Origin of the sequence: Thalassolituus marinus (assembly GCF_020320395.1) — a bacterium.
Lineage (GTDB): Bacteria > Pseudomonadota > Gammaproteobacteria > Pseudomonadales > Oceanobacteraceae > Venatoribacter > Venatoribacter marinus.
On record NZ_JAEDAH010000105.1, the window covers coordinates 57,672 to 115,342 of the forward strand.

56 protein-coding genes (2 of these 56 cut by a window edge) are annotated in these 57,671 nt (G+C 49.2%); 24 read left to right on the plus strand and 32 right to left on the minus strand.

What is annotated here, in order from left to right:
• The 19 genes in view from I9W95_RS17545 to mobH are tightly spaced (at most 53 nt apart) and all read right to left on the minus strand, a layout consistent with a single transcriptional unit that may run on beyond the window.
• Positions 1 to 889, minus strand: partial view of a conjugal transfer protein TraH gene (locus tag I9W95_RS17545; RefSeq protein ID WP_225677272.1) — the 5' portion only. It extends 629 nt beyond the left edge of the window; the window shows 889 of its 1,518 coding nt (coding positions 1-889); it begins with the start codon at positions 887 to 889; the stop codon falls past the left edge of the window.
• Positions 886 to 1,869, minus strand: coding sequence for a conjugal transfer protein TraF (gene traF / locus I9W95_RS17550; RefSeq protein ID WP_225677274.1), 984 nt, complete (start codon positions 1,867 to 1,869; stop codon positions 886 to 888). The genes I9W95_RS17545 and traF overlap by 4 nt, the downstream gene beginning before the upstream one ends.
• Before the next feature lie 37 nt (positions 1,870 to 1,906).
• Entirely contained in the window at positions 1,907 to 2,773 is an 867-nt protein-coding gene (locus I9W95_RS17555) for a hypothetical protein (protein ID WP_225677276.1), read from the minus strand.
• A gap of 51 nt (positions 2,774 to 2,824) precedes the next feature.
• The gene (gene traN / locus I9W95_RS17560) at positions 2,825 to 6,952 is read right to left on the minus strand and encodes a conjugal transfer protein TraN (RefSeq protein WP_225677277.1); all 4,128 of its coding nucleotides are present in this window, start codon (positions 6,950 to 6,952) and stop codon (positions 2,825 to 2,827) included.
• Between the two features lie 6 nt (positions 6,953 to 6,958).
• A complete protein-coding gene (locus I9W95_RS17565; protein ID WP_318653632.1) occupies positions 6,959 to 7,996 on the minus strand; it encodes a TraU family protein in 1,038 nt (345 codons plus the stop codon).
• Positions 7,969 to 9,195, minus strand: coding sequence for a TrbC family F-type conjugative pilus assembly protein (locus tag I9W95_RS17570; protein WP_225677281.1), 1,227 nt, complete (start codon positions 9,193 to 9,195; stop codon positions 7,969 to 7,971). Before I9W95_RS17570 ends, I9W95_RS17565 begins: the two co-directional genes overlap by 28 nt.
• Positions 9,196 to 9,200: 5 nt before the next feature.
• On the minus strand, positions 9,201 to 11,792 hold the full coding sequence (locus tag I9W95_RS17575; protein ID WP_225677282.1) for a TraC family protein: 2,592 nt from the start codon (positions 11,790 to 11,792) through the stop codon (positions 9,201 to 9,203).
• 30 nt (positions 11,793 to 11,822) lie between these two features.
• The gene (locus I9W95_RS17580) at positions 11,823 to 12,173 is read right to left on the minus strand and encodes a hypothetical protein (RefSeq protein ID WP_225677284.1); all 351 of its coding nucleotides are present in this window, start codon (positions 12,171 to 12,173) and stop codon (positions 11,823 to 11,825) included.
• A 13-nt stretch (positions 12,174 to 12,186) separates the two neighbouring features.
• Positions 12,187 to 12,717, minus strand: coding sequence for a type IV conjugative transfer system lipoprotein TraV (traV, locus tag I9W95_RS17585; protein WP_225677286.1), 531 nt, complete (start codon positions 12,715 to 12,717; stop codon positions 12,187 to 12,189).
• Positions 12,710 to 13,402 (minus strand): hypothetical protein, encoded by a 693-nt coding sequence (locus I9W95_RS17590; RefSeq protein ID WP_225677288.1) that lies wholly within the window; start codon positions 13,400 to 13,402, stop codon positions 12,710 to 12,712. Before I9W95_RS17590 ends, traV begins: the two co-directional genes overlap by 8 nt.
• On the minus strand, positions 13,399 to 14,790 hold the full coding sequence (locus I9W95_RS17595; RefSeq protein WP_225677290.1) for a TraB/VirB10 family protein: 1,392 nt from the start codon (positions 14,788 to 14,790) through the stop codon (positions 13,399 to 13,401). Before I9W95_RS17595 ends, I9W95_RS17590 begins: the two co-directional genes overlap by 4 nt.
• Positions 14,783 to 16,012: a hypothetical protein gene (locus I9W95_RS17600; RefSeq protein ID WP_225677292.1), complete on the minus strand. Its 1,230-nt coding sequence runs from the start codon at positions 16,010 to 16,012 to the stop codon at positions 14,783 to 14,785. Before I9W95_RS17600 ends, I9W95_RS17595 begins: the two co-directional genes overlap by 8 nt.
• A complete protein-coding gene (locus tag I9W95_RS17605; RefSeq protein WP_225677294.1) occupies positions 16,009 to 16,581 on the minus strand; it encodes a type IV conjugative transfer system protein TraE in 573 nt (190 codons plus the stop codon). The genes I9W95_RS17600 and I9W95_RS17605 overlap by 4 nt, the downstream gene beginning before the upstream one ends.
• A 5-nt stretch (positions 16,582 to 16,586) precedes the next feature.
• Positions 16,587 to 16,892, minus strand: coding sequence for a type IV conjugative transfer system protein TraL (locus I9W95_RS17610; protein WP_225677296.1), 306 nt, complete (start codon positions 16,890 to 16,892; stop codon positions 16,587 to 16,589).
• A gap of 53 nt (positions 16,893 to 16,945) precedes the next feature.
• The gene (locus I9W95_RS17615; RefSeq protein ID WP_225677298.1) at positions 16,946 to 17,407 is read right to left on the minus strand and encodes an OmpA family protein; all 462 of its coding nucleotides are present in this window, start codon (positions 17,405 to 17,407) and stop codon (positions 16,946 to 16,948) included.
• Positions 17,392 to 17,901 (minus strand): DUF2726 domain-containing protein, encoded by a 510-nt coding sequence (locus I9W95_RS17620; RefSeq protein ID WP_225677301.1) that lies wholly within the window; start codon positions 17,899 to 17,901, stop codon positions 17,392 to 17,394. Before I9W95_RS17620 ends, I9W95_RS17615 begins: the two co-directional genes overlap by 16 nt.
• 3 nt (positions 17,902 to 17,904) lie before the next feature.
• Positions 17,905 to 18,498 (minus strand): DUF4400 domain-containing protein, encoded by a 594-nt coding sequence (locus I9W95_RS17625; RefSeq protein ID WP_225677303.1) that lies wholly within the window; start codon positions 18,496 to 18,498, stop codon positions 17,905 to 17,907.
• Complete coding sequence (gene traD, locus I9W95_RS17630; RefSeq protein ID WP_225677305.1) at positions 18,491 to 20,566, minus strand: conjugative transfer system coupling protein TraD; 2,076 nt, start codon at positions 20,564 to 20,566, stop codon at positions 18,491 to 18,493. The genes I9W95_RS17625 and traD overlap by 8 nt, the downstream gene beginning before the upstream one ends.
• Positions 20,553 to 23,000, minus strand: coding sequence for a MobH family relaxase (gene mobH, locus I9W95_RS17635; protein ID WP_225677308.1), 2,448 nt, complete (start codon positions 22,998 to 23,000; stop codon positions 20,553 to 20,555). Before mobH ends, traD begins: the two co-directional genes overlap by 14 nt.
• Before the next feature lie 612 nt (positions 23,001 to 23,612).
• On the opposite strand from mobH, the gene I9W95_RS17640 reads away from it, so the two are divergent.
• The 5 genes from I9W95_RS17640 to I9W95_RS17660 all read left to right on the plus strand — a co-directional run bounded on the left by I9W95_RS17640 (position 23,613) and on the right by I9W95_RS17660 (position 29,544).
• Complete coding sequence (locus I9W95_RS17640) at positions 23,613 to 24,275, plus strand: hypothetical protein (RefSeq protein WP_225677310.1); 663 nt, start codon at positions 23,613 to 23,615, stop codon at positions 24,273 to 24,275.
• A gap of 7 nt (positions 24,276 to 24,282) precedes the next feature.
• Positions 24,283 to 26,115 (plus strand): ATP-dependent helicase, encoded by a 1,833-nt coding sequence (locus tag I9W95_RS17645; protein WP_225677312.1) that lies wholly within the window; start codon positions 24,283 to 24,285, stop codon positions 26,113 to 26,115.
• Positions 26,116 to 26,229: 114 nt separating this feature from the next.
• Complete coding sequence (locus I9W95_RS17650) at positions 26,230 to 26,733, plus strand: hypothetical protein (RefSeq protein WP_225677314.1); 504 nt, start codon at positions 26,230 to 26,232, stop codon at positions 26,731 to 26,733.
• A 62-nt stretch (positions 26,734 to 26,795) separates the two neighbouring features.
• Entirely contained in the window at positions 26,796 to 27,746 is a 951-nt protein-coding gene (locus I9W95_RS17655; RefSeq protein WP_225677317.1) for a DUF3150 domain-containing protein, read from the plus strand.
• Between the two features lie 130 nt (positions 27,747 to 27,876).
• Positions 27,877 to 29,544, plus strand: coding sequence for a cobaltochelatase CobT-related protein (locus I9W95_RS17660; RefSeq protein WP_225677319.1), 1,668 nt, complete (start codon positions 27,877 to 27,879; stop codon positions 29,542 to 29,544).
• Positions 29,545 to 30,070: 526 nt separating this feature from the next.
• Here the strand turns inward: I9W95_RS17660 and I9W95_RS17665 are convergent.
• From I9W95_RS17665 to I9W95_RS17675, 3 genes are all read right to left on the minus strand, one after another.
• Positions 30,071 to 30,931 carry a hypothetical protein gene (locus I9W95_RS17665; protein WP_225677321.1) on the minus strand — a complete coding sequence of 287 codons (861 nt, stop codon included), beginning with the start codon at positions 30,929 to 30,931 and terminating at the stop codon, positions 30,071 to 30,073.
• Positions 30,932 to 32,353: 1,422 nt separating this feature from the next.
• Positions 32,354 to 32,968 carry a hypothetical protein gene (locus tag I9W95_RS17670; protein WP_225677324.1) on the minus strand — a complete coding sequence of 205 codons (615 nt, stop codon included), beginning with the start codon at positions 32,966 to 32,968 and terminating at the stop codon, positions 32,354 to 32,356.
• 715 nt (positions 32,969 to 33,683) lie between these two features.
• The gene (locus I9W95_RS17675; RefSeq protein WP_225677326.1) at positions 33,684 to 33,827 is read right to left on the minus strand and encodes a hypothetical protein; all 144 of its coding nucleotides are present in this window, start codon (positions 33,825 to 33,827) and stop codon (positions 33,684 to 33,686) included.
• A 1,308-nt stretch (positions 33,828 to 35,135) separates the two neighbouring features.
• On the opposite strand from I9W95_RS17675, the gene I9W95_RS17680 reads away from it, so the two are divergent.
• From I9W95_RS17680 to ssb, 4 genes are all read left to right on the plus strand, one after another.
• The gene (locus tag I9W95_RS17680; protein ID WP_225677328.1) at positions 35,136 to 35,504 is read left to right on the plus strand and encodes a hypothetical protein; all 369 of its coding nucleotides are present in this window, start codon (positions 35,136 to 35,138) and stop codon (positions 35,502 to 35,504) included.
• A complete protein-coding gene (locus tag I9W95_RS17685) occupies positions 35,504 to 36,037 on the plus strand; it encodes a hypothetical protein (RefSeq protein WP_225677330.1) in 534 nt (177 codons plus the stop codon). Before I9W95_RS17680 ends, I9W95_RS17685 begins: the two co-directional genes overlap by 1 nt.
• A gap of 25 nt (positions 36,038 to 36,062) precedes the next feature.
• Positions 36,063 to 37,070 (plus strand): ParB/RepB/Spo0J family partition protein, encoded by a 1,008-nt coding sequence (locus I9W95_RS17690; protein WP_225677332.1) that lies wholly within the window; start codon positions 36,063 to 36,065, stop codon positions 37,068 to 37,070.
• A 518-nt stretch (positions 37,071 to 37,588) separates the two neighbouring features.
• On the plus strand, positions 37,589 to 38,041 hold the full coding sequence (gene ssb, locus I9W95_RS17695; protein WP_225677333.1) for a single-stranded DNA-binding protein: 453 nt from the start codon (positions 37,589 to 37,591) through the stop codon (positions 38,039 to 38,041).
• A 62-nt stretch (positions 38,042 to 38,103) separates the two neighbouring features.
• Here ssb and I9W95_RS17700 read toward each other — a convergent pair whose 3' ends face one another.
• On the minus strand, positions 38,104 to 38,406 hold the full coding sequence (locus tag I9W95_RS17700) for a hypothetical protein (RefSeq protein WP_225677335.1): 303 nt from the start codon (positions 38,404 to 38,406) through the stop codon (positions 38,104 to 38,106).
• Between the two features lie 163 nt (positions 38,407 to 38,569).
• Here I9W95_RS17700 and I9W95_RS17705 point away from each other — a divergent pair, with 163 nt between their 5' ends.
• From I9W95_RS17705 to I9W95_RS17740, 8 genes are all read left to right on the plus strand, one after another.
• Positions 38,570 to 39,355: a ParA family protein gene (locus tag I9W95_RS17705; protein ID WP_225677336.1), complete on the plus strand. Its 786-nt coding sequence runs from the start codon at positions 38,570 to 38,572 to the stop codon at positions 39,353 to 39,355.
• Positions 39,352 to 40,455, plus strand: coding sequence for a ParB/RepB/Spo0J family partition protein (locus I9W95_RS17710; RefSeq protein WP_225677338.1), 1,104 nt, complete (start codon positions 39,352 to 39,354; stop codon positions 40,453 to 40,455). Before I9W95_RS17705 ends, I9W95_RS17710 begins: the two co-directional genes overlap by 4 nt.
• Positions 40,442 to 40,717, plus strand: a complete 276-nt coding sequence (locus I9W95_RS17715) for a helix-turn-helix domain-containing protein (protein ID WP_225677341.1) — start codon at positions 40,442 to 40,444, stop codon at positions 40,715 to 40,717. Before I9W95_RS17710 ends, I9W95_RS17715 begins: the two co-directional genes overlap by 14 nt.
• 1,059 nt (positions 40,718 to 41,776) lie before the next feature.
• The gene (locus I9W95_RS17720; protein WP_225677343.1) at positions 41,777 to 43,330 is read left to right on the plus strand and encodes a hypothetical protein; all 1,554 of its coding nucleotides are present in this window, start codon (positions 41,777 to 41,779) and stop codon (positions 43,328 to 43,330) included.
• An 8-nt stretch (positions 43,331 to 43,338) separates the two neighbouring features.
• Positions 43,339 to 43,905, plus strand: a complete 567-nt coding sequence (locus I9W95_RS17725) for a DnaT-like ssDNA-binding domain-containing protein (protein WP_225677344.1) — start codon at positions 43,339 to 43,341, stop codon at positions 43,903 to 43,905.
• A complete protein-coding gene (locus I9W95_RS17730; protein WP_225677346.1) occupies positions 43,878 to 44,762 on the plus strand; it encodes an SH3 domain-containing protein in 885 nt (294 codons plus the stop codon). The genes I9W95_RS17725 and I9W95_RS17730 overlap by 28 nt, the downstream gene beginning before the upstream one ends.
• Before the next feature lie 44 nt (positions 44,763 to 44,806).
• Positions 44,807 to 45,247, plus strand: a complete 441-nt coding sequence (locus tag I9W95_RS17735; RefSeq protein ID WP_225677348.1) for a hypothetical protein — start codon at positions 44,807 to 44,809, stop codon at positions 45,245 to 45,247.
• 65 nt (positions 45,248 to 45,312) lie between these two features.
• Positions 45,313 to 45,951 carry a hypothetical protein gene (locus I9W95_RS17740; RefSeq protein WP_225677350.1) on the plus strand — a complete coding sequence of 213 codons (639 nt, stop codon included), beginning with the start codon at positions 45,313 to 45,315 and terminating at the stop codon, positions 45,949 to 45,951.
• Between the two features lie 364 nt (positions 45,952 to 46,315).
• Here I9W95_RS17740 and I9W95_RS17745 read toward each other — a convergent pair whose 3' ends face one another.
• Positions 46,316 to 46,585, minus strand: coding sequence for a hypothetical protein (locus I9W95_RS17745; RefSeq protein WP_225677352.1), 270 nt, complete (start codon positions 46,583 to 46,585; stop codon positions 46,316 to 46,318).
• Between the two features lie 168 nt (positions 46,586 to 46,753).
• On the opposite strand from I9W95_RS17745, the gene I9W95_RS17750 reads away from it, so the two are divergent.
• Positions 46,754 to 47,101: a hypothetical protein gene (locus I9W95_RS17750; RefSeq protein WP_225677353.1), complete on the plus strand. Its 348-nt coding sequence runs from the start codon at positions 46,754 to 46,756 to the stop codon at positions 47,099 to 47,101.
• Between the two features lie 116 nt (positions 47,102 to 47,217).
• On the opposite strand, the gene I9W95_RS17755 is transcribed toward I9W95_RS17750, so the two are convergent.
• The 8 genes from I9W95_RS17755 to I9W95_RS17790 form a co-directional block, all read right to left on the minus strand.
• On the minus strand, positions 47,218 to 47,760 hold the full coding sequence (locus tag I9W95_RS17755) for a hypothetical protein (RefSeq protein WP_225677355.1): 543 nt from the start codon (positions 47,758 to 47,760) through the stop codon (positions 47,218 to 47,220).
• 474 nt (positions 47,761 to 48,234) lie between these two features.
• Positions 48,235 to 49,167, minus strand: a complete 933-nt coding sequence (locus I9W95_RS17760) for a M41 family metallopeptidase (protein WP_225677456.1) — start codon at positions 49,165 to 49,167, stop codon at positions 48,235 to 48,237.
• A gap of 253 nt (positions 49,168 to 49,420) precedes the next feature.
• On the minus strand, positions 49,421 to 50,173 hold the full coding sequence (locus tag I9W95_RS17765) for a nucleoside/nucleotide kinase family protein (RefSeq protein WP_225677357.1): 753 nt from the start codon (positions 50,171 to 50,173) through the stop codon (positions 49,421 to 49,423).
• Positions 50,173 to 50,436, minus strand: coding sequence for a hypothetical protein (locus tag I9W95_RS17770; RefSeq protein WP_225677359.1), 264 nt, complete (start codon positions 50,434 to 50,436; stop codon positions 50,173 to 50,175). The genes I9W95_RS17765 and I9W95_RS17770 overlap by 1 nt, the downstream gene beginning before the upstream one ends.
• A 7-nt stretch (positions 50,437 to 50,443) precedes the next feature.
• A complete protein-coding gene (locus I9W95_RS17775; RefSeq protein WP_225677361.1) occupies positions 50,444 to 51,082 on the minus strand; it encodes a hypothetical protein in 639 nt (212 codons plus the stop codon).
• Between the two features lie 31 nt (positions 51,083 to 51,113).
• Positions 51,114 to 52,493, minus strand: coding sequence for a DNA primase (locus tag I9W95_RS17780; protein ID WP_225677363.1), 1,380 nt, complete (start codon positions 52,491 to 52,493; stop codon positions 51,114 to 51,116).
• 4 nt (positions 52,494 to 52,497) lie between these two features.
• Positions 52,498 to 53,043: a hypothetical protein gene (locus I9W95_RS17785; RefSeq protein WP_225677365.1), complete on the minus strand. Its 546-nt coding sequence runs from the start codon at positions 53,041 to 53,043 to the stop codon at positions 52,498 to 52,500.
• Between the two features lies 1 nt (position 53,044).
• Positions 53,045 to 53,461, minus strand: coding sequence for a PilZ domain-containing protein (locus I9W95_RS17790; protein WP_225677367.1), 417 nt, complete (start codon positions 53,459 to 53,461; stop codon positions 53,045 to 53,047).
• Between the two features lie 188 nt (positions 53,462 to 53,649).
• Here I9W95_RS17790 and I9W95_RS17795 point away from each other — a divergent pair, with 188 nt between their 5' ends.
• From I9W95_RS17795 to mobI, 6 genes are all read left to right on the plus strand, one after another.
• On the plus strand, positions 53,650 to 53,943 hold the full coding sequence (locus tag I9W95_RS17795; protein ID WP_225677369.1) for a hypothetical protein: 294 nt from the start codon (positions 53,650 to 53,652) through the stop codon (positions 53,941 to 53,943).
• 168 nt (positions 53,944 to 54,111) lie between these two features.
• Entirely contained in the window at positions 54,112 to 55,101 is a 990-nt protein-coding gene (locus I9W95_RS17800) for an AAA family ATPase (protein WP_225677371.1), read from the plus strand.
• A complete protein-coding gene (locus I9W95_RS17805; protein WP_225677373.1) occupies positions 55,098 to 55,484 on the plus strand; it encodes a hypothetical protein in 387 nt (128 codons plus the stop codon). The genes I9W95_RS17800 and I9W95_RS17805 overlap by 4 nt, the downstream gene beginning before the upstream one ends.
• Positions 55,485 to 55,540: 56 nt before the next feature.
• On the plus strand, positions 55,541 to 55,957 hold the full coding sequence (locus tag I9W95_RS17810) for a hypothetical protein (RefSeq protein WP_225677375.1): 417 nt from the start codon (positions 55,541 to 55,543) through the stop codon (positions 55,955 to 55,957).
• 566 nt (positions 55,958 to 56,523) lie between these two features.
• The gene (gene dsbG / locus I9W95_RS17815) at positions 56,524 to 57,285 is read left to right on the plus strand and encodes a thiol:disulfide interchange protein DsbG (protein ID WP_225677377.1); all 762 of its coding nucleotides are present in this window, start codon (positions 56,524 to 56,526) and stop codon (positions 57,283 to 57,285) included.
• On the plus strand, positions 57,282 to 57,671 hold the 5' portion of the coding sequence (gene mobI / locus I9W95_RS17820) for a conjugative transfer protein MobI(A/C) (RefSeq protein WP_225677378.1). 96 nt of this gene lie beyond the right edge of the window; only the first 390 of its 486 coding nucleotides appear in the window; it begins with the start codon at positions 57,282 to 57,284; its stop codon lies off the right edge, out of view. The genes dsbG and mobI overlap by 4 nt, the downstream gene beginning before the upstream one ends.

Sequence of the window (57,671 nt, forward strand, 5' to 3'; positions counted from 1 at the left end):
TTGAAACCGTTGAGCGGTAATCACCTACACGAGTGGTCTGAGTTCCATCAGAGACGGTTTCATCGACAAAAATGACGTAATTACCAACCATCGCAACTAGATAGACATACAGCTGCTCCTTAGTCAGGGTAGAGTTATTAAGAAAGCTCCGGAAAGCAGACAGCGCATCCGTGTCTTCGATCAGCCAATAAACTAAATTGCCGCCATACATGGTTTTGATGCGTTCCTTTTCATTTGGAACTGCAGATGATGCCACGTTTTTAACGCTTTCTTCGCCAGATCTCAGCGCCTGAACGGCATCTTCATATGTGGCCTCAACCTGATCGGAAAAGTTAATTGCCGATTTCTGCACACCTTCTTTGTATGCATCCCAGGATGGCGTGGGATCGCCCGTGATAACCCCATTCAGTCCATCAACCATGGCTGTCGCTGTAGAGCAGCTATCTTGCATGGTCATGTTCATAAGGTCTTGCATAGCATATAGCGACTGCATCACCTCGCTGCAAACAGAGCACTGCTCCTGCAAATAGGCGATAAACATGTAGGAAGCCAGCGCCCCCGAGTTCTCAATTACCGCATTCAACCAGTCAAGAAACTCATCTGCAGTGATGTATGAGAACGACCCGCCATAGATGTCAAACCCATTACACCCACCCCTGATTGTTGGGGGCTGAACCCGGATAGGATTTGGTGCCGGAGCCGTAGGAATTCGGATTCGCACATAGCCACCTTGGTGTAGCGTTCGGCCATTGAGTTCAAAGGTTCCAGCCCCGCCAGATTGAACGGTGGCATCGCTGAATGCGTTAGAAAACGCATCATTAAGGCCAGCCGATGCGTTCCCCGCTGTAACAATTGTCGCAGCCAGAACTGCAGCTCGTAAAATGCTCATTTTCCCTCCAGAAGCTTCTGGTAGATGTAATTCGAGTAGGCCACTGGATCATTCATGTCCCCTGAATAACCCTTAAGGTCTGGATCAGACAGATCAAACCGATTAACAGAAAACATGGTGCTTTCAACCGCCTCTGGCGAAATCCATCCAGAAAAGTCTGCCGACAATATTATTCTGTCCAAAAAGCTCGCGAACGGAACAAATCCCTGGCTAACTAAAACGTACTGGTCCGAGGACTGGTTGTAAGCGAAAACAGAAAAATCACTATCAACACCTAAACCCTCTGCTTCCCCAGCGCCAACGCGGTACTCCCAGTACTTTTCCATCGAGGTCGGTGGATTGGGGATGGTTGTTTGGGAGTCTATAATCCAGAGTATTTTTAAGCCGTACTCGGTGCTCACTCGCTCCATCGCATTAAACCAGCGATCACAAGCACTACAGTCTCCTCTTACAAAGATCCAAAGAGCGACGCCCTCTTTAACCATTTGCTTAAAAAGAGCCTCCTTCTCTCCGCGAACGTCCACCCTACGCTCCCGCGCCATTGCCATGTTCGACGTAGCCTTGTATGACGTATCTAAAATCGGATCGGTCTGCGCAATCATCGCAACCCTCCGAGACAACCGTCGCGCCTTGTCTTTGAGCATTTTCTCCATCAAAAGAAGAGCCCTGATGTTCTCTGCCGTTGGATCGTCTGCCGCCTTCTGCCGAACCTTTGGCAAATTAACTTTGATCCACTCAGATGTACCAGGCTCCGGTACTGGAATCGCTTCTGATACTCGCTTAGAAACCTCAGCCTCAATTTTCTGATCGATCTCCTTCTTCACTTCCTCAGGAAGATCATAAAAGTGCCAACCTTTAGCCGGTTCATAACCATCCGAGTTAGCGCTCTTCTGACTCGATCCTGCCTCAGCAGCATGAGCGCAATGCAAAACGGATAGTAAGTGAACAAACAACACAGTTTTTATCACATGAGTGACCACGAAAACCCCCAAAAAAAGGCCGCTGAGCGGCCTCGGATCATTTCTCTACGAGATATTCTAAACGACCATCACCATACAGAACAGACGGTAGATTGAACAACGCTGAATTGGGCGCTATATACAAAGCGTAGGAGCCGCCCAATATTTCCATGAACCGCTCTCGCATAGGATTCGTTAGACCAACAATCCCGTTATTAAGGCGAATTCTGAATGATAGCCGACAGTTTAACCCATTATTTTGACAACCATATAAGATTACAGCTGACACCTTCTTCCCATCCGAGTGAAAGCTCTGCGATACATTCTCAAAGGTATAATCAGACGGAAACACTGATTCAACTCGCCCCCCTGGAAATTCAAGAGGAAAAACCGAAACCGCACCCGCAGGCGAAACGCCATACTCATCAGTAATCACTGAGGAAAACTCATCAAGAGTTTGTATGGCAGCCGCACGAACTTCGTCGGCATTCAGTGATGAAGACGTTGACACCAAGAAGTTGTCAGAGTGGTAATCCCATGAGAAGGGGTAATTCAAATCCTCAGGGTCGTCTGAAAGCATACCAAGCAGAGCCAGCCCAGAGGCGTACTTAAAAGTCAAACCGGCAGCAATCCCAGCCGCTCCAACGGTCGCATGATATCCCGCCCCACTAATAGACTTGGGACGGACAGAACGCGCTTCATTGTACTTAGCTGCATCACCCTCATACTCAGAGAATTCTTTTTTTGTCATATCCCGCACAGTTACAACTCCGTTTTCCATCAGAAGACGAAGTCCACCAGAAGAGTTCTCCATTACCACAATGGGAACCTCTTTATAATTTCCCTCTGTCAGTCGCATTGGTCTAGATGATGCGCAACCCGCCAGAGTTGCAGTAATCAGCATAAACGCCACTATTTTTAGCATTGATATTCTCCATAAACTCAAAACTACACCTTCGCATCTTAGTGTCATTCGTCAATAGGTAACGCATTCCGCTGCGATCACTTCCTCTCCATACTTGCCAACGAATGAGTGAGTAACGGGCTGAACAGTAACCCCATCAACCTCAATCTCAGCACAGCCAACGGGCGTGGTAGCATGTGCATATTCACCACCATCAGGATCTTTGGTGCAGCCACTCACGTAGTTCTTAGTACCGTCCGCAAAGATGACATAGCCTTTACGGCCATCAAAGCTACTCGTCTCACCATGCACGTAACCGCAAAACTCATACATGGTCTCATATTGGTCACCCATGATGAGCAGTTCCCTTTCTGCAAAGCGGTATTCCTCAAGACTGGAGTCGGCAGCCCCCATTAGTGATTCAGCTCTTTCAGCTGCATCTAGCACGTCAGTGGTTTCCAAATCAAAATCAGGGTCGGAACTCGCAAGAGACCTTGTTACCAATCCCATGTCCGTGTACGCCTCAACAGACTCCGCAGTACCATCAGGCAACATTCCCGCTCCGATAAGCAGCTCCAACCATTCCGTCAGATCGATCTTATCGAAATCCAACGCAGAGAATTCCTGATAGGTAAACCCAGGGCAGTCCTGATCGTAGGTATCCTTACCCTCCGCTGTTCCGTATCCAACAGGGTGACTAGACTGCCCTGTCAGAGATGCCTGTTCATGAATGATGCGTGCTAAGGGGCTGTTGTAGCAGCAATACTTTCTCTTTTTCTCTTTGCATCCGAAAACATTCGAAGACGAACACCATTGATCAATTCTCGTACAAGACGCCGTTCCAACCTTATAAGCAGTCTCAAATTCACTACTACCACAGGCAATCAGCATCTGGTTAACAAGCATTGTAATCTTATAGGCCGCATATATGGCCATGACCGTGCCAAATAGACTGCCCACTGCTTCAGAAACACCCGAATCGATCGCCGTACTCTCAACAGTTTGTGCCGTAGCCTCCCCAGCAGCCTCCTTCGCAGCCTGCTCTGCGGCAAACTTAGCCATTTCTTCCTGCCCAGCAGCCAGGATCTCACCAGTAACCTCGTCCCGAATAACATCCTCAACTATCCAATCACCCAGAATATCCCCCATCAAGCTGGAGATATCTGCCATCAGGAAATTTGCACTAGACGTAATGGACGTTGACAGACTGGTGCTGGCCGCCTCTGCGGTGGCCTCAGCGGCAACATCAACGCCTTGCTGGTAGCCGAGACTCGCAGCTTGATTGGAGAACCATTCGGCAGCCTCCTCCGCTGCTTGCGCAACCAGATCCGCAACATACTCTGCCGGTGCTACAACATAATCCTGCCAAACACCCGTGCTCGTGATGGTTGTGGCCAAGTCCGTAGCAATCCCTTTGACGTACTCGGTTTGAGCAATAGCGTAGAGGGTTTGGACATATGCATACGGACCTGGAGAACCCTCCGGCTGAGCGCAGCAATTTCCTGTTGGAAGGGCCTCACCCAGCCCTGCCGAAACATAGCTTCGACACGTCTTCGCCTCCCCCTCAAACATCACGCACGAGCTCGGATCGGCAGACATGCAATTGGCGTCGTCTCCGGCCATTTGAGCAACTGTTAACAGAAGCGCGGCATCCTGAAACGAATCTGTAGTTTCATCCTCGTAGGAACAATACTCATCTGAACCTTGAGAGCATGGGAACGGAGTAGAGCACACTTTCTGAGTGACCTGCTCCTGCACCACCACTTCGCGCTCCTCTTCACAACTGTATGTCCAGTCCCACAACCTACAGTTACCAGTAACAGAGTCAGTGATTGCGCATACCTCAGATGTCTTGGTACAGGCGCTGTTGGACTGGTAAGCGGCGCACTCATTCAATGATGCGGCCTCTCCAACAGTATCGGCACCAAAAACTGACGCGTGTGCAGTGTTGATAGGGTTTATCGCAGCAATAAACTTCTCTGCCAGGGACTGACTCAACTCCTGCGGCACGAGTTGATGTTGCTGCTGACGACCGAAGTCGTTAAAAGAGAAATCTGCCTCCCAACAACTGAACGTCCCATCTGCACAGCGACCAACACTAGAAATATCAACAGCATACTTCGGAGCCTCGGCTGAGTAACAAACCTGCGAACCTTGCAAATCACCTGGGAACATTTCTGATATGCTGCCATCGATATATGGCATTGTTGCTCTCGTGGACACGAAAGAGCCGAAACTACGATCGTCATCATAATCTGTGCAACGCCAGGTATTTGTTGAGGGTAGTGTTGCAGATTCTGCATATGGAAAAGCAGTACCTTGAAGGTTGTAGTGCATGCTCCCATCCAGCGCACGGACATACTGGTTGTTACCATCTACGCAGTTGGCTGGCGTCTCCGTTAAGGTTTGTACTGCATTGGGATGAGTGAAAGTGAATGTAATATTCTTTCCTGCATGTCCGCATCCCATCGCGTAGGAGTATGTTGAAAGCTGACCATCATTATAGACGGGCGAGTGATACGCATATTTTTTCCAAAGAGGAAACCAACCCAAGGCACCCCTTAAGCTAGGAACCCTACAGGGACCTGCGGTCCAATAGTTGTCAGCAGTATCAGCACAAGCACGTGAATCTCCAAATACTTTAATGTATTTGGAGCCAGCCCTTAAAAATAAATTCGCATCATCAGACCCAAACCAATGATTACCCTTCGACCCAGGTTGAATACTAATTAAGTTCCCATTAGTATCTTCCACAACTTTGTTATAAAATGGAATGCTTTCGCCATCCGGCATAGCTTGAGCACGAGTAGGGAAGCGTAAATCGGCAGCTCCATGCGCATGTCCGGGCGCAGGGTTGGGAATTCGATTACGAAGCTTGTCATACCAGTATATAAATTCCACTTTTTCCGGATCATCCGAAAGAGCCATAATTTTCTCTGGCAATTTAATGCATTGCTCGGACGTGAATGGTTTAAAGCAACGCCGAACAGACCAAGAGTTATCGAAGCCCGCGCGGTCATAGCTATCGTCAAAACCAACATCATAGGCTCCTGTCGGACACGCTCCAGCTGCTTCACGCGACTTCGTGATACGATATGCGCCCTCTGCCCACCCTACAGACCCCCAGCTAAGATCCCCCATCATTGTTACACCATCAAGCGTTCCATTCCCATCAGAGTCACAAAACTTCGGCTTAAATCCATCGAGAACGGAGATGTCACCAATTGGCTTCACATCATCTGTTGTGTTGAGAATCGGGCCATAAGAACACGCGGCATACATCTCGTTTTCGCCTTCCTTGAGAAAGGAAGTAATGGTGCCTCCGTTATTCGCAACGCGATTACCGTTGACTATGATGTAGTGGTTTTCTTTCAGCGATCCTGGCAAAGAAACAGTGCCAGAAACAGACGCCACATCCTGGACATAGAATTTAAATTTCTTGTACAGGGTAAATGCAGACGGGTAAGACAATGTTCGAGAGTAGGAAGAAGATGAATCACCCACTGATTTGGGCAGGGGCATGTTCTGTCCGGATTTGACACCGGGCAACACAAGTGCTCGCGAAACACGACAACTACTTGGCCAATACACCGGAGCGTCAGAGTACATACAGGTATTCTGAGTGGTGACTATCTGCGTTTCGGTAACCTCAGGCTGAACGATCTCAATTCGGCAGCTAGTGCCAGCTTCCATCTCGTCATTTAAGCGGTTGTACTCCTCAAGAAGCTCACTTCCCTCTTCGTCATTGAACGTAAGCTTATCACCCGCCTCTTTAAATTCACGATCACGAGTGTGGTAGGAAGGATCTTCATAGAGAGATCGAAGGCGCTCATATACTTCGCCCTCAGTGGTATCCGGATTATTCTTCAGCCTTGTTTGAAACAAGCTCCCGCCAGTGGATATATCAAGATCTCCTGTTCCAATTTCATGGGAGTCATTGAAAGATCTATCCTCCTCACTTCCATATAACGAAAGCTCGCTCTCAGGCGTATAAGACTGCCTCTTTGTGCTCGATGTGGACTGGATGGATTTTGAAATATCCTTTAAACCACTATAATCGCCACTCTTGGCCTTCTCTTGCGCAGAATCAATCGCATCGGAGGCCGCTGCGGCAGCTGGGTAGATATTCGCCCAAATAAAACATATCAAGGTAAAACTGGAAACAAACCTACCGGATAGCTTCTCTCTAAACATATTCATCCCAGATTACCTCACGCAACAATCTTGATATCTGAACCCTATGTAGACATGGTTCGAACCTGCAGCAGCCTTCTGCCTGGACTCTCCCCAAACGAGTGTACTCTCACCAATAGCGTGAACCGATTTAGCCTCTGGCGATGGGTACATCATCCCGAATCGGTATTGTTTTTTAATTAGCGAAGGAGCTATTTTGGTTTCACACGCAGCATCTGGACCGACTGTATTAAATGCCAATAAACGCCGATGTAGCGCTGCCAGTGCCTTTGTCATGACGAGCGAGCTATGCTTAACTCGGCTGCCATTATGGTTAGCGTGCCCAGTAAACGGATAAACACCACCCCAGCAACCTGCGCACCAGTGATAGTCAAGGCTATTCGGGTCTGCAGTCACAGCATTGCACTCATAACTGCACACAGCCATTGCAGCTGGATTTGTGAACAAAACAGACTCAGGAGTAAGCATCGCGGAAAGAAGATTATCATTCCACAGCGGATCAGGCTCGGAAATGTATTGCAGCTCCATATCAACAAATTTATCCGGATTACACGAGGATTCCATAACGAGCTCAAGCATTTCCAGTATGGGAAAAGACAGCGTATGAAAATGTAGAAATGCCGCGTCAGAAACCATTTGACCTGCCTTTAGTTTTCGCGATGACACATCCCCCCCTACAGCGACCCGAGTCCCATTAGCCAACGTTGTACCAGCGAGAGACGGGGAACAATACGGTTTCTGAATCGTCTCGGTAATAAACCGAGGGAACCAGGCACTTAGCGGCTGACCAAATTCCGGAACGCCCGCCGCATCAGGGCAGGAGCAAATTAATTGGTTCATTGCCCCGTCAGGTATGGGGCCGCTCGCGCCGGAATCGGCCCGGAGAGTCTGGCCATTTATTCGCATTGGAAACAAGCAATCCCAACAAAACGCTTTCAGTAACTTCGAACCAAATATACCAGCGTCAGGACAGCTCTCAGCCTTGGATAACGGAGAAAGGAATATCATGGCGCAAAATATTATTATTTTCCGCATACCGACCCATCGCATCCTATGTAGTTAATATCCATAAATCCTCGCGTGAGACTGGGTTCAATAACAACAGGAACTGAAGACAGAGAGAACCTATCCACTACAACATCCGGGAGCGTATAAATACTGACTAAAAGTTCCTTCTCAAGCTTCCCAAACGTATCCCATTTATCGCCACTTAATAGCTCGCTAAGCATAACAACTGGCTTCAGATTCCGACTCAGAGCATCCTCCACTTCACCCTTGGCCCAGGCGACCTGCCGATCCTCATTCGGATTTAGTACAATGATTCTCCGATTGTATTGAGACATCATCGGCTGCAGCATAGGGTTAAAGACCTCTCCCTTTCTGGCAATGACATAATGCTTCCCATTGGCATCGGCACTAATGTCATCTTCAACCCTGACACTCATATCAAGAGAGAGCTTCGATTCTTCAACGCCAGTCGGCAAAGACTTAGGCGAATTCCGCTCCCAATAACGATCTTTGGCCTTTCCTATCTTTTCCTGCCAGTTGATCGAAGACATTCGATCCTGAATCTCTTCGATAAGATCGCGCTCAGCAATTTCGAAGGTCGCGCCAATCGGACTAATAATAGGCTCACCGCGAGATACGGAATCGAAGAAATCCGAAACGTTTACAGACCCATACTGCTTAATTGGCTCGCCACTCTCAGAAATAAAGACAAGGCACGGAACCTGATCAATGCCAAATTCCCTAAAAGCAGTTGGATTTAAGCCAACTATCGCATTCACCTGATCCGACGAATCCCTAAGGATCTTCCCGGCCTGCCTGCTAAAATCAATCAGCGTTCTATTGCCAGGGAACAACCCTCGGTACGCCACCTCAACATTCAACGGTGTCAGAGAAAGACTCCGATAGAGAGAAATGATCTGCCCTTTTGGCATTGATGAGGACACGAACACATAGACCTTACCTGGAGATCTGATTGCATTAATGACGTCTTCAGGTGTCGAATTAAATGCATTAGCATTCACAGCGTGACTACGAGCAGCTTCAGCTAACGATTGGGCTCTCTTTCCTGCTGAACCATCATAGCCTGACATGGCTCTTTTAAATTTCTCCGCTAAATCTTTTGTCTCACTGCCGACCTGCTCTGAAATAGCTTCGTTTTCCCAGGCAGTCCTGTTCGCAGCTTCATAGGCGCTTTCAGAAAATGCCGACGAGGAAAGAAATGAAATTGCAGCGAGAAGCATAAACCTCATGCCACAACACCCACTACCGCTTGTTCATCCTCCACATCAATTACGTCGAAGTCTGCAGATCCATCAGGCTCTCCAACCTCAACATTCATGTATGCGGCCACGCCTCGACTTTGCAAAACACGTATGGCAGCCTGATGTATTGACCAACCCCGCTTTCGTTCATTTCGGATCGCAATACGATCATCAGATGCAGTCGAGAAAAGAAGAAGCGAGTACGGAGACAGCACCAATCGCCCCACACCTTTGGCCACAGAGGTATCGAAGAAAATCTCAGAAAAATACCCTTTCTCAGTCCTGACGCTCTTAAGTTGATCGAACCAAAAATGCTCAAGAACGATTTTCTTCTCATCAAACATTTGCTCAAGAGAGTCAACCTTCTGACCGAGATAAAGTCGGTTGCCCGCGTTTTCTGCGATAGCGCGCCCTGCCGCATGCTGATAAACATCGTTGAGAGACTGCGTGATCATTGCCATTGCAGCATTGTTCTTACGGAACTGACGATATGCAGTAAGAATGAATTCCAGTACAGGATTTTCCTCTCTCCGACCAGAACCGGAAGCAACAAATTTCCAAGCCTCATCGATAAACATGGTGGTCCAGCTGGAATCACCGTTCGCAGTTTTTTGGTAAATGTAGCTGTTAGCCATGAGAATCAACTGCAGGACAACAACCTGAGAGAGGTGCTCCTTATTCTTCAGGTCGTCGAGCTCAAGAATAATCAGGCGGTTTTTAGAGAAATCAACCGGCTTAGAGTGGTTGTAATAATACTTTCCATACTCTCCGTTCTTGGTAAATGAATTCAAAAGAACGGCAATATCAGAAATGCGGCGGTCGTTGCTTCCACGGCACTTATCAGCAATATCGTCGATTGTTGAATTATGCCCTCTCTCATTCCAAACCTCGGATAGAATCATTTTGATCATCGCAGACTGGAATACACCCTCCTGCGTAGAGGTCTTGATGTTTGCCATTGCTACAATGATTCCGACCAACATGTCGATCTCTTCGGAAAAATCGTTAATCAGAGGGAATGGATTGAGATTTGGGCACGATTCCTCATTAAATGTGATGAATTCACCCTTAAATAGTTCGCAAGCATTCAGATAGCTATAGCCCTGGTCAATGATGATAGCCCTACCACCGTGCGCCAGAAGATCGGCGATCATGCGGTTGGCCAACACAGACTTACCAGATCCGGACTCGGCCATCAGAAGAATGTTGTAGTTTGTTGAGTTATCGAAATTGTTATACCCAACCAGCTGTCCAGTCTTACCAATGAACGTTGACACGGGGTGCCCCACGCCCTTCCATTCGCTACACAGAGGTAGAATTCTAGCGGCTTGCTTAGTAGTGCAGGTTCTGAATCTCCCCAGAAGATCCACTATCCGACCATCAGGGTCTGCATTCATCGGCAGCATCGAGCAGAAGACTGGGAGCGCAACCAGAATCTCTTCCTTCATGTCATATTTCAGACTCCTGAAGTGTGAGATGGCATCGGAAGCCTGGCGACGGACTTTCTCCTCACTATCCCCAAACATGGCAACAGAAAACGAGATAGAGCAAGGTCGATCGCCACCGGTAACCGCACTATCAAAAAGAAGGTCAAAAGACCGGGCAATGTCCGTCAGCTTAGGCTCGAACTTATTAAACGGCGCTACATCTTGCTGCTTTGACCATTTTCTATTGCGCTTAATGCTAGACTGAGATTGCTTAGCATTATGGAGGTATATATTCGTGGTAATAAGGACATTGTCCTTAATCTTTGCCTCACGGGCTTTATGAGCCATGAGATAGCTATAACTGTCCGATAAAGTAACGCGCTTCGGAAAGGCATGGGCAGAAATAACTTTAACGTAGCGCTCATTGAGTCGGAATGATGAGTCGTTAACAACACACTCATGATCGATATCGCAAATCTGCTTCCGAATCGGCTGCTCTGGACTGTATCCAATATCAGGATTGGCCCATGATGGACTTTCGCTCCAATTTACAATGGAGCCGACAAGGCGGATCAGTCCCTTGGGATCTATGCTTCTTGGATTCAGCGCTGCCGCTGCAAGACCCTGCTCTACTTCCGTATGCAACTCTTCCAGCTGGTCATCATCGCTAATATCCCGACCGGAACCCTCATCGGTCTTGATCACCACCGACACATACGCTCGCATATCCCGAACGATTGTTCCAAAGCGTTTCTCAACAGGGGAGCCTGTATGTCCGGTTATATAGCTGACGTGCTCTTCCGCCAACTCATTTAAAATTTCATCAACCTCACGATCGCCAGTGGAGCTAAACCGTTGCATGCGACCGATTTTATTTCGTTTCGAAAAGTCCTTCACGTCATGGCCAGCCCACAGCGTGAAGGAAATCATCGCCTCATCAGGAAGTAATTCCTTATTTAGCACGGTCAGGATCTGCTCGGCCATATCATCACCGGCAAACACATACGGCGTGACCTCAAAGATCATCCCGCGATTTCCACCCGCAAGGGTGTAAATGCAAGTCGAAGCATCATAAGCAACGTACTGAAGTAAGTTACTAAACGGAGTCCGCTTGGAGAGCGCGATTAACCTTTTACGAGTGTCGTCCATATTTCCTGACCCAATCAATCAAACGTCTTTTTAGATGCCGGAGAAGAAGCCTTCCAGGGCAGGCGGTACAACGATGATTGCAATCGCAATAGCGAAAGAACCAAACATTTTCATGCGGTCGCCGTTCTTGGAGAAGAATTCAAAAATACCGAAGGCAAACGCGATGAGCGCCAGCAGGTAGCCGGGCCAGCCATTCAGCAGCGTGGTGATGAACTGAGCGATACCCTCAGACTCAGTGTTAACCGCTGATGCATCTGGTGGGGCAGCATAAGATGCAGCAGTCAAGACGGAACCAGCCGCAATCCAGCCAGCCTTTTCGAGCAGTTTGAAAACACTGCGGCCAGATGCTACTTTTTTGAAAAAGGATGAAATCATTTTCATCGTAAAGTCCTCTTTAATTGAGTGGTGAAAAAATCGGGCTTGTATCTGATGCCTTCTCGCCGTTTCGCCATTGTTCGGGCTTAACATCGACATAAAGCACCTGGTCACTGTGGTAGACGCCATCCTGGTCTACCCATGGAGCCAGCCATACACGACGCATGACTGGTGCCATTCTTACTGGAGTCGTCCCATCAGCCTTTGGGGGGGTCAGCAAAAAGAGCTGATCCGGTGCCCCTTCAGGAACCTCAGGAACGCTTCCAAAAAACTTTTGTGCTGGCGCGCCGCTTCTGGTGTCATCGCCAGTATCCGGTCTTCCACTTTCGCGCCTACCAATGGAGTCCTTAGCCACACCCGAACCGGAGTCAGACTTCGACTTCGCATAACCAGGCTGATACCCAGCCTTATCGACAACATTGTATAGTTCGCTGGCCTTGGTACACGAAACCCCGGCAGGGAGTCCACTACACCCGAACTCTTGATTGCCCACAGTCGAACACCCGGACGCAAACAAAATCAGAAATATGCTGAAAATATTTTTATTCATTGGGAATCAACGCCTTAATTGTCTTCGAACTAACAACCGCGCCCTTCTGCAAGGCATTAACAATCGCGAACGGAGCTCGCTCAAGGCTGAGAAGCTTTGTCATTGCAATAACGGAAGCCCCTTTCCCATTGATGACAGCTTCGTCACAAGAGGAATAGTCAGTAATGACATCAAGCCCTCGAAGTATCGAAATTCGCTTTTCAAACGATGAGCACTCAAAGCCGTAAAACTTCTTAAAGTCCTTTCCGGGTAAAACGTAAACGTCAGCTCCTACCTCGGTAAGATAACCCTCAGATTCCTTGAAGAAATTAATAGAGTTCGAATCGCCAAGAATCAGGAAAATCGAAAAAACAGCCGGTCTGTCACTCTTACCCAATCTGACCGGAACAGCTTTAGACTTTCTCTTAATGATTTCAACCGGATACAGATCAAAACGCTCCTTTAGCTCTTTGGCGGTAATGCCCTGTTCACTCCAAAGGTCTGTAATTTGAAACTTACCGTTCATAGAGGCTATGGAAAATCTTCCGTTTTTCGAAAGCATAAATGAGTCGTTCTCACCTACTACGACCTTCCACTCACCAGGCAAATCCAAGCTATAGAGGATTTCACCAAGTTTTGAGTTCTCATCTGCATTTGCGAGGCACGCCCCAAGAAAAACCACCGAAAGGACAAAAATTCTTATCATACCTCTTTAACCTCAAAGCTACTTTGAACCACGAATTCAATAAGGCGACCCGAGTCGATTTGAAGAACAGGAAAAATCTGATCAAGGATGTTATTAAAACGGCTAACCATCTGTTCAAGACCAGTTGAAACGCCCGAAGCAAGGCCTGTTTTTGCCACATAGGAACCGGATGGCAACTGGAAAGAACCGGAGTCAGTCACCACGGTGGACGTATTTGAAGCATTACTAAAAGCACTGGCAAAACCCTGAAGCAATCCAGCCTGCATTGACTTCATAATCAAGGCCCCATCACGAGTCACTAACACACCACGAAGGCCAAGCTTTCCGTCCTCACCCAGCCCGTTAGCTTTAACAGTCCCTTCATAAGCAAGACCCTTCTTGTCCATGCAACTCACAATGGTTGAATTGAAATAAACCCTCTCCGTACTCATTTCTCCCATAACACCAGCCATAATCACGCACCCTCTAAGGTCAACTTTTTGCCCATTAGGAAGAAGCACAGGGTCGGTTAGCTTGGCGAGCGTTATCTGGTTATTCACGTTAGCGGAGTTCGCTACCATCGCATCAACGCCAGATACCAGGCGAGCACGAATCAGGGAGCCAGAAGGGATAGCGACAAGAATTTTCTTCTGCGCCTTTTTCTTCCCAGTTGAAGATTGCCCCTGACCCGAGTTCGTCAAATCCGGCGCATCAATGTCATGCCCCATCCGATCTTTTTCCGGGCCTTCAGCAGCCACCTTTTGTTGAGGAGCAACCTCTGCGGAAGACTTAAAAGAAAGCCGGGTATTCGTCGCCTGCGATATAGCCAGCAGATCGAACGCAGATACTTTCTTCGGTGCGCTCTGCACCCCAAAAGACAGAACGCCCTGATCACCACCCACATTAACAGAGACACCCTCGCCAGCCTCAAACGGTGAAGCTGCAGACACGCCATTAGTCGCAAAAGCATCAAGGCGCTGAATCAAAAGCTTGTCAGCCGCCTTTCTGTTGGCAATTTCTTTTGCCAACTCAATGTGTGTCATATCGACAGACGTCTGAATCCGCTCGATACCAGAACTAACCTCCGAAAGAGCTTTTCCAGTAGCCTCTTCTGATTTAATAAACCGCTCTTCTATATCCCGAGCGTGCGCACGAATTTGCTCCCTATCAAGAGCAGCGTTGTCCGCCATCGACTTTTCCAGCCAGTCTGTATCGGGCGATCCACCCAACTTAATCACTTCTTCCTTACCTGACTGGTCAGCACTCATTGAGCGTTTGGAGGCAGACTTGACTACCAACTGAGAAACGACAGCAAAAATGATAAAAACAACGACAACCAGTAAAATAATGGCCTTCCGCTTTTTGGCAGCGTCCATCGCATCCCAATTAGTTCGAAGCTCCTCAATCATTGCTCAGCTCCACTTTTGTCGGACGTTTAACTCGATCATTGCTAATCGTCTTTTCCGCCGATCTAAGAACAATAAGCTCAGCCTCTTGGCCAGGCCGCAAAGCGTTTGTTGGGTTAAATTGGACTGAAACAACCCCAGATCGGTAGCAAGACTTTTCCTCAAAAACGACATAATCGCTGGCAACATTACGAATTTGGAATACATCAATTTCGTAGCTTTCGCCCGCAAGATGCTGTGTGTATCTTCCGATCAATCTTCGATCGCCACACAACGCACCAGATGGACCATTGCTGATTTCAGTGAATTCATACCCCTCCGGTACAAATGCCTGCGCCATATCGAGATTAACCCGCTTCACGAACTCGGTGTGGTTTGACGCTCTTTCGTATTCAGAAACCAGTGATGGATCTTTCTCAACAAGAGTCGCCTGATCACTGCCATCCACAACAAATCCGTTTCGAATTTTCGCTTGAACAGATTTCGGAATTGAATCTGGATTAAAACGAACCCAAAGACGACCAGGGATGCTTTGCGTGTCAGGCAGAAGAACCAAAGAAGCGGACAGCGATGGCTTTTCTGGGTGATAAATTACGAGATTTACAGGCACCATCGACTTAGGCGCAACCAGAAGCATATTGCCCTTGGTTTTAACGTAAACCGCGTCCGGAAAGGGTGTTTCAAATTCTGGAGCAAATGGGAGCTCTATGCTGGTAAAGAGCAATGGAGGTACACGCACAACGTAAGTGCTTGGCTTATCGCCATCAATTCTTGCGTAACCCTCAGAGGTTGTTTCCACCTCTTTGTAGCCGTCTGGTAGCTCAACTTCGATAGGTTGCAAAGTAGCCTGGGATGGCGAACCACCCGCGCCAGACCCAAAAGGAGGAGGATTGACGCCATCCACTCCAAGCTGATCGCCCTGCTCTCCCACGGACTCAGAGCCAGCCGCAGCAACTCCAACCGGATCTGCAGCGACATCTCGCCCAGATTCTGGGACCGGAGCCCGCGCGTCAGTTGCTGGTCGAGGCTGAGATACCGGGGTAACAAATGTGCGCTCGGCCTTGTCGCGAATAAAGCCCGCTACGTTATTGGTCGCCTCCTGCGTGTCCGCTATTGCCTGCCCTTCCGTGTCGGATACGCCCGATACAGACGAAGGAATGCCCGATAATCCGGCATTAGCATGCCCAGCCAAGATCACCACTAGAGCCAATGGATAAATTCTCATTCGAGAGTACCTTCTTTCCAATCATCGACATAGGGGCGAAAGCCCATCAAGGCAATCGTGACCTGGTACTGATACTTGTCACGCTGAGGCTTCGACTCTTTCTCATCCTTAGCAAGCGAGCGGATTAAGCGAATGCCAGTAATCGTTACCACACCGGTTTTCTCATCAAACTGAGCGTCCTCGGGAATAAATGTGATCGAAATCTTCTGCTCGTTCATTTTCAGAACTTGACGGTCGTGAGCAATCTTCAGGCGAGCCGAAACATCGCTTCCCAGCATTGAATATGCAGTAGCCCTTACGAACTTGTAATTCTCAGGAGAAACATTGCCGAAAATCATCACTGCGTTGTATGCCCAAACAACAGCAACACTTTCAGTTAGCTGATCTCGAACATACTTGATCTCTCTGTCGTCCTGAAACATGGGCCTTTCGATAACAATTTCAGAACGGCTATTAATAAAAAATTGCTGGAGAACAATCACCAGCGAAAGAAGAGCGATAGTGATAAGTGAAACTGACAACCTGCCAGCAAGCTGATCGCTAACTTCGCGAAACTTCGAAACATCCATCCCCACTACTCCCGAAAGCTATCAAGTGTCGGCTCAGGGAAAAGATGACTCTTCGGAACGAACAACCCCCACCGGTAAAGAAGTTGAATCAGAATATTTGACTGACCCTTATCCTTGTAAAGGCCATAAGACTTCCACGCGATATAGCCAACAACAAGAAAGAGAATGATTTGTCTTGTGAGAATGATAAGTCCGAGAGTACCGAAAATTATCATGGCCTGACTAACAGTCAGGCCATAAACCATCTGCTCTTCATCCGCATGGGTAGGGAACTCAACTCCGTTAGCTTCGTCTGCCATCTCGTCACTCATGTGTAAAACTTTGTGTTAGTTTACGGCATGAAATGACGACGCTCAAGGCCTTACTACATACTTAACGTGATTTCCAACCTTCTATTTTTCCGCTCCTTGCTAGCAGTAGGGATTAAGGGGTTAGATTCCCCTTCGGAAACCGTAACAATTCTCTCGGCATCAACCCCCGACGAAACTAAAACCTCCGCAAGAGAATCAGCCCTCCGCTGTCCAATACCTCTGTTGTAAGCAACGCTACCAGGCTCATCCGCATGCCCAGTAATCCACAGCTTAATACGTGTTGATGACTGCGCCATCATGTACGCGAGGTCCGCTACCACGCATCCGCCAACCAAGGACGCATCGTCATAGTCAAACTCAAAGCGCTCAGGAATGACGACCTCGATGACGCTACCATCGGCAACCAGCTCAACACATTGAAACCGGGACTTCTTCAACCCAAGATAGTCATACGGATCTCCAGCGGCACAGGCCGAAAAAGAGACCAGGATCAATGAAATCATCCACTTATACATTGCTTAATATCCCCCAGAATATTCCTTTCAGAACCAGGCTTACACCGAAGCAGGGAGACTCCTGCCGACTTGAAAACCCGGTTAACCACCAAATCTCGCCTCATGCGATCCTTCTTGGAATGACTTGCATCATCCACCTCGATTGCACACTTAATCCGAAAGGCATGATCAACAACCACGAAATCAACATGCTTGCTCGAAATGCTTTTGAAAGCCTTCCACCAGACCGCCCCTTGATGACCGGTAACGCTAATCACATCAGCTATTCGCACCTGCGCCATAACCCGGCACCCAGTGCCCGCCAAAAACTTGTCAAAGACCTTAAACGATTTTTGCTCCGTAAACGTAAGCAGTTGACCGCGAGCCTTGTACTTCCTGTATAGGAGCTGATTCCTTACAAAGGAAATGAGTGGCAGCATTAAAAAAACTAACGCGATCACCAGAAGGCGCTGCTCTGAAATGAAGCCCAGCACACCCGAGAAGACAGTATCCATAGATCAAACCTTTTGTTGTATGTTTGCTGCTATGAAGTAAGCCACAACACTGAAAGCTGTCAACAGACCCACAGACACATACGGATGCAACGCCCACGGACAAACCAATAGATTAATGAGAGTCCCAAAACAGAACAGGGAGTAATGGAGCCCCAGGTGATACCTGATTGGCGAGGACCAGGCAGTATTGGCAACACTGATCTCCCTCCGAACCAACCCCTGGAAGAAGCTAGCGATAAAAACCACCCAAAAAACAAGCAGCCACTCCCCTATGACAAAAACACGATAAATAACCTGATAGACCGAAACCCAGAAGGCTTCATGAGTCTTATTAATCTTATCCCACAAGCCTTGCTTATCTTTTTCAGGAGGAAGAAACATTGTCCGAGTCAAATCAGCAAGCCAATTGCAGCAGAAAAGGTACGTCTCATTCGTCCTATCACGAATCTTGCCACTTGCACTCTCGCCCATCGATGACAGAACCATCGATTGCTCCTTAACCACCTGCTCCACCACAACAGATTTACCCCAAATAGTCGTAGTCACCATAAAGAGCACGGTTGCGATAACCCAAAAGATCAGATGTCGCTTAAACATTACCACCTACTCCAAAACCCTTAGATCTCGCATCAACCATCCAAGGCAATGAATTCCACAAATCCTCAGTGCTTCCATCTTTTTCCGCAGTAAGAATTGGAAATCTTCCTTTAAGAATTCGCCCAGAAGAAATATTTGCTACAAACTCAAGGTTCGGGAGCCTCCCTAAAAGCTGAGGATCAATGAGCGGAGCCTCGGTGTCCGTCGTCCTGGTCCCATACGTTCCGTTGTAAAGCAGAGGATTGTCGTTGCCACCCATTACGGATGTATTCTGAGTTATTTGAGCCGTTCTCACGCTGGCCATCCCCATGGATTCCGAGACATAAGCCTTCGTTGACTCATTAATAACACGCAGAGATATAAGGTTGTTGAAGTTACCCAAAGCTTTCTCTGCCGCAGAGTCAGAGCCTAGAGCCTCAACGAAGTCCGGCACAGTCTGCGTTGCAGCGAAATTGATGAAACCAGCGCCCGCCCCTTTGTTGAGCAACTCAAGGTAGGATGAGTTGACAGCATTGCTCGCCTCATCAACCAACAGGAATACCTTATGCTCACCCGACCCGCCGTGAGCATAACGACTTGCAGCACTAGCCACTAAGTCCGACATATAGATAGACCCAATGGCCTTAGCAATCTTAGGGTCGCCAAGCGCGTGAAGCCCGATATAGCAAATTGACTTTTGCCGAATCATTGCGTCAAAACTCGTTATTGGCCGAGGATCGTTCGCGTCATTAGCGTCAGGAGAAAGCAGCCCAGAAAGCTCGCCTGTCGTTAGCTGCTTCAGGATCGGCATCAGCGACGCCAGCATTTTCGAAGCGTGCTCACGGTTGTGCTCATAAAAATTGAGGAGACCATCGATCGCACTGTTTGGCTTGATACCGTAAACGACATCCCTGTAAAACCGAGCCGCAGCAAGAATCCGCTTAGGTGAATCGTTCCCTTTGGTGGGCGATGCAATCGACTTTTCAAAGGCAGATATTTGCGCTTTAAAATCTGATATTTTCAATCTTTCACAGTGAGCAATTATGCACTCGTAGAGCAGCTCATCCGGCCCACGTTCGATCACACCCCGCAAAGCCAGCAGCGATGGCCTGATATTAATCATATCCATCGCTGATAGAATGCTTTCCATAACCCCCCAGGAGAATGCCGAGAACGAGTCACCATTAGGCCCACTTGAAGGAATTAGCGGCTCAACACGAGAGGCGAGCTGGCTAGGCTCCTGATAGTTAGCAAAGGGATCGATCCTGTGTGACTTCGCAGCGAATGCCGGATTAAAAAAGACGAACTGATCCAACCGACCCTCAGCCTTGGCAGCTTCGAGCATGATTTCCAAAAGTTCACCATCACCCTTAGGGTCGAATACAAAAAGACACTCCCCTTTGCGGATTATTTGTCGGGTCAGCATCCTGTAGAGAACTGTTTTACCAGAACGAGTCGTGCCCGTTATCAGCGTATTTCCTATCGCATCGTTAATTGGGAAATATAACTCTGATGATTCTTGCATGCCGTGAATCCAAGAAAGTCCGCGCTGGCGTCCTTTTGGATCTTTGTCGCCATCTTTAACAATATCTGAACCCTTGGATGCCCTATGTATGGCCTCTTTAGTATCAGTTGATTCATCATCGCGAGTGGTTGTATTAAATCTTCTGCCAGAAAACTTCGAGTACAGCCACACGTACCAAGCCGGAGGTGCTGCCTTTTCAATGTCCGATCTAATCAGATCATATGCCCATTGAGTTTGCTGAGCAGTCCACTCCCAGCCATTGCCGAGATAAATCCCTGTCGGAAATGCATCAACGCGATCATTGAAATCTTTAATGGGGACAAACATCAAGTTCTCTTCAAAGAGCATTATTCTCCGTTTAAAAACCCGATGAACATCATAGGCATTCATACCTGCCATGCATACGCAAACGATCGACACGATAAAAGCAGGAAGCGACATGTATGCATACAACGGCCAAAGTAGCTGATATGCCGCTGCAGCAGACCAAGCCAACATCGCCTTTGCCTCATACGCCTGACGCCAAGGTTGAACAATCAACCCTTCCTTATCATTTTGCATCATTGTTGATTTTTCCCATTAAATTCGGCAGATTTTTTTTCATAAAAAATACAGAACCTCGCTGCCTTTTGGCTATGAATTCTGACTGCAAAAACAAGTTTAATTTTGCTGCTGGAATGCTAGGCATGGCAGATGAGGCTTTTAAATATACCTCTGGAAAACCATTTACCTGGACCATCTTCCCAACCAAAGAAACGCGAGAGGAGTAATCCCCATAGTTAGATGAAAGGAAGTTGTCGATTGCATTTAATATCAACCTGGACTCGGCCTGCCTCTGCCTGGGAGGATCGTCATTCTTAACTTCTGAAGATGCCTCCTTTGCCTCCGAACTCTGCTCATCTACATCATCATCTTTATTGGCTTTTAGAGTACCACTGGAATTGGCTGTGCGATCCGACTTACCTCGTGATGGCTTAATTGAGTTAGAATTGAGATCAGTCACGGCAGTAGAGCTAACGGAAACTTCTCTACTGACATTTGTCTGGTCCAACTCCAGGTTGCCATCAGAGAAGAGTGAGTATTGCCCAATCAAAGCTGAGCTCACTGGCTTTGAGATGGCCAAAACAGTAATTGTCTTTTTACCAACCTTGATGCGCGAAACTCCGCTCGGCTTAACTTCAATTTTTTCACTATCAGACCTTTTTGCGAGCTTCCTTCCCTGGGTTAGATGAAGAACAACATCATCCGCATCCTCCCCGAGAAATTCGGCAGATGCTGGCCAGTTCAGGCATATGCACCCATCTATTAGATGGGTATATTCCGTCGCCAATCGTCGAGATTTGATTGCGCTACCAATTTCATCCAGAAGATCTCCAAGTTCAGATCCATCAACGATCCCACTCGATGAAATTCGACCATTGTCATCTGGGGGAGTATTTTCTTCTTCACCGGAAGATCGAGCAGTTTTTTGATCAGCTTTAGCATCTGATTGGGCACAGACCGATGGATCATCAGAAACTGCTTCATCAGGCACTTCCTCGGCTCGATCTACCGTAATGCGCCGCCCTTCTTTCGATGCATTCAGTTCTGATTTTGCAACTTCAGTATTGGCGATTACCTTGGTCGGAGGTATGACCAGCTCGGAATCAGACAAAGCAATTCCCAGAATCTCAGGTTTAATTTCGACCAGTTGGGTTTTATATCGCTTAAGGAGATCCATCAAATTCGAAGAGGCCAGCCTTGCAAGCTTTAACTTAAACGCCCTGCCGTTTTCTGGCTTGATTGAGCTGTTAATTGCATACTCACCTTCAATCTTCTGAACAACGCCCGCGATTTCAAGCATGTCAAAAAATTGCCCAGGATTCTTGGGATAAGCAGTAAACGCTTCTTTCTCAAACAGACTAACCGCAGCATTGTACAATTGAGGCCATGTAGCCCAAGCAGTCCCGGATGACTCATCAACCCAGAACAACCCCCTGTCGCGGTCACGAATATTGACCACGACATCCCCTGCCGCAAAAGCCTCGGGTAACACCTTGAGAAGCTGCTCTGATGAGGGTGTTGTAACAATCCGTTTAGCATTGCCAGATGCCCCCATCGCGCCATCTGGTAGCGCCTTTGGTTCACCAGTCGCTATCTGCTGTTGGGCGGCAACAGCCGCAGGATGAACGGACTCGCTGACGGGCAATTCGATTTGGATAGCTTCTCCGTAGGATTGATAGGCAGATACCGATTCCCTGTCGGCCTTCACAACAATTTCATGAAGAGAGGGCTGTTCAGAAACCTCGATCCCTGCGATACCGGATATCATTGTCGGAATGATCTGCGGGTCGCCCTGATTCAGCCAATCCAGAACATCAGCTGACACCACTTTATTGATTAGCGAAACGCCAGCCATTTCGTGCATTTTGTGAGTCCGAGTGCCACGCCAAGATGCGAAGTACTCCTCTCGCTGAGCAAACTCATAAAGCGAACACTTGAACGGCCTCCACTCATCTCCACTGGTAGCACCTACAACCTTAATGTCGTAAATAGCCTTTCCAATGTCGTGCAACATTGCAGCAATAGTTACCGCTACAGGCCAGCGCACTTTGCTTCTCACGCGAATATCTCCTGCCAACCCGCCACAAAATGATTTGCCAAGCGTGAATCTGGCCGCAGCAGTGCCCACCTCAAGGGAGTGCCGAAACAATCCTCCTACCCCATTGTGGTGATGTTTTTCGCTTGCAGGTAAGAGTTGAACATACTCCGCAAAACTACAGACGACTGAAACGTAGTAGCGATTAAACTCACACTCAGAAAGACCAAGATGCCGGTAGGCCTGGTCAATCAAGTCTTTATTCATCGCGATCAATTTAGCTGGATCAGCAGGGGGCAGAGATTTCTGTAGGTCGTTCTTAAAGATGGCCCTATCTAGCCTCGTATCCGGAGCAGGCGATACGTGCGCCTTTTCAGGAGAGGATCTCTTCGTTAGCAAGGTGATAAGCCGACCAATCATTTTAGATAGCGGATTCTGAAGCTTTTGTATTCGCCGACCGTGCTCTTATTGATGATTTCAACGTATTTGTACCCGCCCGCCAAAGGACTCCTTACGCCTTTTGGAACCCCAACCATGCTGGAGCCACAAAGCAAGTATTCATCAGACCCGTCCGCCTCAATAAAGGCCAAGTCAGACGGAGACAGGCCAAGCATTGAAAAAAGAGTGCGACACTCGCCCTCTTCCGCTTCCCCAACAAGAATAACGTCGATGCTCTTACCTGAAGGCCGAGAGCCAAAGAGATACACACCATATGATCCATCAATTGGGTTTCCGGATCGGCTTGGTGCAACCAGCTGGATTGGCGATGGCCACGATGGATCTTCGAACCTGCGAGCAGACAAAGGCTCACTAACCCAAACCGAGTCTCGCACCATATTTCGCGCGACCTCGTCTGACAGAGGGTCCTGGACTACAACATCGGGAATTCCTGAGCAAGCAGCAATACAAACAACATGCAAGATTAGGCCAGTCTTGTACTTCCACATATAGAATCCCAACGCAACAAACACACTTTTTTACACATGAGGAATGGTATAACATGGTTCTAATCCGTACAAGAAGGGCAAGTCAATGAACGAACCATCACAACACGGGCTTATGACCCCCGCTGACCTGTTGAAAGAGTTAGGGGAAAGCCCAGCATCACAGATTCAGGTTGAACACACGGTATTCATCCGTACCAACCCGGCGAAACACACTCTAGCCAAAGAGTACCAACGCATACCTAAAAGCCTACAGGAGCTTTTTCTGCGTTCGCACCAAACAATGCGCAACAAGGAGGCCAACGCTCTGTACCAAGAAAAGGCTAAAGGATACAGAGAAGAGATCTCCCGCCAGATGGGTAACATCCGGGAAGATTTGGAGAAGCTGACCAATAAATGGGAGATCCTGCTCACCGAGATAGGTCATCAGATCAATACCAATTACAACAATCCAGCTACTGTGGTAGTGCAAATCACCGCTCCACAAGAGCGAGAGTTTTATGAACTGGTAGAGACGATGGATTATCTGTTGGTGGTCATGGACAACCTGTGGCATGCAAAAGAGCAGTCCTTAGAAGATAAGCAGCGCGTTACAAACAATATTGTTAAAGGTGTCGCTGGTCTCGGCGTAAACGCTGAACGAAAAGCAAAGGGCTTGGTTCGACTGCGAAATCAAATCAGACAGGCAGAGTCCGCCACCCCTACACCGGAAAACTCTACACCCCCGTCGCCGATAGACGTCGCATCCTGACAACCCAATGGAAGACGGTCACTTACAAGGGCTAAACCCGCCCCAGCTTGAGGCTGCGCAAGAGCTGAATAGGCACTGCGCAGTCTTGTCTTGCCCAGGATCAGGCAAAACAAAAACCGTTGAATCTAAAGTGGCCAACATCCTGATCAAAGATCCAAAAGCATTCGTTTGCTGTACTACCTTCTCTAAAGAAGGGGCTACAGAAATTCGCGAAAGGGTTTACGCCAAACTTCCCAAGGGCGAGCAATATCGATCAAGGCTAATCATCAGCACCTTTCACAGTCTCTGCTACCACGCAATTCGGAAGCAAAAAGGTTCAGCTCCGAAAATCGTATCTCCAGGCGAGCGCATGTATCACATCAAGGGCGCGGCCATTGATGTAGGCATTAATACTAAATCAGACGAATTTCAGACTGCACTGGAGGCGTTAGACTCATATGCGACACACCCAGATGAAAGGTTGAATTCACTACCACCCCAAACGCATAAGCTGCATGCTCGGTATAAAGAACGAATACACGCAGCAGGAAAGCTGGATTTCGAGGACTTGCTCACAACAACTGTTGAATGCCTAGAATCCGGCCAGATGACCCCATCCCCATACACGCACGTGATATGCGACGAGGGGCAGGATAGCGATTCGCTCATGCTGCGATGGCTAATGGTTTACGCGTCTGCAGGAGCGGTCATTACCCTGATGCTAGATGATGATCAGACCCTATACTCCTTCCGAAATTCTCTCGGCGTCAGTATATGCAGACATTTCGAATCTGAATTGCAGGCAAGAATAATCCACAACAGCACCAACTACAGATCACGAGAAGAGGTGCTGGTGCCTGCGAGGAAATTAATACGATGCAATCACGATCGCATTGATAAAGAGGTGCTTTCCAATAGAGGACCCGGTGGTTCTTTTGATGTTTATCACTTCCATTCACAAAAGGGTACCAAGTCGTTACTGAAGGAAGTCATAAAAAGTCCGGGCGACTGGTTCATTCTGTGCAGAACAAACTCAGACATTGAAGTTATGGCCGGATATCTTGCGGAGCTTGGGATACCATACGAAGGACCGGATATGCCACCAATCACAGAGCGACCGGAGGTACAAAGTTATTTGGAGCTCCTGTCCACTCTGGCCAATCGACACGGTCATGGGCTGGATATGGCTGCCATATCCTGCATCGCTTCAGAGCAGCAAATATTGGAAATATTGGATAAAAGCGGTTGCGAGTCGCTAACCGTTGCCAGCGAGACTGGGCTTACAGCGGCACACCTTCAGGGAATCACATCAAAGCAAATTGCCCTTCTCAGCGAGCTAATCACAAAATCCAGAGCATGGGAGGCTGCGGTAGCCGAGGGGAGAACCAACCGGGCAATTAGACTGGCTGGCCAGTGGATGGAGAATAACTACCCTGGTGACCCCCAGTGCATCCAGACCGTTATGAACATCCTCGTAGAAAGAACAAGCGGAACGATGGAGCAGCGCCTTAGCAAGCTTCAGCAACTTTTCGACAGAAACACTGAGAAACCCGCAGGCGGCAGCGTCAGGTTAATGACCGCCCATTCTTCCAAGGGCTTACAAAGAAAGTCCGTGATGATCTGGTCGTTGCGCGAAGGAGCATTCCCCTCAACGCCCGAGGAAGAATCGATGTTGCCAAATCACTTCGAAGAGGAGCGTCGCGTTCTTTACGTGGCAATGACACGGGCTGAAGATCACCTACACCTTGTATATCAATCCTCAAAGGTCAATGCAAAAAGGATAACCAACTACCACCCTTCGAGATTCTTTATCGACATGGGAATCGAGCTTGGAGAGCCTATAGTAGCAATTTCAGATTGACAAGATGGCTCGGTTGTTTAAAGTAAACACATCAACTGCTACTTCCAGTTAAGTAGCCACAATCAACCCATGTGGGAGTCCATCCTACATGGCCTCCCGTCTCAGGGAGGTCACATGATCAATTCAGATCACATAACCCACTCCGGCAACGTCTCTGAGTCCGACCTAAGCGGACTGACTTTTGTAGAGAGCATATTCTTCTCGGCAAGAAAAGCTCAACCAAAGCCACAGCATGAATCAAAGGAACTCAAGACGGTAAGGCCATCAACAGCCGAACCGACCGAATCCACCGACCCTGCTGAGCAGCCGCAAACCACACCCACCAACAATGAGCCCGAAGCTTCGCAAGTTTTTCTTCGCGAGGTCGGTCACTCATTGGAAGGTAGTTTCCTGGGTGTGGGGTCAAGATACATACGAAAAGCAGCACGGAAGTGTTACGTCGTATATCTGGAGATAAGCGGAGAGAGGTGCTTCCTTAGCGGAACTCAACTGCAGGAAGCCATTGTGGACGACGTTTCCCTTGGAGACAGCATCCGCATTACCAAGACAGGGCAGTACCGGCGCGCTCACGACAGAGAGCACGCCAAAGCTGCAACGTTCAAGGTAGAAAAAATTTAACCACCCCCACCTGGAGGGCACGCCCTCCAGGGAGTGTCCTCCTTTTTTTTTGGAGAATACTCATGACAACAATCAACGCACCAAAAACCGAAAAATTTGTTCTGGTAAATGTGGATTTTTCTGCATATTCAGGACAGGTCGCACTTGATAAAGAGACCCTCAAAGACGATATCGTTACAGACATCGTTAGCGCCGGGAATCTGGACACCGTCCCAAGTGAGTCTTTGAAAATTTTCGGCACATTACGGGCGCGCGCTCGCACGCTCTGCCTGTCTCGCGGAACATCGTTCCTGGGTGGGTATGCCATTCCGCTACCGGCTTGGCCAGAAATCCAAAATGGTCTCGAATCGATCGTTGCGGAGTTCAAAAAAGAGGCGTCGAATTTTGTGTCCTCATACGAGTCACTCGTTCAATCCCAAGCGATAGCCTGGCCGAAAAACGGTGACCTCATCCGAGCTAAAGCCCATTCTCGCGACTGGGTAGAGACTCGGTTTAGTGCCAACTTTAGCGCCTCTTTTCTTAGTCCAGCCCCAGGTATGGACGAAGCAATGGGACGCCAAATAGAGGGGCTCAACCAATCGGCGTGCAATGAAATTGCAGCAGACGCAAAGGCAGCAATTCGTGCATATAAGAAGGGGTCGAGAATTACCCGTCGCATGCGCAGCACACTCGAAAACATGATCGACAAACTCAATAGTTTGGCGTTCATCAACCCTGAACTGAAGAGCATTTCCGATGCAATTCAAGGGTTCATTGAAACCCTCAACATACCAACCGAGGGCCCACTGGATCTTGATGAAGACAAGCAGTCAAAGATTGCTCTCATTCTAATAACCATGACACAGCCCGAAAACCTTCCGGATCTCGCCTCAATATTAAAGGCCGAAATGCTGAAGATCCAAGCGGCTCACACACCACCAGAGAATCATGAAACAGAAGGCCAGCTTGCGGAAGTCGCATGCGAACCTGACCAGCCTGACCAAGATCAGGACATGAATCTTTTCTTGCTCTAACCAACGGGAAGCTTCGGCTTCCCTCACCTTAAACGCAATTAAAGATTTCATCCGTATTAGAAAATACGAATGGGATTTTAAATTCATTCGGCCAGTTCCGGGTGATCAATTCCAACCCAAAGGAGGTCATATGACCACTCCATCATTTCAACGCATCGCACGCTCCATCGCTCAACAATGTAACGTTTCAGTTCGCTTCTCCGGAGACGGGGCAAGCACTGACGGGAGCACTATCACGCTGCCACAGCTGGACCAGGTAACAAAAAAGGACATTCTCCTCGGTTACTTGATTCACGAAAGCGGGCACGTTCGCGAGACGAACTTCGACATTCCACCAGACACGTCACCGTTTCTGAATGCGTTAGAAGACCATCGCATTGAAAGACACATGTGCAATTTGTTTCGTGGCTCTATCGAGTTTTTAACCAACACTTGGCGAGAGATTAGTGCAGAAATGCTCGAATCGAGAAAAAACACCGGCCCGAGCGATGCATTTGAATCGGTTTCCCGATATGTCATCTATCACGGTCAGGTAAAAACTCTCGGACGCCACACTGTATCTGATGAGTTGCTTGATCTGCTTGCAGAAGACGTAGTGCAAAACTGGGGTGACATTTTGGATGATCTGGATTCATTCCTGATTAAATCAAAATACACCGCAAGCACCGCAGAATGCCGCGATCTAAGCGACGAACTCGTAGCCTACCTTAGCTCTCTTCAGAGCAACGATCAGGGCAACGATCAGAGCAACGATCAGAGCAACGATCAGGGCAACGATCAGAGCAACGATCAGAGCAACGATCAGGGCAACGATCAGAGCAACGATCAGGGCAACGATCAGAGCAACGATCAGGGCAACGATCAGGGCAACGATCAGGGCAACGATCAGGGCAACGGCATAGGTCAGCAAGCAAAACCGATAGCGGCAGAAGATCTGGAAAAGGCCAAGGAATCTCTGGCCAGCTCCATTGAATCTGGAGAGTTATCAGACGACCTTGGAGGGCTTATTGCGCGTAAGGTTGAGGATGTCATCCAGGACTCAGTAAAGCGCTTTGGCTATGCCGAAGCATTACCAGGCATGGGAGCAAGACCCGACCTTTGCCTGGCTGAGAACTTTAGCATCATTCAGTCAGCGGAATCAGTCACCGCTTCAGTCGGAAAGGTAATAAAGCAGCTTTTTGAATCCGAAAGCAGAGTCAAATCTTCCGTCGCAAGACGGGGAAATAGACTCAAAACATCGAAGCTATCGCGGGTTGCAGTTAACGACCCAAGAATATTCGACCACCGGATCAACAAGCCCGCTCTCGACACCGCAATCACTGTCGCCATAGACCTCTCTGGTTCAATGAGTGGTGATCGCGCCGAAAAGGCACTGGCAGCTGCTTACGGGCTTGCTAAAGCTGTTCACGCAACCCGTAAAGTATCCTGTCGCGTTACTTGCTTTCCTGGCGTGACATCAGAAGTCGATCAGATCGTACCAAGAAACGCCTCGCCCAGCCCAGCAATGACTGGACTGGAAGCAGGCGGAGGGACACCTCTTATTGGTGCTATTGAGGATGCGCTGCTCGAACTCGAAGATGTTCGAGAAAACCGCAAGGCCTTGATTGTCATTACCGACGGTCAAATACACCAAAAAACCGCGCAGATCGTGGAGGAGAAAATTGGCAATTCAAAAGCAACAGCTTACTGGATAGCCATAGATGTTGAATCCATCCCGATTACTGGGTCTGTCATTCACATAACAGATCCATCAACCCTCGGAGAGGCACTACTCACTCACCTGAAAAACGCCTCATAAAAAAAGCCCGCGCAAGCGGGCTTTTTCATTTCAGAAGCAGAGAATCACGAAACTCAAATTAAAATTGCCGCTAGCACCACTATAACCAAGAACTGGAAGGCACACACAAAACTAAGAACTCGCAATCGAATCCGCGACCGCAAGTCTTTCATTTTAAGACGGACGACGTGACGGCGTTTTATTTTCAATATACGAGCCAGGCGTTCCCTTTCCTCATCTAAGCAGGAAGACGCATCCTCTTTCGCTGCTTGGGATTTGATTATTGATTCGACCCTATCAAAAGCTTCAGAAATCTGATCCTCATGATAAAGCCTTATGCTAAGCAGTAGTTCGTTAACATCCACGGGATAATCGATAGACTGCTGCCGAATTAGAGAATCCCGAGACACGGCCTTAGCTTCTGCCAAAAGATCAGAAATCTGAGACAGTGCGCCAGGACTACCCTTCGTCCCTTCCAGGTACAGCCTAACCGTGGTCAGGCCAGAGAGTATTCGACTAGCGTCATCCAGATCAAACCCCGACATGGCTAGCGACCAACATCCCGCATGATGACATCCAACTGATCGTGCGCAAACTCAACGAGCGGAGCAAAATCATAGGCTGCAACACTAACAGACCACTGAAGATCATCAAGCAAGGTCACCTTCTCAAACTGCTTTTCATTATGAGCCGCCATAATTTGCTCGGACAATTCCTCGGTAAGCGAATCTCCGATCTTAGATATTTCGTAAATTGTCTTTCCGAGCGGAGCCAAATTCTCAACGCCATCCATATCATGGACAATAACAACTGGCAGCTTCCATTTTTTAGCCAAAGACACAGCTTGCCGGAAGCGACGCACAAGCGAAGGATCATCGATTGACTTAGCTTTTTTCGAGCGAACCCGGTTCAGAGCAATGAAACATTTCGCCAGAAGCTTATCCCCACCCGGCGAACTAGAAATTTCAGCCAGAGTCTTCTCGGCATTCAGCACACCCATTCTGTTGTCAGATATCGGAATGCAAACCGCGTCAATAACTGAAGCACGAGCAGCCAATCGCGAAAGCTCTTTGATTACGATGGTCGCAGTTCGATTACCTCCGACATCAACAATCAGACCCTCTGCATCAAGCGGTATTGCATCAGCAACTGATCGCGCGTACTCATCCGGATCACTTCCCAAAACCACTTGGCTAGCCTTGATAGCAGATCGATCAGCACCAGACAGCCAGGAAGAATCCAAGTTCTCATCATCAAGCTCCACAATCTTCGCAACACCAAAGCGTGCAAGGTTATAAGTGGCAAGAATCTGCTGCGATATAAGACTTTTTCCTGTCCCGCCTTTAGTGCTCAGTACAAGAATGTTGGGTGCCCGACGAATCTCAGGCTGTTTGTTTTTAGATGACATGTTCATCCCTCACTCAAATTGTGTGCTAAGTAATCATCAACCATCGAGGTGGTTTCTCGTGGTCTGGTCTTCGTAGTTTTCTTTTTGGGGTTGGAGCGAGGCTTAGTCGATTTACCAGAGCCTTTAGAGGGGGGACTTGCATGATCCGAACGAGGCGAATCAGGTTTTTTGCCTTCGACGGTTGCTTGTCGTGGGCGGCTTCCGCAAAACCTATGAGGGTAATTTTTGGCATAGGCCGTAGGAAACTGATCTCGAAGGTATCGAGAAAGAGTGCTCTTGTGAACGTTGATCCCAACTTCTGCGAGAACCATTACCATCGTGGATAAAGGGACCGCATCCTCAACAAACGCACTTAACTGATCAATCCTCTTATCCAAGAGGTCAGTCTTAGTTTCCTTAGAAAACCTCCCTTCTAACCGCAACCGCTGGAGAACATCTCCAAGAGTTGAATCGGCCATCGTGGTGCCTTCTACATTGATTACGTGGGGTTAATTCCCAACACGCACACACACTTTATCACATGATGAATGAATGTTGCACCGGGTGTTGAAAGATACGTCGCCATAGTGTTGCATGCCCGTTGCAAGGAGTGTTGCAGAGAGTACCTTTAGATGTTGCCTGGTGTTGCAAGTGCTGTTGCTCCGCGCTGTATCTCAAACGCTCAAATCCTCGCCCAACGTGCCGTAAATTCCCCGCAAAACCGCATCACAAAAGGAAATAGCCGAGTGAAATCCCAAAGGTGGGAAATTACCGGTAAAAACCCGTTAGATAATGAAACTGGTTTCATCCAATGGCGAAGCAATCCAATGCCGACAAAGGAGGCATTACGGCGCTCAAATCTAGCAGCCGGAGTAACAGGTTTGACTGAGTCGGGCGAGAGACGTATCCTATAGTTGTGTGATTGAGTTTTGGGGAGAGCCCCGACGGGTACTGCCCAAAGCTTTATCGCCCACCGGTCATCCTTGAGTTTCCTTGTTGAATCTCACTTTATTACCCCACCCAAGAGGGCACAGTCCTCTTGGATCTGGTGCCCTCCAGACCGGAGAGCACCTCATGAGCTTATCTATAACCCAATACGCTTTTGTCATCACTTTGGCAGAAGTGATCATTATGGCTTTTGCTGTATAACCTCCGCGCATCTGCAAAGAAGCGCCCTCAGTGTCGGATTGCCCTTCTTACACTGATAACTAACAGCCCGTCTCCTTGGAGTCGGGTTGTCCCCTAAGCTTGCTTGACCTTTCTCTTTGTAAGCTGGCTTAGGGGGCAATCCGACAAAGAGGAAATTAAGATGAGCTACGTTGTAAGAAATTACACTACGCATTTGATGCTGATTGTAGTTGGCGAGCTGATTGTCTTCTCGTTCGCTATATGAAGTATCAACAGGCCTCGCAAGAGGCCTGTTTTATTTCCAGCCTCTGAAAATCACTTCTTCGTCCGTGGCGTCATAAGCTTACTGAGCAAACGATCCACCTGCCCTAAATTCTCAATGACAAATTCCACCTTCCCGTTCTGCGACTCACTCTTCGACGTCCCGGCAATAAGCTCCAGCAGCCTCTCAATCTCCCCTACCGTCCCAAATTTAAAGCGCAGCGTCCCTTGCGTCATGGTTTGATCTGACGGATCGAATTCCATCAGAACACCGGACCGCTCGGTCACTATTCTCTCCAGCCTTTTAACATCCGGAGATTTATCCACCACGCCCTTCTGTTTCGCGGCCCTCTTAGGGTGTGCAGCTTCATATAACTGCTTATAAGACCAGCCAAGGCGGAAGCACGAATTACATAAGCGAATTTGCTCAAGCCGATCTAAAGCCGCCAAGGTTCTGGCTTGAGCTCCGCTTATTTTCCCGAGCTTAAGATAGAGCATCACATTGGGGTCGAGATTATTAAGGCGTAAAAGATTGGTGATCACCGGGCGCGACTTCCCTGCCATGCGGGCTATCTGAATGTCTGGCAAATTAAACCACTCCTTAACCTCCCGAAGAGCATCGGCATGGTGCCCAGCGGTAGCCCCAGGCCAATCCATGATCGTGCTCACGAGTACGCTTGCAGCCTCCTCCTTGTAGAGAATTCTGACCTTGATATTCCCGCCCTGGTACGCAGTAAAGAAAGCGTCAACCTCTCGTGGGGGTGTCAGGAGGAGCCAGCGCCCCCCTCTGTCACTGCACACACACACCGTATGGGTTACCCCTCCAAGATCCCTAACGCGCTCAACCAGATCATCCAAGGCTCTCGGGTCTTTATCGCAGGACTCCATCGCAAATAGCGCAGGGTGCCAGCTGTAGTCCGCTTTCTGTATGTCAAATAGTTCCAATGGCAGATCACTCTAAAATAGCCCCTCATCATGCATGACAGGCCGCACAAAGATCTTGCGAACCCCAGACCACACAAAGCCAGCGGCCATGCGGGCATCAGGCTCTTAGTAATTCCGATCCATTTAATGCAATAAGGACCGACTTCCTACATTGAGTAATAGAATCATAGAAAGTGTTTCGCGCGAAACACTTTCTACAGATACCGGACGCTAAATAAATCATGACCGACTAAGCCAGGGCGCAACCATCTGCTTTCACCGGGCTACAACCTCAGCAACCAAGCCCATTGAAAAGCCAACCATTCAAAGGGGCAGTATTAATCCCCACGGATATCCTCAGGGCTGATTGTAAGATCAAGGATCTCATCCCAATCCCCCGGCTCCGCAAGCTTGCTTATAAATCCCACGCGCATCTCAATAGTCGGCCTTCCGATCCGCATCAGATATGCAGCAGCACCCGCACACATAGCTTCATCGCCCCGCTCTCGGTAAACACCCTCTGGCGACGACCATGCAGTACCATCCCCATAGTGAACTGTTTTATGGCACCGAAAAGGCGCTGCATCGTTAGAAACCAACGCATCAGCTATTTGCCGGAGTCTGCCAGGAGCCAGACGGATCGCACTCTCATCGTTTCGGAAAGGGCAATTTGAGCAGTGCCTTTTTAGGCGCAGCGGATTACGCATCTCCATTCTCAACACCAAAGATCAAAGGAAGTTTTTAACATGTTAAAATCGGGCGCTCAGCAAACCCACAAATCACAGCCCTCGAATAACGGGCGGGTAAGACCCAGGACCGTCATCCCCAGCACACCACATCACCCAGGGAGGCACTGACGCCCAGTCAGATGATACGGAGCTGTAGGTCGATCCTCTGCCCAGCGACGGTCCGGGCATGGCCGGATGAAAGCGGCATGAAGCGACTGATCCAACATCAGGAGAATATGCTCGCGGGTGATAGCACACCCATCGATCGACAACGGTGCGGAATGCAAAGGCAGCAATAGATCCTGGGCGACAGCCCCGTCATTGTCGTGACTAACCACTCGCACCAAGCCAGTTAGAGATGCTTTACACACCAGAGGCCTCCGATCAAAGCGTAAGTCATCACCACCAGAATCCGAGCTAACGATTACACGAAGCGGCTGCACCATCGCCTTCTCAGCACCATAAAACACAAGTCGCTTCCGGAAGATAGTTTCGACCTCTCGTCGATCAGTATCGTTTTGCCAGTACTCATCTTGCGACCAATCGAAATAGTAAGCCTCTGAAGGGATTGCTTCCGGCAGGCGCTCGCCGTTCAAGCGCACCGGTCCAAGAACATCAATAAGACGAGCAGGTCTTGAGCTAACACCCCGTATGCCATACCCATCCTTCCAGACAAGTAGCTCCTCAGGCGTTGCGACCTCTCGACGCAACGAATCCCTAACTGCGCCCTGGTCATACTCAGGGTGCGATGCGCATCCGGAAATCAATATCGCCACAGACGCAAAGACAGCCAGAATTGGTCCATTCATGATTCTCATCCAAGCCAATCGAATTCTTCAAATTGCCACACTCGCCCGTCCCGTCAAGTTGCGAAGAAGACTCACCTTGCGATAACCTATAGGCTGGGAGGCACATTGCATCCTTCATCGACTGAAAGACTGGTCGTAATTTTAACATGTTAAAATTGAGGCCATCGAACCAGCAGCAGAAACCACACCAAACGACTGCGCTCCATCCACCTGATTTCGGCAATTGGAATCAGGACACTTGCAGCTCAAAGGGCACCAGCCCTCCTCCACCATCGCTCCGCCCTTCTTTTTAACATGTTAAAAAAACGCACCTTCGTTGACGCGTTCAAAAAGCATGCTTGGCTAAGTCACACGTTTTATTCGACCGAGGTAGTAATGAACGAGTTACACGCACTCACTGCGGGTAAGAAGAAATGCATCATCGCAAACAACAAGCTACTGATCACAAATCAGCAGTTGTCAGATGCGGACATGGGATGCGCCGAAGATATCCTGCAATCCCTGTACGGCGAAATCCATCACTCCGATGCAGCCGACGCAGCAACGGATACATGGGAACAGTGGATGGCGAAAATGGTGATTGCAGGACTGATTGATACCAGGGTTGACGGATCAGAATCTCATGAGAAAACGGAAGAAGCTGAAGCAACCGTGAAACTGGAAAGCGCGATCCTGTACCTGCAGGTGAGCGATAAAGGACACGTACAAATCAGCATCAAACACCACGTTAAGGAAGCAAGCTGATGGCTGAATCAATCTCAACCGGGAAAACATTTTCAAAGGCAGATGCAAATGCCGCTGGCTGGAAACTGGATCTGCTGAAGAACTCTGATCCATTTGCATGCCACATGTTTTACTTCATGGATTACCGCACAGGACACGAGCGCGTCATTGGCGTACCCATGGAAAGCTTTAACAATGCAAAGCCCATTGCCGAGCCTGCAATCGCGTCCGCTGTACTTTGCGAGCTTCTGCTTGTCACTGCATCCGGAGCCGCAGACGCTCAGATTGAAGCCAAGCTGGCCCATGCCGCTGTCCATTACGCTAAAGCCACTCGATCCTACGACATCTGGACTCGTGGCCAGCCCAAATCAACACGCCTGCATTGCCTGTTCAACGTATACCCAGATAAGCAGAACCCTCGCGGCGCAACTGTTCGCCCTGTGATGTTCGGCGACATCAGTGCCGTTACCGATTACGAGAAAGTCGTCGGCATGTCTGTACACGTCAAAGAACTGGATGCCAAAAGCGCGTCCTTCGCCCACTGCCAATTCTGAAATAACGCACATCGGAGATAACGCCATGACTGCGAAGACTGCAAACTCTCTCAAGGCACTCAACATCGGCAACTCCGATGTTGCTAAAACTGACTTGTTTAAAATCAGCCCGCATCTTCTCGTTGAAGAAGATGGATTCAACACGCGCGGCCTTTACTGCAACAACTACTGGGAGCGTCCTGAAGTCAAAGAGCGGTTGATGGCCTTGGCCGAAGCCTACAAACGCGGCGACTACATCCCACCAATTGTTGTTAAGGTTAAGGATGGACAAGCCCTCATCCGCGACGGCCACCGCCGAAATCGCGCACTGAAGATCGCCATCAATGAGCTTGGTGCAGATATTCGCAAAATTGAGGTTCTGGAACACAAAGGGGATGAGGCAACACAAACCCTGCTCATCGCCACATCAAACGATGGAGCTCCTCTTTCCGTCCTGGAGCGCGCTGAGGTTTACTGCCGCTTGTCTGCCTGGGGATGGAGTGACGCCGAAATCGCAAGCCGTACCGGACGCACACCAGAGCACGTGCGCCAGCTCCGCAAACACATGGAGCTGCCAATGGAAATTAAAATGCTCATCCAGCAAGATGTTGTTGCCGCGACATATGCACAAGAGCTCTTTGACGAACACGGAACCTTTGCGGTCAAAATGATCAAGGACGTAGCCGCCAGCGTAAATAAAGGGGCAAACGAAACTGGGTCTGATACTATCTCTAAACCCAAGCGCGTTACCAAAAAGGCCGTTGCTCAAAGTGTCTTCGAGCCTGCCAAAAAGCCACGTCTCGATAAGAAGACCACGATCGCACTCTCCCAAGGGTTTCGCCGCCTGACCAGTCACCTCGATCATGTGAAGCCATCGGATGACGGCAGCAAGTATCTGCTGGAGATTGATCGGGACGAGCTTGAGATGCTGCAGGAGCTGCGTGAAAAGCTGGCAAACATTCAACTGCCTGATGACGCCTCAGAAGCCGACAGCGCGGAGAGCGGCGATAGCAAGAATCAACAGGCGCTCGATCTCGAAGAATCTGTTGCATGAAACAGGACGCACCAGCTTCCATGGACCAGAAAGAAGAATTCAGCACCCTACCGGGCCTTCTGGCTCGGGCAGAACGATTCCTGAAAGAGCAAGGATGCTCTGTCGTTCTGCACTCCCCATTCCACTACCAAGGCGCACCAGCAGACATATCCGGCTGGAAAGCGGGGGTTGTAATCACCGTGTGCATTTTGACGTATCACGAACGCCCAAGCATCCAGCTGAGAACGTTCGAGCAACACATAAAACCCAGAACCACCCTGCTTTACCTACTACCTGTTTCAGCGGAACTTATCGGGTCTTTTGGAGCAGGGGAGTGGGGTACTTTGGAAGCGATCGGTGACACAGTCACTATCAGGAATGCAGCACCTCAGATAACGTCAGAGCCATTACCATCTTCGAGCCTGCATTACCTGAGAAGCGCATTATCCAGCATGGTTAAGGGTGGCCTATTCAACTCCGCTGATGGCAAATCATCCGACCAGCAAAACCAAACATTCGAAGATTAGAGCGAGGAATTCATGGGACGCAGCGTCAACAAGGTCACACTCATTGGTAAGCTTGGCAGAGATCCTGATATCCGCTACATGCCAAACGGCAACGCAGTAGCCAACCTCACGATCGCGACGGCTGAGAGCTACACAGATCGTCAGACGGGTCAGAAGGTTGATCAAACAGAATGGCACCGGGTAGTTGCATATGAGCGCCTGGCTGAAATCATCCAGCAGTATGTGAAAAAAGGGGCTCAGGTTTATGTTGAGGGACGACTAAAGACCAGGGAGTGGGAAAAAGATGGGATCAAGCGCTACACGACTGAAATTGTTTGCACAGAACTACTGATGCTCGATAGCCGCCCACAGCCTCCCATGCAGCCTGCTCAGAACACAGCAGGGCAGGGCGGTCATTACCAGCAGCCAGCCCCAACACCAGAGCCAGCTGCGCATTTCGGGGGCTACGGACAGCACAGACGCTGACCCCATTTTTAACATGTTAAAAAAGAGCCCGGACATGCCGGGCTCTTTTTTAGATCAGCATCCTAATTCTTAACAGACTGCCAAATCGCGTTGTCCATTCGACCACCAAACGTATGAGTCGGACGAACACACTCATCGTCACGCAACTTAGCTCGGCCTCCTATCTGATAGACCTCCCCGGCAGACACGCAAAAGTTACGAAGATCAAAGCACTCGCCAGCAACAATCTGCCAGTTGTCCACAGAACCACTCCGATTGGCTTCTGCACACTGAAGATTAGTGGCAGGCTTTGCCTTCTCTTCCGCATTACTTCCCGCAGCCAGAACCAAAGCAAATCCAACAACCACAAAATTAACCAATTTCATAAAACCATCCTTTTTTGATTTCGTCAGGTCTGATGCGACCACCAACAAACAATATCAAAAAATGATACTGCATCAATATCTAATTTTATTGGATTAGAACTACAGTCCTTGCTATATCAAAAAATGATCCTTAGACTGTTGGAAAAATTACTAGGGACGCACCATGACCAAAATCATCGCGATCGCTTCACAGAAGGGCGGAGTGGGCAAGACAACCATCAGCCTGCAAACCGCTTATTACATCAGCGAAAAGCTCGACAAGTCTGTGCTGATCATTGATATGGATATGCAGGGGAACACCTCATCCTGCATAGCGTTGCCAGATCCGGACACCGACGAAAATGACTTCGGCGACACCACAAAAGCCGCTGATCTTTTTCAGCCCAATCTTGCCGAGATTAAGCTCTATCAGCGCCCTGGATCTAAAATCAGTCTGATCCACACCCCTAAAAACTGCCCCAACATGGCAGAGGCGGAACGTCTGCGCATGGATGATGTTCTTCGCCCACGCGAATACGTCCGTCAGCTGGCAAAAGACTTTGATTACGTGCTGGTAGATTGCCCACCCTCTCTGGGTCACGCCCTGATCGCAGGCCTGACCATGGCAACGCACGTTGTCTGCCCTGTTAAGCTGAGTGGTTTCGCTCTGACAGGCTTAGAGGGCCTTCTCCGGACCATCATCGGCGTTCGCGACGAATACAACCCTAATCTGAACATTGTCGGCATCGTGGTTAACGACATGGACACCAAAAGCGTCAGCCACGCCAAGGCTTATGAGAAGCTGATGAGCGGTCTTGGCGAACTCGTGCTCGAAAACAAGATCATGCACCGCCCGCCATTAGACACTGCGACAAGCGAGGGTATGCCCGTGTGGTCCTACCACTATGCCCATGTGGCCGCCAAAGAAGTGATGGCTACGATTGAAGAAATTCTGGAGAAAGCCGTATGACAGGCAAAAGCTCATTTGGAAATATGGCCTCAATCAGCAGCCTGGTAAATCAGGCCCGAGTGAATCCGGGCAAGGTGTTGAAAGAGATCGCCCTGGATGAAATCGCAACCAAGAAACAACTCCGGACACGCTTCAAGGGGATCGATGAACTCGCCCAGTCTCTGAAGTCCGTTGGCCAGCAGCAGCCCATCGTTGTGTCGCCAAAAAACTCTGATGGCAAATACGTCATTCAGAAGGGTGAGCGCCGGTATCGTGCAGCTATTAAAGCGGGACTCGCAACTCTGGACTGCATCGTGCGCGAACCAAACAGCGATGCGGCAAAAGAGCTCATTGCCGAAATGGCAGAAAACGTTCAGCGGGAGAACTACCACCCACTGGAAATTGCCATGGGCATTCAGTCTCTGATTGAAGAATTCGGTCTTAAGAAAGGCGAGGCGGCGGAGGCCCTGGGTAAAAGCCCTGCTTACATCACAACTCACCTGAAACTGCTGGAGCTCGATGAGGAAGGCCTGAAGCTGGTGGAAGACGAGGTGATCCGAGACATAATGTCATTAAATCACCTGGTATCAATCCAAAAGGTAGATCCCGAGTTGGCTCATGATCTTTGCGCATTGGCCCGTACAAAAGGGCTTAGCCGCAAGCAGCTCGAAGAGTATGTGAAGCAGCTCAAAGCTGGTGACGGTGAGCATCAGCCAACCTCAGCACCTGAAAAGCAGAGTGAAGATGCGGCTACCGTTGAAAGCACTATGTTCGACACTCAACACGAAAGTTTTGCCGACACCAACGAGAAAGACGATACCGATAAGAACGTTGTCGCCCCCCCTGCAACTGGCCAAACCACCAATACTGGTAAGACAAATAAGGAAAAGGGGGAGAGCAAGAGCCTTCCTCCTGAAGAGCCAAAGCCACAAGCAACGACTCTCCCGGCCACCGTGGTTTACGTGATCTGGAAATCACCGGAAGGCGAAGTTGAGGGCACGCTCGACCTCTCAACAGAATCCGATGAAGAGGGCAGGGTGACCATTCACATGGAGCACGGATCAGCTACCGTGGAGGCAGAATCCATTCAGATTAAGGCGATTAAGCGTGGCGCTGTCTAAGCTGATTGCTCGCAAATACCTGATCTTGAAAGCCCTGACAGAGCTTCGCAGGCCCAGTATCGACGATATTGCTGAACACTCGAAGCTCCCAAGGCCTACGATCAACCGTTACATCCGTAGTCTCCGCGAAGACTACGGCATGGATATCCAGTACATCCCTGGAGAGACTGGCGGCCACTACCGCATCATGGACTGGTGCGGCTTGAACCATGAAGAGTTCATGAAGCATTGCGCGAGGCACTACAAGGAGCTGCAGGACTGACTCTCAGCGTTGGGAATGACAAAGCAAAATCCCATTTACCCTTAAGTAGCCTTACAACCTGCATCGCTTGGGCATTTCTTGCACAATCATTCCGAGAAAAACTTAAGAACAATCCCAAAGAGACAGCCATCGACTGCGCGGCGAGAGATTGCGGCAACTCAGAAGGCAAAATAAAAAGGTAAACGAGACTCTAACAAGGTAAACGCGGGCCCAATCCATGACCCTCTCCCTCCACCCGGCACAACTTAACAAGGTAAACGGCGGAATAAGAAGGTAAATGAGGCCACAACAGTCAAAGGAAGCGAGCAGTTAATAAAGTAAACGCGAGCCCAGCCCATGGTCTTCTCCCCCCGTCCCGCACAACTTAACAAGGTAAATGTCAGAATAAGAAGGTAAATGAGAAAACAGTAAGGTAAATGACCGGGTAACAAAGTAAACGCGGTAATAGCAAGGTAAACGGGTGGATAGAAAGGTAAACAGGAAATTAAAAAGGTAAACCAGTAGATAAGAAGGTAAACCCCGATTTAAGAAGGTAAAAGGGGGAATAAAAAAGTAAATGCCGGAAAAGTAACGGTAAGTCTTTGTTTTTACAGAGTATTTCTGTTCACTATTAACTATACTGACGTTACTGACTGTAGAAACCAGTACTCACCTGTAGAAACTATCCTGTACCTGTACCGACATTACTGACTATACCCAGAATCAATCACTCACGAAAAACAGCATAAAAAACAATCATTTACCGCAAGCTAGCCTTACAACCGTATCGCCAGAAACTGATGAACAAGTGAACCTCCGCGAGAAAAGCCCGTTTACTACAACCTAGCCTTACAACCGAAGATTCAAAATCACTTGGACTGATGAGCGATACCCGCTCAGTCAGGATAAGGCTCCAGCCTCAGCAGAACACACTCTAAATCTCCGAACAGGAAGAAATTCCACTGCTGATCAACGACAAATCGCTTGCGCGACCTTCCCATTTACTATAGCTTGCCTTACAACTGTAACCTGTTAAGCGCTACTGCCTTACAACATCACTGGCAGGGAGACTTTTTAAGCATGGCTAATCCAACAGACGCCCTGACAAACGAAACGGTCATCATTGAACTGTCTGCCGTTGCGTATAATCAGCGCCCACTGGTGGAAGGTTTGACGACGATCACAAACGGGCTGCAAAGTTTTCTTCTCATATTGTTGGATATAGCCGGTGAGAATGGAGAAACAAAGCAAAAGGCCGGGTCTTACCTTGTAGGGCGATCACAAATACAGGACAAGCTCATCAAAGCAGGGCAGGGAGCATCCGATGCCTTGGTTTCCCGACGCCTCACAGAGCTCAGGAAAGCAAAAGTCTGCGCCATGGAGACGCAGATTCAAGAAAGTAAACGCGTCAACCACTATAAAATAGAGACTCTCGCCAGCCTTGCCCTCCTTCCTCCCATAAAGTCAAAAAAAGCAAGCGACGGGGGAAAGCAGCGTCGGCGGACAAAGACCATCATCAACGCTCAAAAAGAAATGTTTTCTAACGACAGGAAAGGCCTCCTTCTTTCCGGCCCGGAAGACATCATCTTTTTTAACCAGCAGCTATTCAACGGCATCCTGGACACCGCAATGCGCGTATCCAGCAAGGATGAGCGAAAATCCATATCCGTAACCTATAAAGTTCATGGTCACCCGCTGAGAATCACATCGTCGTGCAGCGCAAAAGAAGGTAGCGGTCTTCTGATGATGACCGATCAGCGAGCGATGCGCTGCATCATCTCCTACTGCAAGAAGCGCATTGAACATCTCAAGCTGAAACTGGCGGATCAGTATGGTGCTGGATTTGACAGACGTTTCATTCCAAACGTATTTCACATCGACATCCATGAGCTTTGCAGCCTCATGGGAATGCGCTGCGTTAACACCAACCTGGACATTGTTGTTGGCATGATGGAGAGGTTGAGCGACACAACATTCGAAGTTGATGCCAGCGACAACCCTTGGTTCATGAATACTTTCTCCATGTTCCTGCTGGCAAAGCAGACTGAAGATGATCAGCCTATTCGCTCTGATCGCTACAAAATTCAATTTCTGAACAACTTCGAAAGCGCGAGGGAAAACGACAGCCTGCCGGATCTCTTTGGGGATTCAATGGAGAACCTCCGCCCAAGGTATTACACGTTTTCGTTAGAGCAGCGTTTGTTTTACTCCTTGATCAGCGACGAAGCATTCAACCTATTTTTGAGTCATGAAGAACTGAGTACAGAGCGTAGCGGTATCGTTCAGCGCTTCTACAACTGGGCAAGAGCCTACATTTCAGGCCGGAACAAGCCTGGCGTTGAAAAGAAGTGGTTCACCCTTCATGAGATTCACGCAGCCTTAACCCCCGGCCATCGTCTCGACAACTTCAGAAACTACTTCCTATCAGCGCTCGAAAAATTTTCTGTCAGTGAAGACTGGAGTAGGAAGGAATCCGGAACGTCGCGAATATACGGCTATTACGTTAACTATAAGCGCGAGAACGGAGAGGACTACTTTCAAATCCAGCGCGATCGTGAAGACCCTATTGTTGGAGACAACTCCAGACACAATGTACTGCTCCGGCAAAAGCAGATCGATCTTCTGGAAGGCTAAGCAGAACAATGTATCGTCCAGGAAGAGACGTTGAGTTATCACTGAAACAGCTATTTGGAATGGGGCAAGGCCGGATCAATGATGCGCTTGACGCATACCGAAGCCATTTCCCGGAACCCCATTCTGATCAGTCTTTTATGAGTTTCTGCAAGGGACTGAATGCACCGGTAAATCAACCAACGATATCCGCAGAATGGACGCCCACAACGGTAGCCGTTGATGACCTGCCAATGTGTTTACTGGAAGGCGAATACCTGCCCATATTTAAACGCATTTACACGGGCAAACCGGTACGCAACGGTAATTATGACGAACTGTACCGTGAGTTCTGCAGAATGCGCTGGGCGTCAGACTCGCGCAATAAGGGGGCTACCGGCTCTACATTTATGACAATGGAATGGGAGCCATCCGAGTCGATCTTAGAAGAGATGGCTGAGGCTGGCGTGGACAACATCCCTTTTGTCATCGGTGAGTTTAAGTTGTTCTGGAAAGAGTGCGGTGCCCACCGAGCGAATTGGAATTCAATCCTGGAGGAACATATTAGCAGATGGACAAAAGCATCCAGAATATCTTGAATCCTCCTTGGATGGAGGCGATTCAGCGCTTACAGAATCAAATATCCCCTGCATTGCTCGCTGGCTTTGATTCCCCTACATTACAAGCCGCAAGAAAGTTAAGCGATGAAGTCGAGGCCGCTTATCGCCTTGTGAATAGCGCGAATACAATGAGATCAGCCATGGCTCTCGTTGCAAATGCGAGAATACCAACATTGCCCTCTATTGATCTGAATGCACTGAAAAGCGCCCAGGCAATGGTGGCGACCAGCACAATTGCGAAATCCTTACTGCCTCAGATGGAAATTCTAAAGCTGGTTGAGGAAGCAAAAACCCTGATGAGCGTCGTGCCCCTTGATGAGATTCAATCAGGCGAATGGGATGACGACCTGCAAGAAATACAGGCAGAAGGCCTCAGTTTCGAAAGCCTAAAATCAGAGGTTTCGAGTGATGCTCAGAGCTTTCAGGATTGGTCCCGCAGGGAAAAGGCTATTTTAATATTCTTCCTTACGATTATCGTGAACATACTGACAAACATCGGTAGCAGCTACATCTACGATGCAATCAAGGCAGAAAAAGAAATTCAGAAAGAACTATCAAGTAAAACCAGTGCAGCGGAAATCAGAGGTTATGCTAGGCATCCAAAAACTGGGATCGACAGGGATATATTGAAGAATTACCGGGTTACTACGGCGTCAAATCTAAATCTGAGAGATGCGCCGAGCTCTAAGGCCAATGTAATTGAATCCCTACCCATAGGGACAATGGTAGAAGTTCAGGATAGTTCAAATCGTTCCTGGCTGCTGGTTACCGTTGACGTCAATGGAATTACCACCGATGGCTGGATATCGCGTCGATACACCACCTATTTTAAGTAGTGAAAATACACAAAAAATTAGAAATACACTCAAAAGGAAAGAATGTGACACCAAACTATAAATCCCAGCGGATCGGCGTCGTAGTGTTCACGTCAGCATTCATCATCATTGGGGCTGCTGCGGTATTTTACGGAATTATTGCGTTTATCTCCTTCTGGATGAGGCATGATGAATTGCAACAACTCGGCGTCGGAGGGGCATCATCAATGGGTGCGTTATTGCCCATTGCTGTCGGGGGGATCTTTATTTTCTCTGGGATGTCGATCATGAGAAATAAGCTTCGCCAGCTTAGGTTGTTTGAAACCAAAACATACAGTGAATACATCAAGCTGAATCCACAGCAGATCAGGAATGGAAGGGTTGCATGCAACCGCTGCCAGTCGTCCGACGTTCGAACCAAAGCGTTGATGAATAAGACTTACCATCGAGAGCATTACTGTGGCCAGTGTGGTGCCACCTTGTACTACTCCCCCGAAGGCGTTTGATCTCAGGAATATTGACGCATAGAAAAAGAGTGAGACCTTATATGTAAATACAGAGGTCTCACCGCATGATCTTAGACAAACTTCGCTACAGAACCGACAACCCACAAGACGACCATCCCGGACTTGGGGAAAGCGATGCTCTCAAACCGTTGGACAAGACACGGATTCGGGCTCAACTAACATTCCTTGATCCAAACTCGATTACAGATCGGGAGAGGGCGGTACATATACTCCTCAGCCGAATTCGGGACTATTACAGTGTTGCTGGTTACGTCGGACCGGAGATGAGTAAGTATTCCGAGCTTGGATGCGTTCTGGGGGAATGGATTATTGAGCGTGGCTATCAACCATGGCGCGAAAAAGTCGTCCTAACCAACAACTACGCCTGGGCGAACCCTGAAAAAATATTCAAAAGAGCTCGATTCTTGTGCTTCCAGTCGGCGCTCCGGCTTGCCGCCTGGGAAGTAACAACGATCGTCCCTGAAAGCGAAGAGGCAATAAAACGAGCCTACTGGTGTGCCTACTCTTCATTAACCCAAATGACACCCCGCTGGCCCATGATCCGCAACCGATACGGGAGCAAACGAATGAGGATCATCCTGGAGACCAGGATGCGAGAGATAAGCCAGATGCAGCTGGTCGCAGGGAGCGCGGCCTGGCTCGGGTCGTTCAAGAGCATGAGCGACAAGAGAGGGGCTGCATAATGCCGGAAGAGATTCTTATCACAACCCTTCGGGAATGTTGCAATGATATTCTGAAAAATCAGGGTAGCTACCTGAGACTCACCGACTTTGTCCGGAGAAAAGAAAGAGCTGCACAGTTCAAAACGGCGACATTCACCAACGTTGTCGTAATATTCGAAATAACCGAAGTCATGAACGCAACTATTTTGGGGATCGTTCAGGTTATCGACATCCACAAGCCATTCCGGTGGATGATAGAGGGGCTCCCTGGACCAAATACCAGAAAGATTTACCACCACCAGGACAAAGAGGTTTCAGCCTCTTGTTGGCCGCCCTACAAAGCCGGGAAGCGCCAAACAACACCTCAGCGGAGCAAACGAGGAGGCTAGTCGAGTATTGTCATCCGAGATCCAGCTTCTATTTCCGACATCACCCTTGTTTCACCAGTGCTCGAATCGTGCGCAATAACCAAGGGAGAGGTCCGTCCATTTTTCAAAACCCAAAGCAGAGCCCGGAAAAAGAAGATTGCAGCTAGCACCACGACGGATGCCAGGAGGGCTAATGCAACCGCAAAACGCAACGAACCAGCATAATCAAGCGCAGGCAGAAATACACAAATAGCCACACAAAAAGCCGCCAGCAGGTAGTTCTTCATAGTCATCCCTCATGCAACGGAAATAATGATACACCCCAGCATCATTACCACCAACCAGCGCGAGAAACCCCCAGTCTTGGTTTACACGCACAAGAAAGGCTGCGAAGCTGAGGGTAGCGGACAAACCAATAGTGACACCGAAACTGGTAGAGAAGGGCAGCATTAATCATGAGTGTAGATCAGGCGAAAGCAGCATTAAAATCAGCAATAGAAAACCTTGAATCTGAATTGAGAAGAGATGCGGAAAGGAGTGACGGGAGTATCGCGCAAGAGCGTCGCCGGGAGGAACACATCGATCACTTACGGAGAAATGTAGACGCCCGTGAGCGAGAGTTAATTCAGCTGGTCGAAAAGGCGCTTAAATCAGCGAAAGACGACCTTGAATCTGAGCTGAGAAGAAATGCCGAAAGGAGCGATGGAAGCGAGGCGCAAGAACGCCGTCGAGAGGGTCATATCGATCACCTGCGCGAAAAAGTAGCAAGCTGGGAAGAAGAACTACAAAAGCTAAAAGGTTGACAGCCCAATAACACCATGGCACTCAGGGATATTGCTTGATGGCGACAAGCAGGCCTTAACATCGCCGCAGCAAGGCTCCTCGCACTTGCTGCGGCACCCAAAATAAACCATATCCGTCAGAAGCGAACAGAAAGAGAGAGGTTGTTATCTGTCAGCTCGAAGTCGCCCTCGTCGATCGTGCGCTTAGTGAGGTTTAATCGAGTCTCAATCATGGTTGTATCGGACCAGCGGAAGTCGAATCCCAACCAGCCAGAATACCCGTACCCGCCCTTATTGCTGATCGTGGCCGATGGCGTTTCAATTGTTCCATCAATCACCAGATGAACAGATCCACCATAGACGAAGTAGGTTGATGAGCTGGTCACAGGGATAGCAGCCTCAAAACCAACCGGGAAGTAAAGAGCACGAGATTTTCGCTCGACCCCACCAGAAGTACCGATGGCATCCTTCATTGACCACTGACCAAGCCCCGCCCATATGCTGTAGTCCTGCGCGGATGCCCTTGGATACCAGTATTTACCGATCCCATACTCGATGCTGAGATACTCATCATCGCCTGAGCCTGGGCTTGATTCAGCAGCCAAGGCACCCTGCAAATTAAGCCTGTGAAATTGGCCAGCAGCATTCTCAGACTCAACCGCGAACAGCAGTGATGTCATACGGCCTCCGCTTGTTGCGTCAGTCTCATAAACCGACTGTGAAGCACCCAGTGAAATATAGGCTTCAGAAGCCAAAACACTGCTCGTCGAGCACGTGAAAAGTAGTGCCAGTATATGGTTAGCTCGCATGCCGAGACTCCTCTGGTTGTATCTTGTGTTGAAATGGAAAATGGCGTCGCTCAATGGCAGAAACTCTGCGGACGTGGTCGTATGCGTTGATAAAAGGGAGGGGACCATAGTCTGGATCACCCATGTAAATTGGTGAAATTGATTCCGCTCTGAATCGACACTCACTGCAGATCGAGGTGAGAAGGGCAACTACAGATTCCAGCTCTTCTTCTGGAATATGCAGAACGGGAGGGATGTGGCAATCGCATGTGACACCGCCCACCCGGCGAACAATCAAGTCAGGAGGAAAGTCAAAGCCGGGAATAACCTCTTTGAGTCGCTTTAGAACTGAAGCCTCGGACTGGGTCATTTGATTTTCCTCCACCCTTTGAAATTCACATCTTCAGCTGTAAGGCGCGGCAAGTGATCACCTCTTTGAGCCTGCTTTATAAGCGAGACACACTGAACACGCGAAAGAACTCCAGTCGTTTGCAGCAAATCAGCAGTTTTGAAGATCAAGGCACGATTGGCCAAGATGAAATCCTGCAATACCGCACGATGCTCAGCCAGGAGACTCTGATAGCTTTCCCACCGAATGCTCGCCCCCTCATTCGAACGAGAGGAGGTCCAAGGGAAGGGGGTCAGTCCGTTAGCAAGAAGAGAGGTTGCTGTCTGATACCACGCATCTATGTCAGCGGATGCACCGGTATAGCGCTTCCCAATCAAGGCCTGGGTGGCAAGGTCGCCCGCCAGCAGCATTAGGCACTCCCATTCGAGGTACTCCTTGGATGGAAAAATCTGATGCTTCGACGAAGGAAATGTCTGAACGTAACCAGCGATGCCACTGATGCCGTTTGTGATCCGGGCAATCAGTCGCTTGGGAAGGTGATCTGTTGGGATACTGCAATGGAGCAGTAGGTGGCCAGCCTCATGGAGGGCAATAACCTTGCGGTGTTCTTGGCTAAACACCGGGACCATTGATTGGAAGTAGATGTTACCCTTTGGAAGAGCCTTTTTGGCTACAGCCTGGAGTATCGCAATGGAGGCAAAACCGAGGCACAGTCCCAGCGGAATTATGGCCAGATACGGGCGCTGCCAAATCTGCGGTATCAGCAGCAGAGCCACCCAGTAAGAAACCAGCGACGCCAGAAAGAATTGAAGTAGCGTCACCATAGAAGCGAGAGTTACACCAATTCTTTTGCCGGGAGCACTGAAGCGGCGCACATGCAAAGTGGTTTGGATAACTCCAATTGTCAGCAATATCGCTGGAGCAATAAAGGCGGCGTGATCTAAAGTCATTTTCAACACATATTTTTACACGTGAGGTATGATAACCTCCCCCGCATACGATTCAAAGAAGAGGATGATTATGCGACTGAAACTGCTTGCCGCGCTGACGGCGATTCTAGTTGTAACAGGATGCAGCAAGACTGCGCCAAGGAGATTGCTGAGTTTAAGGAATCAAATGAAGGAAAGTCGATGAAAAAACCCTACTTCATTGTACTTTCTGAAGAGTGCCAAGAGCAGTACCGGAACTCGCGATAGGCTGCGATTAGTGATAGAGAGCGACAAGGATGTCAGATACAAGATCATTCAGCTGATCTGTATTGCGAGGGGGCGATCTTAGAGGAAAGACCTCATGCAAAACTTTAAACACAAAGGCAAATTCTAAGAGATCAGGTTGCGGGGCCTTGTATTCAACCTCCGGATACACAGACGTCTCTCGCCTATCTAACACGTCTTGAATGACAGGTAATAGGTCGCCCGAGTCAGCGACAGCATAGTTAAAGTACCCATCCCATCCCGGCTCCACCGATATCGCCAGCGCGAGACGTTCTGCCAAATAATTTTTATCCAGCGAGGAGTCCATCATCCAGCGCTTGCACATTCGGTAAATGACGGTTGTAACAGGGGCGTCAACCCAGACAGATACAAGGTCAAATCCCATAGTCTGAGACTTCGATCGAAGCGCCGAAACACCAGCCGGAGTACACACATGGCACGCAATCAGCCCGGACGAGAGCGACTCCTGAAACTGATCGCAAGGAAGGCCGTAATGGTAACCAGCGAAGGAATCAAACTCAATTAGCGAGCCAGCACGCACCAATCTATCAAACTCCTCACTACCGACGTAATGGTAATCGAAACCAGGCAACTCCCCTGGTCGCATAGGGCGAGTCGTTATCGACACCAATGGGTAGAAAGACATCTGCGGTATCGCCTGAGCGATGTATGTTTTACCAGCTGTAGATATGCCGGTAACCGCAACAACCAGAGGGCGGAGCAAGGTCTTCTGCTGCATCATTATTTACTATTCGAAACCTTCCAGCCATTAACTGTAATGTCGTAGAGCCTGGCTTTGACCTCGCAATCGGGCATGGTCTTCCGTGCTTTAGCGATTTCTTGAAGAGTAACTCTGAATGAAGCACGATCCTCTTCGGTAGAACCCAGTTTGACGTGCGCCTCATCGGTAGAAGATATGTACACATCAATATAACGACTACATTCGTCGTCATAGGCCTGCGCATACGCACTAGATAATGCAAAAAACAAAAAAAGTATTTTCATAAGAACCTCAGGCAACACGATAAAAAGTCAGAAGACGCCGACGATCTGTTTCATTAGCCACCACAAAACGAATTCCGGTTTCAGGAATGCTGTAAACCTCACAAGGAATACCATCCTGCAAGGAGTCGTCAACCTTAAACGCCTGCCGAGCAAGAAGCTTCACTAAACGGGACAGCTTCGCCGTTGGTCCAAAGCGCTCACGGTAACGCTCCATGGCGTGCTCCGTTATCTCCAGGTCGCCAATTGACGTAGGTATGCGTGGACGGCCAACCCCGCGCCAGTCAAGGTTGTCGGTTGCGGGAGAAGAAACTAAAGACAGGGCAGCAGCGCAGCGCTTCGCTGTATTTTTGTGCGTGTCGATAGACAGCGTTGCATTCGACAGGGCGAGGGCTGCCAGTTCGGTTTTTGCAAAGCAGTCTGCGCCACGAAAGATCTTTTTGAGGCGTGCGGAGCTGGTTTCAATACTGCCAGCTTTGCCTGGATATCTGGCCAACAGAAGATCCAGCGCGAAAATCTCAGCCAGAATGGCGCGATCCTCTTTGGAGCCAATGGCGATTTTTATGACTCCACCCACGCTGGATGTGGCCATAGCCCACTGGATCTCACAGTAGGAATCTTGCTCAGTTGTATGGACGTAAAGAGTCATAGCATCTACCCGGTTAAGTCCCTGTATTCCATCATGATTCTGATATCTGTCCAGCGCCGTCACACTTAAATGTGATACGGGATTTGTCAGTGCTCAGTACGGAGGAATCATACCCGAAACTAGAGGCGAGCTCTTCTATTGCAGCAATGAACGCCTGATCCCTTGATGATAACTCCAGAAGAGGAATGCGCCGAGCGTGAGCCTTGGTAATTGAAGCCACCCGATCCGCCAGAATGTCGCGAAAGATACCGCTGGGAGCGCGATTGATGAAGTCTTCAAAGCGGCTCAATAATCGCATTAGATCCTCTGGGCGATCTCCATGACAATCGGACAGAGCCTCAATCTCCCTGGTGATGAAGTCCGAAAGCGGAGGGGCTGCATCAAGAAGAGCCTCCATATCCGCAGGAGAATGCGTACTTAGATACTCGTGCGGATCAACAGAGTCGAGGAGGGCGAAGCGGAAGGATATAGGTTTGTCGGTGTGACAAATCAGGTGCGTAGCTGCTGCCCAGGCGGCGCGCTTTCCAGCCTTGTCTCCATCAAACATGAAAACCAGATCATCAGAGAACTCGACGAGCGACGAAATGTGAGACTCGGTCAAAGCCGTACCCATCGTGCAAACTGAGTTATGAAAGCCAACCTGATCGAGCGCCATGACATCAAGGTAACCCTCTGTGACGATCAGCGTTTGCCCTCGACGGCACCTATGCATGTTGTAGAGAAGATCGCCCTTCTTAAAAAGCCGAGATTCAGGGCTATTCATGTACTTCCGGTCGCCATGAGATGGGTCGCCGAAAAGCCTGCCTGCGAAGCCAGCAAGCCCGCCATGGCGATCATGGATAGGAATGGTTAGCCTTCGCCGAAGTAAGTCCGATACCCCATGACCATCCATCTCCCTGACCAAGCCAACCTCTAACAACCCCTCAATTTGCTGGTGGCCGTACCGAGCCAGGCGGCTGCCGGGCGGGGCATAGCCTATGCCGAACTTCTCAATTACAGCAGCACAAAAGCCGCGAGAGGCCAGATACTCTTCTACGCCAGATTCAGGCAAGTTTTTCCTGAAGAAATACTGAGCGAGGCCAAGAGCCTCATCTGCCGGTGACTTTTTTTTGCGCGAAAGCTCAACCCCAGACAGTGATGCCAGATAGGCTAATGCCCCTTTGAAATCCACGCCATTGATCGCCATAACCAGCGCGAACATGTCATTCCCGTGTTTGCGCGATAGATCGCAATGCGAAAAGCACACAAAGGAACCACCGTCAGCCCCCTCATAAAAGCGGAAGGATGGGGTCGAATCGTCGTGCAATGGGCAGCAAATGTTCTTTTTGTATGTGGCAGCCTCAATCCCAAGCGACTGTGCAACCTTAACAATGTCGAGTCTGCTTTTGATGAGTTCAACAGGTGAGGTCATGGCGCTAAAAACTGTCAAATGTGTAGTCGCAGAGAGAGCGGACAATGAAAGCCTTGCTCTCAGTTTCGTTACCAAGCGTAACGGCAAAGATCCTGGCGAATCTATCCGCGCATCGCCTGCCGGATGGGGATATGCACTCAGCGCTATACTCGATATCACAGGGCATGGCAGGCACCCCTCCATCACCAATATCCGGCATCGCCTGGGCCGTCCATAGCGCCAAATCTCCAGCGGCAGCATCAATAACCGCATTCGCGACCCGACCATTACCTCGGCTGGACGAGGAGACAACGACGTAGTTCAACTGCAGGCTGATCACCGCCAAATCAGAATTGACTGTCAGCCTGACCCCGGCGCTCAGCCAGCCCTGGATTTGTCCAGAACTATCTTCCACCGACCAAATGCAATGATCCGCAGAGTTGGCGCGAGCCTGAAGCGCGGATAAGAAAATACCAGTTGCTTCTGACGACGCTTCAGATAGCGACAGAATTGCCGCCCTGACTTTGGCGTGACGATCCAGCGAGGCATCTGACTCCCGAAAGATGCGCATATCAGTCCAATCGAATACCGGTTGCCTTCGCAACTCTGCGAAGCAGTCGCTTGTACTGCTCCAAAGGGCGTCCCGAGTTGTACTGCAGCTGAATGCTGACCCTGTAATACAAACCACTAAAGTCTTTCGATTCGTAGCGAAGAGTCTCGCAATGTCGTACCCGGCCCGTCATTGGGAAAGAGCGATAGTCGCGATATGAGACCAGTACAGAGATGTTGGAGTTTGGCTCAATAGGTTCCTTCGTGAGCAAACCCATACCACCATCAGAAATATCAACAACGAGAGAGGGGAACCGCTTTGCAAACAGCGATCGAATCACCCCTTCTCGGGCATAGCTCCACGAGGTCTCGTTAAACTCCGACGTGGTCTTCAGGCGAGTATGGCCGCGCTGTTCGGAGTAATAGGCCTTGGCGTTCATGAAAACCTCTCTTGATATCTCAAATAAGCTGACTTATATTCGTTGAATCAGGCTCCAGTTAGCCTGATGCGGCGTTCGCCAAACTTCTTACAGCACCCTACCGACAAAACCAAAAAGCATTCCCTCTGCCATCCGGCAATGCTCAGCTGCATTCTGCAGCGCAGGGACTTCACCCTTGGAGACCAGATATGTTGAATATCATTGGCCTGGGTGCGGTCGCGATCCACATGTGCGGAAGCCAAGAAGAAGCCTCCGCAACAACCGAAACATACAAAGCGGTAACATCGCTGGTGGCCAGAGCCATTCTGTATGTTCGTGCAGCCAATGAAAGCGTAGAAATCAGCGGGAGTCTCACACTGATTAATGGTGATTCCATCCCCTTGTACACCGGGGGAGCCTTGGACAACCCGGCTGAAAGTATCTATGCATCATTGGCTATCGTGGATAACGTTTACGTCGCAAGCGACTTTGCGCTAAGGTAACACAAAGTTTATCACTTGAGGTATGATGTGCCAAAGAGCGCACATCTGGATGTAGGCCAGAACCTCAAACCTGCAATGCTTTCCTTCGTCACCTCAAGTTAGGTGGCATTTTACCAACCCCAAGAGGGCAGAATCCCTCATGGGATGATGCCCTCCAAGGAGAGCATCATGACCCAATCTCAAAACCCTACCTCTGCAACTTCAAAACGCTCGATTTTTGAGGCATTCGGTATCGACTCCGAAGTAGCTAAAAAAAATCACTTTCCCGTGTGGCAAGGCGAAGAAGAAGCAAAACCGTACATACCAGCCGAAAAGTCATTTTATTTCGACAAGGATCGTCTCAACGACCTCAATGAATTCGAAATGAGTGGATATCGTGATGGTTGTTTGTTCATTACCGGACCAAAGGGATGTGGCAAATCAAGCGGCGTAGAGCAGTATTACGCGCGCAAAGAAAAGCCTGTTTTCCGAATTACCGGCCATGAGCGAATGGAAGTTAGCGATCTGCTTGGGCATATGAGCCTGAAAGACAGCAGCACTCACTACCAGTACGGACCACTAACCCTGGCAGCTAAGTTTGGCGGCGTATTGCTGTTCGACGAGGCTGATGCGTGTCCTCCAGAGGTGCTGGTGGGCCTGCATGGAATCCTCGAAATGGGATCGCACTTCGTCATTCCGGATAACGGAGGCGAGGTCATCCGTATTCGCGACGGGTTTCGTGTAGTCATTACCGGAAATACCAGCGGCTACGGCGACCTGAATGGAAACCATGCAGGAACAGTCGTGCAAAACTCTGCAACCCTCGATCGGTTCAACTATCTGCAATGGGATTATTACCCAGCGGAGATTGAGAGCCAGATTGTCCAGACCGCAGTTAATAACAAACTGCCAAAAACGCTGCTTGATCTGATGATTAAGTCAGCAAACATGACCAGAGTGGAGGGAGGATGCGAAGACATCTCAACTCGCACCCTGGTGCGCTGGGCAAGAAAAATGCTGATCTTCAGCGCCGCAAACCAACCGAAGCCGTTCCAGTATTCACTGGATCGCGCCTTCACTTTCCGACTTCCACAAGCGAAGCGGGAAGAGGTTTACAGCGTTATGAGAACCGTATTTGGGACTGTAGAGTTCCATGGCAATCCGGAGAAATCAGCATGATCGAGTTAGTGAACGATCTGGACTCCAAAACTCTGGGCTGGATCTTTGTCGTTTCACTCGTGGTAGCAATGGCTGCAATAGGCGCTTTGATAAAAAGCGCCTGGAGCAGCCTGATGATGCGGATTGCACGCGCAGCGCCAGCTGCAAATGCAGAAAGCAGCATCGAGCGACCAGCAGAGTTAGCGCCAGAAGGAGAAGTACGCCAACACCTGCAGCATTGCACCGTGATCTACCGGAGCATTGAAGGTTACTGGAACGCTTACGTCAAAATGGGCGATCAGGAGTGGCCAGTAAGTGTTGAGCCTGACACCAACCTGAAGAACGTCGCAATGGCAACGCTATTGCGCCTTGAGGTGAGTCCCGAAAACGGACCTAAGCCTTAACCCCAAGCGGGGCATCAGCCCCCGCTGGTGCCCCGCTTTTTCTTGGAGGGCACCATATGCAACTCCCAATGTTCGACGAACTCCCTCGGCCAGAGATCTCAAGGGTAAAGCCAAGATTTCACCGGAAAAGGGATCGTTTCGGAGGCGAGCCAAAGCAACTTTCCATTGATGTCGAAAAGCTGCTCGACAGCCTTCAAGATGTTGAGTGGAAAGACGAGCACATCCTGATAATGAAGGATTGGCTACTTTGCAGAAGCTTGGAAATCATCCGAAACAAGGCTGCATCTACTTCCTCGTTCGCAGAGGAGGTGGCGTGGATCTACGAACAGCAAGAAGACTGGCTGCCGTTTTCTGCACGGAAATGCGCTGAGAGCTCTGGTCTGGATATCGAAAGAATCCGCTCAGGGCTGTATGGCGCAGTTTCAGAGGAAAAGCGGCAGATCATTCGACTGCTGGGATTTCAACCTGACTAGGCCAGCTCTGCTGGCCTTTTTTATTTTCGAGGAGAATCTAAGGTGATGAGATCAATTGAACTATTTGATGCAATCTATCGGGTTGATTGCACCCGTCGATACCGGAACAAGCAACCATGCATAGATATCTATGGCTGGATGCAGGATTTCCAGCGGGCAAGCTATCTGTATGCATCGAAGGATACCGTTTCTTGGAGGGCGAGACAGCAATAAGCTGCGACGTTCCGCAGGCGCGTGTTATTGCTGAACTGGAGCGAGCGGGCATCGCCAAGGCAACCAACAAAATTATCCGGCGTGGCTACGGGTCATACCCAATTGTCACAATCCTATGATCATTAAGCAGCCTCAATCGAAGCTGCAACTTCATGCGAAGCTCACTTATCCACAAAATCTGTGGAAAACTCTGTTGAGCGATTCAGGAATGCAGCAGCTTTTCGGCAGCCGGTTTGGTTGAGTGATTTTTATACAGTTGATTGCGATTACATGGTGATAATCCGAACATGCGCCCCTGTACTCTGCGCCTTCATGGTCTTATACTTCACGTGTAAAATTCTGTGGGGATTAACATGAAACACATGCTGAAAGGGGCTTTGGTTGCTCTCGCGATTAGTAATTTCGCTCAAGCTGCAGACGAAAAGCCAGAAATCAAGACGCCTCCTATGCTGAGCGCACTGGAAGAGGAAGGAGGCACGATTCATGATCGTTGGAAGATCAACGAACACCTCAATGGATTTTCTCTGACGATCGGAATGGATCAACTCATCGTGTACGCAACAGCCGATGGGGAATATGTTCTTAACGGAAGTCTTCTCGATAAGAGTGCTGACGATCTCACTCCAGAATTCTCCAAAAAATACCTGCCAGAGCCCAGCTTCGACGGCGTCGTCCAGAAGCTCGAAGCATCAAAATGGATTGGCACACACAATCAAAAAGCGTCGCGTCAGCTTTATGTAATCCACGACCCGAATTGCCCGTTCTGCAAAAAGGCCCACGAATCCATAATGGAGCACCAGTACACAGCTAAGTCTGGCGTGCGCTGGATTCCTGTTGCTGCCCTCGGCCAAAGCTCGTTGGAAATGGCTGCCGCTCTTCTGGAATCAAAAGAGCCGATGAAGCTTCAGGATGACTTTAATAAAGGCTACCACCCGTCCGAAGCGGAAATTACAGCATCCAAGAAGAATATGCAGGACGTTATGGATAACACCAAGCTGATGAAGCTACTCCGCATTAGCGGAACCCCGGCTGTTATTGTGGTTGAAGACGGCACTGTTAAGAAAATTATAACCGGGTTTCAACGGGGCGATATTTTGACGGCGCTTGGTGTATGAAATTAATTCCGAACGATGATGTGTATCAGGCGCTTGATAGCTGTCAGGCGCACTCCCACTCGTCATCTTCAGAAGTAGAGATTGCAATTGCTGGCATCATTGAGGCTGCGAACTCAGTGGCCGGGAATTATTGCGATAAGTTTCTGGAGCTCCAACAAGCAGGCCCAGGAAAGGGAAGCCGATGGCCATCAGTAAGGGCAAGGGATGGCGTCGGCGGTAAAACCTTAGAAATTCGCTGGGTTCGGTCACTTATTGGGCCAGAGGGCCGAGTCCGCTACACAGTCCCAAAAGGCTCAGGTCATGCGTACAACGTAAATAAACTCTGCAAAGGCTCGCCGGACTGGGAGAGAGAGCTGGTGGAGGAAGCAGAGTCGCTATTCTCTCTA

Coding starts and splice junctions, on each gene's coding strand:
- I9W95_RS17810 (WP_225677375.1), top strand. CDS start 55,541: ATGCAACTCCCAATGTTCGACGAACTCCCTCGGCCAGAGATCTCAAGG.
- I9W95_RS17655 (WP_225677317.1), top strand. CDS start 26,796: ATGACAACAATCAACGCACCAAAAACCGAAAAATTTGTTCTGGTAAAT.
- I9W95_RS17780 (WP_225677363.1), bottom strand. CDS start 52,493: ATGACCTCACCTGTTGAACTCATCAAAAGCAGACTCGACATTGTTAAG.
- I9W95_RS17590 (WP_225677288.1), bottom strand. CDS start 13,402: ATGATAAGAATTTTTGTCCTTTCGGTGGTTTTTCTTGGGGCGTGCCTC.
- I9W95_RS17685 (WP_225677330.1), top strand. CDS start 35,504: ATGGCTGAATCAATCTCAACCGGGAAAACATTTTCAAAGGCAGATGCA.
- I9W95_RS17720 (WP_225677343.1), top strand. CDS start 41,777: ATGGCTAATCCAACAGACGCCCTGACAAACGAAACGGTCATCATTGAA.
- I9W95_RS17800 (WP_225677371.1), top strand. CDS start 54,112: ATGACCCAATCTCAAAACCCTACCTCTGCAACTTCAAAACGCTCGATT.
- I9W95_RS17680 (WP_225677328.1), top strand. CDS start 35,136: ATGAACGAGTTACACGCACTCACTGCGGGTAAGAAGAAATGCATCATC.
- mobH (WP_225677308.1), bottom strand. CDS start 23,000: ATGATTGGTCGGCTTATCACCTTGCTAACGAAGAGATCCTCTCCTGAA.
- I9W95_RS17575 (WP_225677282.1), bottom strand. CDS start 11,792: ATGGACGACACTCGTAAAAGGTTAATCGCGCTCTCCAAGCGGACTCCG.
- I9W95_RS17725 (WP_225677344.1), top strand. CDS start 43,339: ATGTATCGTCCAGGAAGAGACGTTGAGTTATCACTGAAACAGCTATTT.
- I9W95_RS17795 (WP_225677369.1), top strand. CDS start 53,650: ATGTTGAATATCATTGGCCTGGGTGCGGTCGCGATCCACATGTGCGGA.
- I9W95_RS17730 (WP_225677346.1), top strand. CDS start 43,878: ATGGACAAAAGCATCCAGAATATCTTGAATCCTCCTTGGATGGAGGCG.
- I9W95_RS17580 (WP_225677284.1), bottom strand. CDS start 12,173: ATGAAAATGATTTCATCCTTTTTCAAAAAAGTAGCATCTGGCCGCAGT.
- I9W95_RS17760 (WP_225677456.1), bottom strand. CDS start 49,167: ATGACTTTAGATCACGCCGCCTTTATTGCTCCAGCGATATTGCTGACA.
- I9W95_RS17605 (WP_225677294.1), bottom strand. CDS start 16,581: ATGGATGTTTCGAAGTTTCGCGAAGTTAGCGATCAGCTTGCTGGCAGG.
- I9W95_RS17770 (WP_225677359.1), bottom strand. CDS start 50,436: ATGAAAATACTTTTTTTGTTTTTTGCATTATCTAGTGCGTATGCGCAG.
- I9W95_RS17755 (WP_225677355.1), bottom strand. CDS start 47,760: ATGACATCACTGCTGTTCGCGGTTGAGTCTGAGAATGCTGCTGGCCAA.
- I9W95_RS17650 (WP_225677314.1), top strand. CDS start 26,230: ATGATCAATTCAGATCACATAACCCACTCCGGCAACGTCTCTGAGTCC.
- I9W95_RS17775 (WP_225677361.1), bottom strand. CDS start 51,082: ATGACTCTTTACGTCCATACAACTGAGCAAGATTCCTACTGTGAGATC.
- I9W95_RS17595 (WP_225677290.1), bottom strand. CDS start 14,790: ATGATTGAGGAGCTTCGAACTAATTGGGATGCGATGGACGCTGCCAAA.
- I9W95_RS17700 (WP_225677335.1), bottom strand. CDS start 38,406: ATGAAATTGGTTAATTTTGTGGTTGTTGGATTTGCTTTGGTTCTGGCT.
- I9W95_RS17790 (WP_225677367.1), bottom strand. CDS start 53,461: ATGAACGCCAAGGCCTATTACTCCGAACAGCGCGGCCATACTCGCCTG.
- I9W95_RS17600 (WP_225677292.1), bottom strand. CDS start 16,012: ATGAGAATTTATCCATTGGCTCTAGTGGTGATCTTGGCTGGGCATGCT.
- I9W95_RS17710 (WP_225677338.1), top strand. CDS start 39,352: ATGACAGGCAAAAGCTCATTTGGAAATATGGCCTCAATCAGCAGCCTG.
- I9W95_RS17620 (WP_225677301.1), bottom strand. CDS start 17,901: ATGGATACTGTCTTCTCGGGTGTGCTGGGCTTCATTTCAGAGCAGCGC.
- traD (WP_225677305.1), bottom strand. CDS start 20,566: ATGATGCAAAATGATAAGGAAGGGTTGATTGTTCAACCTTGGCGTCAG.
- I9W95_RS17690 (WP_225677332.1), top strand. CDS start 36,063: ATGACTGCGAAGACTGCAAACTCTCTCAAGGCACTCAACATCGGCAAC.
- I9W95_RS17615 (WP_225677298.1), bottom strand. CDS start 17,407: ATGTATAAGTGGATGATTTCATTGATCCTGGTCTCTTTTTCGGCCTGT.
- ssb (WP_225677333.1), top strand. CDS start 37,589: ATGGGACGCAGCGTCAACAAGGTCACACTCATTGGTAAGCTTGGCAGA.
- I9W95_RS17785 (WP_225677365.1), bottom strand. CDS start 53,043: ATGCGCATCTTTCGGGAGTCAGATGCCTCGCTGGATCGTCACGCCAAA.
- I9W95_RS17745 (WP_225677352.1), bottom strand. CDS start 46,585: ATGAAGAACTACCTGCTGGCGGCTTTTTGTGTGGCTATTTGTGTATTT.
- I9W95_RS17610 (WP_225677296.1), bottom strand. CDS start 16,892: ATGAGTGACGAGATGGCAGACGAAGCTAACGGAGTTGAGTTCCCTACC.
- I9W95_RS17565 (WP_318653632.1), bottom strand. CDS start 7,996: ATGCGATGGGTCGGTATGCGGAAAATAATAATATTTTGCGCCATGATA.
- I9W95_RS17625 (WP_225677303.1), bottom strand. CDS start 18,498: ATGTTTAAGCGACATCTGATCTTTTGGGTTATCGCAACCGTGCTCTTT.
- I9W95_RS17765 (WP_225677357.1), bottom strand. CDS start 50,173: ATGATGCAGCAGAAGACCTTGCTCCGCCCTCTGGTTGTTGCGGTTACC.
- I9W95_RS17805 (WP_225677373.1), top strand. CDS start 55,098: ATGATCGAGTTAGTGAACGATCTGGACTCCAAAACTCTGGGCTGGATC.
- traN (WP_225677277.1), bottom strand. CDS start 6,952: ATGAATATGTTTAGAGAGAAGCTATCCGGTAGGTTTGTTTCCAGTTTT.
- I9W95_RS17665 (WP_225677321.1), bottom strand. CDS start 30,931: ATGTCATCTAAAAACAAACAGCCTGAGATTCGTCGGGCACCCAACATT.
- I9W95_RS17705 (WP_225677336.1), top strand. CDS start 38,570: ATGACCAAAATCATCGCGATCGCTTCACAGAAGGGCGGAGTGGGCAAG.
- I9W95_RS17640 (WP_225677310.1), top strand. CDS start 23,613: ATGAACGAACCATCACAACACGGGCTTATGACCCCCGCTGACCTGTTG.
- I9W95_RS17660 (WP_225677319.1), top strand. CDS start 27,877: ATGACCACTCCATCATTTCAACGCATCGCACGCTCCATCGCTCAACAA.
- I9W95_RS17750 (WP_225677353.1), top strand. CDS start 46,754: ATGAGTGTAGATCAGGCGAAAGCAGCATTAAAATCAGCAATAGAAAAC.
- I9W95_RS17675 (WP_225677326.1), bottom strand. CDS start 33,827: ATGCGTTGGTTTCTAACGATGCAGCGCCTTTTCGGTGCCATAAAACAG.
- I9W95_RS17570 (WP_225677281.1), bottom strand. CDS start 9,195: ATGCTTCTCGCTGCAATTTCATTTCTTTCCTCGTCGGCATTTTCTGAA.
- I9W95_RS17645 (WP_225677312.1), top strand. CDS start 24,283: ATGGAAGACGGTCACTTACAAGGGCTAAACCCGCCCCAGCTTGAGGCT.
- dsbG (WP_225677377.1), top strand. CDS start 56,524: ATGAAACACATGCTGAAAGGGGCTTTGGTTGCTCTCGCGATTAGTAAT.
- traV (WP_225677286.1), bottom strand. CDS start 12,717: ATGAATAAAAATATTTTCAGCATATTTCTGATTTTGTTTGCGTCCGGG.
- I9W95_RS17555 (WP_225677276.1), bottom strand. CDS start 2,773: ATGCTAAAAATAGTGGCGTTTATGCTGATTACTGCAACTCTGGCGGGT.
- I9W95_RS17740 (WP_225677350.1), top strand. CDS start 45,313: ATGATCTTAGACAAACTTCGCTACAGAACCGACAACCCACAAGACGAC.